Source organism: Methylomicrobium agile (assembly GCF_000733855.1).
GTDB lineage: Bacteria > Pseudomonadota > Gammaproteobacteria > Methylococcales > Methylomonadaceae > Methylomicrobium > Methylomicrobium agile.
Genome location: NZ_JPOJ01000001.1, coordinates 571336 through 629006, shown reverse-complemented (window position 1 = coordinate 629006; position 57671 = coordinate 571336). Strand labels below are relative to the sequence as shown.

Genomic DNA, 57671 nt, shown 5'->3' with positions numbered 1-57671 from the left:
CTCGTCCACCGCCGCCCGGCTGGGTGCCGCAAAGCTCACCGTGACCCCGTTGCCGACGCTGGCCGGCTGGCCGTCGGCGGGTTTCAGCACGAAAAACTCGGGCGCGGATTCTCCCCAGATGGCGGCTGTCTCCGAGTCGGCCACTCGTTGGTAGGCAAGGGCGGAAAGCACTTGGTCGTAAAAGGCGCGGGCCCGTTCCAGGTCGTTGGTGCCGACGGTGATGTGGGTAAAGATGGCCATGCAAGTCTCCTGCGATTGAGTGGATCAGTGGTTGAAATGAATAACGGTACGGATGCTCTTGCCTTCGTGCATCAGATCGAAGGCTTGGTTAATATCTTCCAGCCCCAGGGTGTGGGTGATGAAGACGTCCAGGGGAATCTCGCCACGCTGGGCACGCTCCACATAGCCTGGCAGCTCCGAGCGGCCGTGCACCCCGCCGAAGGCGGAGCCACGCCAGACCCGGCCGGTGACCAGTTGGAAAGGACGGGTGCAGATTTCCTCGCCGGCGCCGGCGACACCGATGATCACGGATTGCCCCCAGCCCTTGTGGCAGGATTCCAATGCGGAACGCATCACCTTTACATTGCCGATGCACTCGATGGAGTAATCCACGCCGCCGTCGGTGAGATCGACGATGACCTCCTGAATCGGCCGGTCGTAGTCCAGCGGGTTGAGGCAATCGGTGGCGCCGAGTTGTTGGGCGATCTCGAATTTGGCCGGATTGATGTCCACGGCGACGATACGCGAGGCTTTGGCCATCACCGCGCCGATGATTGCGGAGAGCCCGATGCCCCCGAGGCCGAACACGGCGACGGTCGCGCCTTCCTCCACTTTGGCGGTGTTCATGACTGCGCCGATACCGGTGGTCACCCCGCAGCCCAGCAGGCACACTTTCTCCAGCGGCGCCTCCTTGTTAATCCGGGCCACTGCGATTTCCGGCAGCACGGTGTATTCGGAGAAGGTAGAGGTGCCCATGTAGTGGAAGATGGGTTTGCCGTCCTTGCTGAAGCGGCTGGTGCCGTCGGGCATCAGGCCCTTGCCCTGGGTAGCGCGGATGGCCTGGCATAGGTTGGTCTTCCCGGACAGGCAAAACTTACACTTGCCGCATTCCGGCGTGTACAGGGGAATGACGTGGTCGCCCACTGCCACGGAGGTGACACCTTCGCCAACCGCCTCGACGATACCGCCCCCCTCGTGACCGAGGATGGCGGGAAAGATGCCTTCCGGATCGGCGCCGGACAGGGTATAGGCATCGGTATGGCAAACACCGGTGGCGACAATGCGCACCAGCACCTCGCCCGCCTTCGGCGGGGCCACATTGACTTCAGTTACTTCCAGGGGCCGGCCACTGCCCCAGGCAATAGCCGCACGAGATTTGATCATTTTGCACCTACGATTTTGCGTTAATTAACTTGGTCAAAGATTCCGGCGGCCCCGTCAATGAATCCTTCACAATAAGCGTCATTTGCACTGCCCGGAAGATTCAGTGAAAGTGTCTCGGATAAGCGCTGGAGACGGCTGTGAGCCCCTTCCGACGGCTGCCAGAAGGCCACCGGTCTCAGGTCAGCAATCCGTTTTAAGTCGTCATAAGTAGCGGATTCCAATGCCCAATGCTCTCCCTGTGCGAATCCCTCAGCCCGTTGACGCTCTGAGTTGGATTTTTTGCTTACCTTCAAACGCTCGATACCTGCTTCTAGGTTCATATGCTTTCTTTTTAAGTTCTCGATGGATACAGCGGTCTCGAATGCTTCCTTGGCAATAGCGGACCAGTTGAGGTCAAGTTCGTCCATGCTGACCTTGAGTTCGTCCGGGACAGAGATATTGATTCGTGCCATTTTTTGCTCCGATAGTCATCATATGGCGCATACTATATCACTTATGCTCTAAAATTGTATATATGCGCATAAAAATATATATATGCGCATTTGACTCCTGATCGAGTCTCAGGCTTTTTCAATTCGCTATAGTTTGTGTCTATGAGACGCGCCTACGGTTACGTCATCGACTTTCTCGATTTGTATTATCAAAACCGGCACTGGTCCGCGTTCATAGTTGTGGTTCTTATCAAGGCGCGAACTGCAGTAGAAAGCTTCAGACAAAATGATACGATGATCGTTATGCAGTTACCTTTGAGCGCGTATTGTGCATGGATTCACCATTGAGCGCTGCGGTAGACATTGTGAACGAGGCGTTCCAGTATGGCGTCCCCCAGCGTATGATTACCTACAATTTCATACCAACCCTTAACAGGTAACTGGCTCATAATAACCACGCACCCACGTCCACACACGATGAAAAACATGGATCAAAAACCCGATTTCAAGCGCAATCCGCTGCCCTTGCCCAACGGCCACGATAAGGTGCTGCTGCATTCCTGCTGCGCGCCCTGCAGCGGGGAGGTCATGGAGGCGATGGTGGCTTCCGGTATCGATTTCACCATCTTCTTCTACAACCCCAACATCCACCCACGCAAGGAATACGAGCTGCGCAAGCACGAGAACATCCGCTTCGCGGAGCAGTTCGGCGTGCCCTTCGTCGATGCCGATTACGACCGCGACAACTGGTTCGCGCACGCCAAAGGCATGGAACACGAACCCGAACGCGGCGTCCGCTGCACCATGTGCTTCGACATGCGTTTCGAGCGGACTGCCTTATACGCGCACGAGCACGGTTTCCCGGTCATCACCAGTTCGCTGGGCATTTCGCGCTGGAAGGACATGCGGCAGATCAACGGCTGCGGCCACCGCGCCGCCGCGCACTACCCAGACCTGCTGTACTGGGACTATAACTGGCGCAAGGGCGGCGGTTCGGCGCGCATGATCGAAATCAGCAAACGGGAAAACTTCTACCAGCAGGAGTATTGCGGATGCGTCTATTCGTTGCGCGACACCAATGACCATCGTTTGGCGATGGGGCGCGAACGCATCCGGTTGGGCGTGCTGTACTACGGTAAGGAAGAAGCCGCGCCCGTGGCCGGCCCCGATGCAGACGATATGATGTGACGAGAAGAACATGAGCTATCCTTTCGTCGACCTCGTCGATGACTGTCTGGCCGGGCGTGACTGGCAACAATGACGGCGGTGCTGTCCGAGGACAACCAGGCCCGGCTGAGCCTGATTCGTGACCGGCGGCCCAAGTCGCTGACGGCGCTGGCCGAGTTGACCGGGCGGCAGATACTCAACTTGTCGCGCTCGCTGCGGATGATGGGGGGCTACGGCTTGGGATTTGGTTAAAAATAACTTACACTTATCGTTCCCACGCAGAGCGCTCGTCGTTATACATATCGTATCCGCCCATTCAATATTCCATCAAATACAACCTTATTGTAGGGTACGCTGTGCGTACCTTTTGAGCTTTGAGAAGGTACGCACAGCGTACCCTACAGCGGGAAATCATTGTTGACGGAATCTTTATGTGGAAGCCGGCGGGAGTCCAAAGCTCGCTTTGGTTCGCTCCTCTATCACGTTCAAAGCAAGCTTTGAACTCCACTGCTTGAGCTTTACAGGACTTGTGTGTAACGATGAGCGTGGGAACGATGAGGGCGAAACTCCGGAGGTTAATTTCGACCGAGTCTTTAGTCAAGCTCAAACGCGACGGACACGGCTTGGAGCCGGTGGCGCTGGTGACGGAATTTCTGATCGTGCCGAACGACCCGGCATGCACATAGGACAGGACACGATGGCACAGAACGACAACAACGGCGGCAACCTCGGCTTCGAGGCGGAACTGTTCAAGGCCGCCGACAAGCTGCGCGGCAACATGGAGCCCAGCGACTACAAGCACGTCGCGCTGGGCCTGATCTTCTTGAAATACATCTCCGATGCTTTCGAGGCCCGCCACGCCGAGTTGCTGGCCGAGGATGCCGCTGCCGCCGAAGACAAGGACGAATACCTTGCCGACAACATCTTCTGGGTACCGAAGGAAGCCCGTTGGTCGCACCTGCAAGCCAACGCCAAGCAGTCGAGCATCGGCACGCTGATCGACGACGCCATGCGCGCCATCGAGAAAGACAACGAATCCCTCAAGAGCGTGCTGCCCAAGGACTACGCCCGCCCCGCACTCAACAAGGTGATGCTGGGCGAGTTGATCGATTTGATTTCCGGCATCGATTTGCAACCCGTAGGGGCGAATAATCATTCGCCCCTACCAACGGCAAAATCTCACGATGTGCTCGGCCGCGTCTACGAATACTTCCTCGGCCAGTTCGCCGGCGCGGAAGGCAAGCGCGGCGGCGAGTTCTACACGCCGCGCTCCGTGGTGCGCACGCTGGTCGCTTTGCTGGAGCCGTATCAAGGACGCGTCTATGACCCCTGCTGCGGCAGCGGCGGCATGTTCGTGCAGAGCGAAAAGTTCGTCGCCGAACACGGCGGGCGTATTGGTGACATCGCCATCTACGGACAGGAAAGCAACTACACCACCTGGCGGCTGGCGAAGATGAACCTCGCGGTGCGCGGCATCGATTCGGACATCAAGTGGAACAACGAAGGCAGCTTCCACAAGGACGAGCTGCGCGACCTGAAAGCCGACTTCATCCTCGCCAACCCGCCTTTCAACATCAGCGACTGGGGCGGCGACAGATTGCGCGAGGACGTGCGCTGGCAATACGGCGCGCCGCCAGTGGGCAACGCCAACTACGCATGGTTGCAGCACATCTTCCACCACCTCGCGCCGCACGGCTTTGCGGGCGTGGTGCTCGCCAACGGTTCCATGAGTTCGCAGCAAAGCGGCGAAGGCGACATCCGCAAGGCGATGATCGAGGCGGGCTCGGTGGATTGCATGGTCGCGTTGCCCGGCCAGTTGTTCTATTCTACGCAGATTCCGGCCTGCTTGTGGATACTGGCCAAAGACCGCAGCAACGGTCTGGTCAAGAAAACCAGGCTGCGCGACCGGCGTGGCGAAGTGCTGTTCATCGACGCGCGCAAAATGGGCGTGCTGGTGGACAGGACGCGCCGCGAACTGACGGACGATGAAATCGCCCGCATCGCCGCTACCTACCACGCATGGCGCGGCGAAGCCGACGCGGGCGAATATTTGGATATTCCCGGTTTTTGCAAATCCGCCACACTGGACGAAATCCGCAAGCACGGCCATGTCCTCACGCCGGGCTGCTATGTCGGCGCCGAGGCGACGAGGACGACGAAGCCTTCGATGACAAGATGCGGCGTCTGACCGCGCAACTGGCCGAACAAATGGCGCGCGGCGCGGAACTGGATGCCGTCATCCGCGACAAGCTGAAAGGACTGGGTTATGGCCTCTAAGAAAAAAACGGAAGTCAGCCTCACCCGCAGTTCGGCTGCTGAATACCTGACTTTCGTGGCTGCGAGCGGCGAAGGCGGGGTCGAGGCGGTCTATGCCGACGAAAACGTATGGCTGACCCAGAAGATGATGGGTACGCTCTACAACGTGGAAACACACACCATCAACTACCACTTGAAGAAAATCTTCTCCGACAGCGAACTGGAGGAGTCGGCAGTTATTCGAAATTTTCGAATAACTGCGGCGGACGGCAAGACCTACGACACCAAGCACTACAACCTCAAGGCCATCATCGCCGTGGGTTACAAGGTCAACAGCGAGCGTGCCGTGCAGTTCCGCAAATGGGCTACCGACGTGGTGTCGGAGTTCGCCATCAAAGCCTACGTGATGGATGCCGAACGGTTGAAGTCCGGCAGCGTGCTGACCACGCAATACTTCGAGGAGCAACTGGAGCGCGTCCGTGAAATACGGATGTCCGAGCGTAAGTTCTATCAGAAGATCACCGACATCTATTCCGCCGCGCTGGACTACGACCGCAACGCCGCCACCACCAAACGCTTCTTCGCCAGCGTGCGGAACAAAATGCACTACGCCATCCACGGCCACACGGCAGCCGAGGTCATCGTGGCGCGCGCCGATGCCTACAAGCAGTTCATGGGCTTGACCACCTGGAAAGATGCGCCCCACGGCAAGATCCAGAAATACGATGTTTCGGTTGCCAAGAACTACCTTTCGGCGTTCGAGCTGGAGCAACTGGAACGCATGGTTTCGGCCTACCTGGATTTCGCCGAGAGCATGGCCAAGCGCCACATCCCGCTGACGATGGAGGATTGGGAAACGCGGCTCAACAGCTTCATCGAACTGTTCGACTATGGGCTATTGAAGGACGCCGGCAAAGTGACGGCGGAAATCGCCAAGCTGCACGCCGAAACCGAGTTCGAGAAATACCGCATCGTGCAGGACCGGCTGTTCGAGAGCGACTTCGACCGCTTTCTGGCGCTGGAGCGGCAGACACAGGCGATTGCCAAGCCTGCCAAGGCGGTAAAGCCGAAGGGGAAGAAGCCATGAACACTCACCGGCCTGATTCCAGTGCCTCGTTCTTGATGGGCATAAAGGAGGCTGCGGTTCAAATTAACAAGCTCCACGTTCAGATGGCCCGTGAAATTGAGCCGATGGTTAAGCACATCATCCGCTCAGGTTCCCTCGACGCCCATGAAATTGAAAGAGTACTTGACCATCTATTGGACTGTGCTTGCGTGTCGCAGGGACTGAAATTGTTCAAAGATCTGTGCCGCTATTACTTTGCCCAGAATCCGGCGGCGGTGGCGCGCTATGTGAACGCCTACCGTGACCTGTGGGATGAAGACGCGGAGGTGAGGAAATGAACCGTGAGAAGATGGGGGGACTGGGTTATGGCATCTGAGTGGACTTCCGTCACGCTCGGTGAAGTGACGAAATGGCTTTCGGGCGGCACGCCCAACAAAGCCACGCCCGAATTTTGGAATGGCGACATTCCGTGGATAAGCGCCAACTCAATGCACGACATTCGCATTGACGACTCGGACTTGAAAATCACGCTGCAAGGTCTTAAAAGCGGCTCGCGCTGGGCGAAGAAAGATTCCGTATTGCTGTTGGTTCGCGGCGGTGCACTTCACAATCGGCTACCTGTTGGCATTGCAACTCGCGATGTTGCGTTCAATCAGGATGTCAAAGCACTGGTTGCAGATGAGACGAAGCTCGACCCGTGGTTTTTGCTCTACTGGCTTCTCGCAAATCAAGAGTTCCTTCTTGAATCCATCGTTGAGTTCACAGGCATAGGCGCTGGCAAGCTCGATACCAAGCGTATGCAGGCACTTGAAGTGAAGCTGCCGCCGCTAGAAGTACAGAGAGAAATTCTCGGCATAGTGAAAACGCTCGACGACCGCATCGACAACCTGCGCCGAACCAACGCCACGCTGCAAGCCATCTCTAGCGCGTTGTTCAAGTCGTGGTTCGTGGATTTCGCGCAACCCGTAGGGGCGAATAATTATTCGCCCCTACATCATTCGCCCCTACACGGCGTGCCGCAAGAGGACATGCAGGAATCGGAACTGGGCTTGATTCCGAAGGGGTGGCGGGTGGCTTCTCTCGACGCGATTGCGGACTACCTCAACGGTCTGGCGCTGCAAAAATTTCCGCCCGAAAGCGAGACCGAGTTCCTGCCCGTCATCAAAATCGCCCAGCTTCGTGCGGGCAACACCGACGGAGCGGACAGGGCCAGCGCGCGCATCAAGTCCGAATACATCGTCGAGGATGGCGATGTGCTGTTCTCGTGGTCGGGTTCGCTGGAGGTCGAGGTGTGGACGGGCGGGCGCGGCGCGTTGAACCAGCACCTATTCAAGATTACCTCGCGCGAAGTGCCCAAGTGGTTCTACTACTTCGCTACACGCCAGCACCTTGCGGACTTTCGCGCCATCGCCGCAGGCAAGGCCACCACGATGGGGCATATCCAGCGCGGCCACCTCAGTGCCGCCAAAGTTGCCGTGCCGCCGCCGGATGAAATGGCGAAGGCAGATGCCGTCATCACGCCACTGTTCGAGCAGAAAATCAACAACGCATTGCAAGCGCGAACCCTCGCCACCCTGCGCGACACCCTACTGCCGAGGCTGATCTCCGGCAAGCTGCGGGTGGGTGTAGGGGCGAATAATTATTCGCCCCTACCGGGTGCGTCGAACACACGGACGAATATCGGAAATGACGTGGAAACGAATAATCATTCGATCCTGAAATCCCGGCCTAACATATCGAATATGAAGGTACGACGTGACGAACGGTAATTCAAAAAACCGCCGCCGGTCAATCCGCCTAAAAGGATATGACTATTCGCAGGCTGGGGCGTATTTCATTACCATCTGCACCGGTGGACGCGCCTGCCTGTTTGGTGAAATCGCAGGTACGGAAATGCGGTTGAATGATGCGGGGCAAATGGCGCAACAGTGTTGGCGCGCCATTCCCGATCATTTTCCGTTGGTGGAATTGGACGAATTTGTGATCATGCCGAATCACGTTCACGGGATTTTGTGGATCGCTGGGGTAGGGGCGAATAATCATTCGCCCCTACATTCGCCCCTCCCTCCGTCACGTTCACCACAACATCCGCGGGGGACGTCAAAAACCATTGGCTCGGTGGTTCGCGGTTTCAAAATCGGCGTGACCAAATGGATGCGGGAAAACCATTTCGATGGTTCCGTCTGGCAGCGGAATTATTACGAACACGTCATCCGCGACGATGAATCCCTGAATCTCATCCGGCAATATATTCTCGACAATCCGGCGCAATGGATGAACGATCATGACAATCCGGCTGTAGGGGCGAATAATCATTCGCCCCTACAGGATAATCATTCGCCCCTACAGAGTGACGGCAACCGCAAGGAACCGCGCTGATGCCCGCCTACCAGCCGCCTTTCCAGTTGACCCACCGCATGACCGCGCAGATGTCGCGTATCTCCGAATTACTGGGCGAATGGAACGCGATTAATCGGAATACACTGGTGCCGCAACTGCGTCGTGGCAACCGTATCCGCAGCCTGCATGCTTCGCTGGCGATCGAGCAGAACACGCTGACGCTGGAACAGGTCACGGCGGTGCTGGACGGCCGAATCGTGCTGGGTTCGCCGCGCGAAATCCAGGAAGTACGCAATGCCTTCGCGGCTTACGAGGCGATGGAACGGTGGCTACCGCATCGCGCCGAGGATGTGTTGGCCGCCCATGCGTTGATGATGGCGGCACTGGTCGATGATGCCGGACGTTGGCGGCGCGGCAGCGTTGGCGTGATGGCGGGCGACAAACTGGTGCACATGGCTCCGCCCGCCCGTCGCGTACCGGACTTGATGCACGATTTGCTGCACTGGCTGGAGACGACGGACGCGCATCCGCTGATCGCCTCGACCGCGTTCCATTACGAATTCGAGTTCATCCACCCTTTCAGCGACGGCAACGGGCGCATGGGGCGCTTGTGGCAAACCCTGATCCTGAGTCGCTGGCAGCCGATGCTGGCTTATCTGCCGGTAGAAACGGTCATCAAGCGCCGCCAGCAGGAGTACTACGACCAACTGGGCATGGCGGATGCGAAAGCCGATTGCTCCGGTTTTATCGAGTTTTTGCTGGATGCCATCGAGACGGGTTTGCGGGATGCCATTCAGATCGAAAATGCAGAAAAGACGCCGGTAGAAACGCCGGTAGAAACACCGGTAGAAAAGTCCGCCAAGACGCCACAACGGATTCTGGCCCTGCTTCGGCAACAGCCGGAATTGACGCTGGCCGACATCGCGCAAGCCATCGGACGTTCGCCGCGCGCCGTGGAGCGCGCCGCCGCCAAGCTGCAAACCGAAGGCAAGCTGCGTTACCACGGCCCGAAAAAAGGCGGGCGTTGGATGGTGCTGGATGACGACAAAGCCAAAGGAAGGCGCTGATGGCCTTTCTGTCCGAAGCCGAAGTCGAACAAACCCTGCTGGAACAACTGCGCGGGCTGGGCTACGCCGTTGCGTCTGACGAGTCCATCGGCCCCGACGGCAGCGCGCCGGAACGCGACAGCCACGATGTCGCGGTGCTGCACAAGCGGCTGGAAGACGCCGTGCTGCGGCTCAACCCGAACCTGCCGCCGGACGCGCGCGCCGATGTGCTGCGCAAATTGACCCAATCCGTCTTCCCCGCCCTGCTGGAAGAAAACCGCCGCCTCCACACGTTGCTGGTTGAAGGCGTGGACGTGGAATATCTCGGCAAGGATGGCGTGCTGACGGCGGGCAAAGTTACGCTATTGGATTTCGAGCAGCCGGAATGCAACGACTGGCTGGCGGTCAACCAGTTCGTGGTCATCAACGGCCAGGTCAACCGCAGGCCGGACGTGGTGCTGTTCGTCAACGGCCTGCCGCTGTCGGTGATCGAACTGAAGGCGCCGGGCAGCGCGGGCGCCCATCTGGCGGGCGCGTTCAACCAGTTGCAGACCTACAAGCGGCAGATTCCGGCGCTGTTCCACACCAATGCGCTGCTGGTCATGTCCGACGGCATCGCCGCGCGCGTGGGGCCGCTGTCCGCCGATCTGGAACGCTTCATGCCGTGGCGCACCACGGATGGCAAGGACATTGCGGCTAAAGGCACGCCGGAATTGGCGACGTTGATTGAAGGCGTGTTTGAGCATCAACGTTTTCTGGATTTGTTGCGCTGGTTCACGGTGTTTGGCGAGCGCGACTCCGGTTTGGTAAAAATCATTGCCGGTTATCACCAGTTCCATGCGGTGAACCTGGCGGTGGAATCCACGGTGCGCGCGGCGGCGCAAATACAGGACATGGCCGAAGACCCGGCGAATTATGGTTTGCCTTCCGTGCGCGATCAGAAACCGGGCGACCGCAGAGCCGGCGTGATCTGGCACACGCAGGGTTCCGGCAAGAGCCTGCTGATGGCTTTCTACGCCGGGCGGCTGGTGAAGCACCTGGCGATGGAGAATCCGACGCTGGTCGTGCTGACCGATCGCAACGATCTGGACGACCAGTTGTTCGCCACCTTCTCGATGTGCCGCGACCTGATCCGCCAGACGCCGGTACAGGCCGAAGGCCGCGAGCATTTGCAGCAACTGTTGGCGAGGGCATCGGGCGGCGTGATTTTCACCACCTTGCAGAAATTCGGCGAGGTGGACGGGCCTTTGACCATGCGCCGCAACGTGGTCGTCATCGCCGATGAAGCGCACCGTTCGCAGTACGGCTTTCGGGCGAAGGTGGACGCGAAGACCGGCGAAGTGTCCTACGGCTTCGCCAAATACCTGCGCGACGCCTTGCCCAATGCCTCGTTAATCGGCTTCACCGGTACCCCCATCGAGGCGGCGGACGTGAACACTCCGGCGGTGTTCGGCAATTACATCGACGTGTACGACATCAGCCGGGCGGTGGAAGACGGCGCGACGGTGCCGATCTACTACGAATCGCGGCTGGCGCGCATCGAACTGGACGAAGACGAAAAGCCGAAGCTCGACGCCGAGGTGGAGGCATTGACCGAGGAAGAGGCCGTCACCGAGCAGGAAAAACTGAAGGCGAAATGGGCGACGGTCGAAAAGCTGGTCGGCAGCGAAAAACGCCTCGCGCTGGTGGCAAAGGATTTGGTGGCGCATTTCGAGGACAGGCTGGCCGCGCTGGATGGCAAGGCAATGGCCGTGTGCATGAGCCGCCGTATCTGCGTGGCGTTGTACGACGCCATCGTCAAGCTGCGCCCGGACTGGCACAGCGCCGACGACACTGCCGGAGCGGTCAAGATCGTGATGACCGGCGCGGCCAGCGATCTGCACGAATGGCAGCAGCACATCGGCAACAAGGTCCGGTGCGAGCTGCTCGCCAAGCGCGCCCGCGATGCGAAAGATCCGCTGAAGCTGGTGATCGTGCGCGACATGTGGCTGACCGGCTTCGATGCGCCGTGCATGCACACGATGTACGTGGACAAGCCGATGCAGGGCCACGGACTGATGCAGGCCATCGCCCGCGTGAATCGCGTGTTCCGCGACAAGCCTGCGGGCCTGATCGTGGATTACATCGGCATCGCGCAAAGCCTGAAATCGGCGCTGGCGCAGTATTCGGCGCGCGATCAGGAAACCACGGGCGTTGACGAAGCCGAAGCTGTCGCGGTGTTGATGGAAAAGTACGAAGTGGTGCATGACATGTACCACGGTTTCGACTACGTCACGGCCTTGAACGGCACGCCGCGGCAGCGGTTAGCGATGATGGCCGGAGCCATCGAATGGATACTCGACAAACAGCAGCAATGGGCGGCAGCTGAAACCACTGACGAAGGCAAGAAGAACGCCCAGCGCCGCTATCAGGGTGCGGTGCTGGCCTTGTCCAAGGCGTATGCGCTGGCATCGGCCTCGGACGAAGCGCGCGGCATCCGCGAGGAAGTGGGTTTCTTCCAGGCCATCCGCGCCGCGCTGGTCAAGTCGGCCACCGGCTCCGGCATCACCTCGCAGGAACGTGATTTCGCCATCCAGCAGATCGTCAGCCGCGCGGTGGTCTCGACCGAAATCGTGGACATCCTGAAGGCGGCGGGTATCCAGTCGCCGGACATTTCCATCCTGTCCGACGAATTCCTCGCCGAAGTGCGGCAGATGGGCAAGAAGAATCTGGCGCTGGAAGCGTTGCGCAAGCTCATCAACGACGGCATCCGCTCGCGCAGCAAGGCCAATATCGTCGAGACGCGGGCGTTTTCGGAACGGCTGGAAGATGCCGTGGCGCGCTACCACGCCAATGCCATCACCACCGCCGAGGTGTTGCAGGAACTAATCCAATTGGCGAAGGATATCCGCGCCGCCCGGCAACGCGGCGAGGAGCAGGGCCTGAGCGACGAGGAAATCGCCTTCTACGACGCGCTGGCCGAGAACGAATCGGCGGTTCAGGCGATGGGCGACGATAAGCTCAAAGTCATCGCCCACGAACTGCTGGTCAACCTGAAAAGCAACATCTCGGTAGACTGGGCGCACCGTGAATCCGCCCGCGCCCGGCTGCGCGTGCTGGTCAAGCGCATCCTGCGCAAGTACGGCTACCCGCCCGACTTGCAGGACGCGGCGGTACAGACCGTGTTGCAACAGGCCGAGGCGCTCTCGGCCGGATGGATTTAGAGGTTCCGCTCATGGCCGACGACGCTCTCGCACAATCCGATGCCGACACCTTGCTGCGCATGGAGAAGGTTCCGGTTTCCTCCCCTGACGCGGACGAGGCATCCGGCCAGAGGGCTTCTTGAGGGGGCGCGACATCCTCATGCCGTCGCGCGATCCGGCAAGACGCCAGAGGCATTAATAAAGTCTCCGGGTCATTCAGTTTCGTCTTTCTTTGACGGCACAGGACAGGGCGATGAGCGTGAAGTTTTGTCATCTTTGGCAGGCACTGGACAAGGCGACGAGCGCGAGGCCTTGTCATCTTTGGAAGGTACAGGACAGGGCGATGCTTCGCGCGACGCCTTCAGGGTGCTGCCCGCCGCGGCGTATTCATTGAGATCGCCCGCCGTGGCCTCGGGAAACTGAACGTGGATTCCCCAGTCCAGCGGTTGGTCCTGGGTATAGCGCTTGCCCAATTTCTGAGCGATTTGAGCCCGCGCCAATTCGACGCCGAGATAAAACGCGTGCCCGCCATCGTTTTCGACGCCCAAATGCGGAAACAGCGCGAAGGGATCGCTGTCCGTCCACAGTCCGTTGCGATTGAAGATATGCACGCCTTCGGTGGAAATCATGATGCGGAAGCTCGGATCGCGGATGGCGGTCTGTAATTCTTGTATTTCCGCGAACGACAGCGGAAACGGCGCCCGCTCGTGCAGCGCCATCAAACCGTCGTCGATATGTTTCGGCAGGCGGTTGCTTTCCCGTGCGGCCAGCATGATGCGGCGGATAAGATCGGCTTCCTTGATGGCCTTGCAGGCATGCTTGCTGACTTGCGTCGCCAAAATATGGCGTACGTGCAGCTCCGAGCAAATGCCCAGCAGCATGCCGTTCATCCCGGCGGTATCGATATGAGTCAATTCCGTGAGATTGCCCACGCCCATCATGATTTCCACGTCGGGATGCAGCCGCCGCACCTCGTGGTAGCGGACAATCGAGTCGGTAAAGCCAAAGTGGATCGGATCGAGTATCGGATCGACGATGAATGGCCTACCCTTGTCCTGCATTTTGGCAATGACGCGGTCAAGAGAATCCATATCGGCGTGCGGAGTGGAAATCAACACCGGCGTCGAGGCCACCTCATCCGCGATCCACAAAGTCTCTTCATTCAGGCTCAACAGAAAATCGGCGCCGGCGCGTCCCGCCAGCAGCAGGTTTTCAGGATCGAGCGAATCGACGCTGACCAAGAAACCCTCGCTCTTCAACGCCTTGATCGCGTCGGCCAAATGCGGAAACGGCGTCGCCGGCAAACAGCCCAGGTCGATCACGTCCGCGCCGTCTCGCCGGTAAGCCTCGGCGCGGCGAATGATGGCGGCGACATCGATATGGGGCGCTTCGACGACCTCGCCGAAAATGCGCAGTTCATAGCGGCTTAAATCCGGGCGCTGCCGGGCTTTGCCAAAAAATTCGGGCAGATCGTTCAACTCTTCCGGTCCTCGTTCAACGGGTATTCCAAGATGCTGGGACAACGCTTCCAAATCGCCGCGGCAGCGACCGGGAACCAGAATCCGGTCGGCGCCAAAGGTATCGGTCAAACGGCGTTGAATCATGTCGGCGGTCATCAAGGCCGCCACCGTAACGCCCAGCACATGAACGGTGTATTCAAAATCCGGAGACATTTCTGAAAGAGTCCGGCGCAACTGCTTTTCAGCCAGCTTACCGGTAAGAAACAGAATATGCTCGGCCATCTATTAAGGATCTGGTCAAAATTAACTTCCCGAAATTTGCCTTCATCGTTCCCACGCTCTGCGCTCATCGTTATACGCAAGTCTAAAGGCGTTCGGAGTCCTACGCATGCTTGACCGCAAACCCCGCGTAGGTCGGGCAACCGCTTCACTGTTGCCCGATATCGGTGCGGAAACCTTGCACGAAGAGGGCGCTGATCCAAGATCGTCTTGCGATTGACGCCCGATTATTGTCGGGCACAAAAAGCGTGCCCGATCTACGCTGGGCCGCCCGCTGCGTTCCGAAAACTCGTGTATAACGATGAGCGCTCTGCGTGGGAAGCATAAGGGGAAGTTATTTTTTGCCAAATCCTAAACATAAACTATTTGAATAGGTTGATACGCTGAAAATATTTATTTAAATCCGCCTTGATGGGCATGAAATATACATTCAAACCCTTTTCAGCCGCCGAGGCTATGACATTATTGGCAAACTCGATGTTCCAATCGTATTCGGGGCTGAAATTTTTCGGGAATTTAACGTGATTCTTCACTTCCCAATAATTCTGCGATGCCTCGGTAATGACCGGACTGATGCCGATATAGGTTTCCAATCCGTCCATGTGTTCGGCAAATATCTCGATCAGGCGAACATCGTAAAAAGGCTGCGAAAAAAAGCCGTTAACGCCGGCATCGGCCTTGCGTTGAATATAGTTGCATTCGTTTTGCAAGCCTTGTCTATGAGGGTCGAATCCGGCATAGATATTCAGTTTCGGGAAATGCCGGCGCACCGCCCGAATCAGGTCTATCACGTTAGTATTGCTATAGTGCCGTTTCAATCCTTCAGGCGGATCGCCGGTGACCAGCAACACGTTGTCGAGTTCGTATTGCTCGATGATGCGATACAGTTCTCCGCTTTCAATCTTAAAATCGATGGCTCGAAAATGCGGGATAAAGCGATATTTGCAAGGGTCGATACGTGTCGCAAGTTCCCAGCTGCGAATATCGAAATGCTGAATGTCAGGCACGTTAATGATATTGATGGCTTTGTCCAGGCTTTGAACAAAGTCATATTGCTTTTCAAAGGCTTCCAGCGTTCTCGGTACGATTTCAAACGAAATGTTCATCAGGAATGGCGTTTGTTTTAGGGTTTTTACCTTTTCATTTTGGGTAAGCTTTCTGAAAAAGTCCCGGCATGTTGCCGAGGCTGTCGTTGCAAAAACGAGGCCGATCAGTCTGCCTTGGCGCGCAGGGTCCTGGCGGCGGCGACCATGTTGGTTAGTGCCGGGATGACCTCGCTCCACTGGCGGGTTTTCAGGCCGCAGTCCGGGTTGACCCACAGACGCTCGGCCGGGATGCGCCCGGCGGCTTTTTGCATCAAAGCGACGATGTGCTGCTCGGCCGGGATGTTGGGCGAATGGATGTCGTACACGCCGGGGCCGATCTCGTTCGGGTACTTGAAGTTGTCGAAGGCATCCAGCAATTCCATGTCGGAACGCGAGGTCTCGATGGTGATGACGTCGGCGTCCATGTCGGCGATCGAGGCGATGATGTCGTTGAACTCGGAATAGCACATGTGGGTGTGGATCTGAGTCTCGTCCGAGACGCCGTTGGCGGTGATGCGGAACGATTCCATCGCCCAGTCCAGATAGTCCTGCCATTGCGATTTACGCAGCGGCAAGCCTTCGCGCAAGGCTGCCTCGTCGATTTGAATTACGCCGATACCGGCCTGCTCCAAATCCAGCACTTCCTCGCGGATAGCCAGCGCCAGTTGCTTGCAGGATACCGAACGCGGCTGGTCGTCGCGGACGAACGACCAGTTCAGGATGGTCACGGGCCCGGTCAACATGGCTTTCATCGGTTTGTCGGTCAGCGACTGGGCGTATTTGATCCATTCGACGGTCATCGCTTGCGGACGGCTGATGTCGCCGAACAGAATGGGCGGCTTGACGCAGCGCGAACCGTAGGACTGCACCCAGCCGAACTGGCTGAACGCGTAGCCGTCGAGCTGCTCGCCGAAATATTCCACCATGTCGTTGCGCTCGGCTTCGCCATGCACGAACACATCCAGGCCCAGCGTCTCTTGTTCGCGCACGCAGCGGGCAATCTCGGCCTGCATGGCGGCTTTATAGCCGGCTTCATCCAGTTTTCCGGACTTGAAGTTGCTGCGTGCCTGGCGAATTTCTGCGGTCTGCGGAAAAGAACCGATGGTCGTGGTCGGAAACTTGGGCAATTTCAGCAGCGCGGCCTGCTTGACCGCGCGTTGGGCATAGGGGCTGTTGCGTTGCGCCAGTTGCGGAGTGATTCCTGCCAGCGCGGCCTTGACCTTAGGATTGTTTACGCGCGGTGAATTGCGGCGCGCTTCGATAGCCGTGCGGTTGGCGTCCAGTTCGGCCTTGACCGCATCGCGCCCTTGGTTCAGTGCAGCACCCAATACTTGCAGTTCATCGAGTTTCTGCTTGGCGAAGGCGAGCCAGGATTTGATTTCAGCGTCGAGCTTCTGTTCACTGTCCAGGTCGACCGGTACGTGCAGCAACGAACACGACGGCGCGAGCCACAGCCGCTCGCCCAGACGCTGAGCCAGCGGTTCGATCCAATCCAGCACGGCGTTGAGGTCGGTTTTCCAGATATTGCGGCCGTTGATCACTCCCAAAGACAGCACCTTGTCCGCAGGTAACGGGTCGATCAGCGGCTCCACGTCGCTAAGGCCGTTGATGGTATCGACGTGCAGGCCGGCGACCGGCAGCTTGGCGGCGAGTTGCCGGTTTTCTGCCAGTTGGCCGAAATAGGTGGCTAGCAACAGCTTGACGCGGCTGGCCTGCAAGTGTCGATAAGCGGTATTGAACGCGTCTTGCCAGGCCGCATCCAGTTCGGTGACGAGTATCGGTTCGTCGATTTGCACCCATTCGACGCCTTCTGCGGCCAATGTCTCCAGCAGTTCCGCATAAACCGGCAGCAGTTTGGGCAGCAGCACGAACTTGTCGGAAGCATCCTTGGCCTTGCCCAGCCACAAATAAGTCACCGGGCCGATAATGACCGGCTTGGCGTTAATGCCTTGCGCCTTGGCTTCAGCCAGTTGCTCCAGCAGGCGAGAGGCATCCAGCTTGAATTCGGTGGCGGCAGTGAACTCGGGTACGATGTAATGGTAATTGGTATCGAACCACTTGGTCATTTCGCCGGCGGCTACCCCGCCGCAGCACTCGGAAGATTCGTTCGCGGACTGCGCCGAACGGCCGCGGGCTACCCGGAAGTAGTTGTCCAGCACGTCGCCATGGAAATCCTGCACGCGTTCGGGCAGATTCCCCAGAGTGAAGCTCATGTCCAGCACCTGGTCGTAAAACGCGAAGTCGCCGACCGGCGCCAGATCCAGCCCGGATTGCATTTGCCAGTGCTGCCCGCGCAATTGTTTGCCGAGCGCTTTCAGTTCGTCGCGTGAAGATTGGCCTTTCCAATACGCTTCCAGAGCGAACTTCAGCTCGCGCATTGCGCCGATGCGCGGAAAGCCTAAATTGTGAATTTTTGTCATAGATAAATACCTTTTGTTGAATTTTTTCATACGAAAGCCATTGTAAACAAGACATGTAATGAAGATAATTGATAATTCTTCACTTAATTATGAGATTTATTCAACGATATGGAACTGATTCATTTGCGCATTCTGCTGGCGTTAAAACGCCATGGCACGCTAAGCGCGGCGGCGGATACCCTGCACCTGACCCAGTCGGCGCTGTCGCATCAGATTAAAAACCTGGAGCAGCGTCTGGGCGTGACGTTATGGTACAAACAGGGACGTTCGCTGATATTGAGCCAGGCGGGGCGCTACTTGTCGGAGGTTGCCGAATCGGTGATTGCCACCGTCGATTCGGCGGAAAATCATCTGGCGCAACTGGCTGCAGGCAAAACCGGCAAACTGACCATAGGCATCGAGTGCCACGCCTGCTACGAGTGGTTTCGCAATATTCTGCAACCCTATCTGAGAGCTTGGCCGGAGTTGACCGTCGAAGTGACCTCGCGCTACCGCTTCGAGTCGTTCGAAGCCATCCGCCAATACAAACTGGACGCGGTGCTGACCTCCGACCCGGTCGATAACGGCCTGCTCAGCTATCAGCCGCTGTTCGATTTCGAACTGGTCTTGATCGTCGCCGACAGCCATCCGCTGGCCGGCCGCACTGAAATTACCCCGGCCGATTTGCGCGGCGAAACGGTGTTGACCTATCCGGTGGCACGCGAGCGCCTGGACATGTTCCGCAAGGTGCTGCAACCCGCCGGCATCGAGCCCGCCGCCCACATCCCGGTTGAAGAAACCGACATCATGCTGCAACTGGCCGCCGCCGGCCGCGGCGTCTGTTTGCTGCCGGAATGGCTGTTGGCCGACAAACACGCCAAGCTCGGACTGACCGGCCTGCGTTTCGCGGGTCTGCCCATCGGCAAAACCATGTATTTGGCCTGCCGGCACGAAGATGCCGGCTTGGAATATTTACGCTGGTTGGTGGAACATGCCGCAACGGCAGTGGAAGTCGAAGCACATCGTTAAATATGAATCCATCAGGGCTATGCAGACTTGGATTTTTCTGCGCCCTCTTGAGTTGATTTCAAAAGATTTTGCAGGGTTTGATTTAGCAGTTCTAAAGATTTTTCTCGATTAGTCCACCAGTCGGTAGACCAAACTCGGAGCAAGGTCCACCCAAGCCCCTCAAGCACCGATTGACGGATTTTATCTCGTTCACGTGCGTAAGCCGAGCTGTGATACATAGCGCCATCACACTCAATTCCGGCCAGATAAATTCCGGGGCGGTCAGGATGGACTACCCCTAAATCAATCCGATAGGCTGAGACGCCGATTTGCGCGTGAATCTCCCAGCCTTTCTCGCGTAGAGCTTTTGCGACCGCAGATTCGAACGGCGATTCAAAATCCCCTAATGATCCATGAACGGCTGCACCGAGTACTACGGCTCCTCGGTCGGCATATTCCAGAAAATGCTTCAAATCTCTAACCGCAGACGACGAGGTACGCGACAAATCAATGCGGTCGTGGCTCAGTGTCGAAAACACCAACATTTCCATCCGGGCTCTGGTCATGGCAACGTTAAGGCGTCTTTCGCCCCCGGTACGATTGAGCGGGCCGAAGTTCATGGTGACGTGCCCACTCTGGTCGGGACCATAGGTAACGCTGAATAAAATCACATCCCTCTCGTCGCCTTGTACGGTTTCAAGGTTTTTGACGAATACAGGTTCCAGCATGTGTTCAGAAGAAAACGCCCATTCGATTTCCGGATTTTTCGTGCGCGCATCGTCCAGTAAATCTTCAATCAACGACTGTTGCTCGGTATTAAACGTGACGACGCCAAGGCTTTGTTGGCGTACGTTCGGATCAATGTGGGTTAAACGGGACACAATTTCAGCAACGATGGCTTTAGCTTCGCCTTCGTTATGCCGCGCCTTGCCGCGAGCGTAAAAGCCGTCGGGACGAATCAAGCGAACGCCACGGTCGGGATTGACAGGCGCTGGGAAGGTAATTAATTCGTTGTCGTAATAGCGATTGTTTGAGAAAGCGATCAGACTTTCTCGTTTTGAGCGATAGTGCAGATTGAGCGTTTGCCTGGGAATGCTGGCCCCGAGTAGCTCGTCAAGAATACTTTCCAGGTCGTTTTCCACGTCCACTTCGCCGTCGGGATCGTCATCGGCCCGGGCGAAAAAGTTTGTCGGCGGCATTTGCTTTTGGTCGCCTGCGACAATCGCCTGGCGACCGCGGGCTAACGCGCCTACGGCATCCCAAACCGTGATTTGCGAAGCTTCGTCGAAAATAATGACGTCAAATAAAGCTTGGTCTGCTGGTAAGTATTGCGCAACCGATAACGGTGACATCATCAGACAGGGCGTCAACGCGGTTAATACTTCAGGAATTTCCTGAATCAACTGGCGTACCGGTTTATGCCTGGCCTTCTTCTGCAGCTCATGTTGCAACACGCCCCATGAGGAACTGCGTTGTATGGCTGCGGCAACAGGCAATTGACCGGAAAGCTTGGCCGCAATGTAGGCGGCGGTCAGTTTTTGAAAGGTGCCGTCAATCGTGCGGAATTTTTCAATCGTCGCGGTGTGTTCCGGTGTAGAAAAGGTTCGCAATACCTCGTCCTCGCCGATCACACGACTGGACCACCAACTGCAATAGGCCGCTTCAAAGGCTTCATTGATTTGGCTGGGCAGGATTCGACCGGATTCGATCGCAGCGACCAATGCGCCGAGTTCCAGTACCAATGCTTGGTCGCGACGTCTGCGCCAGTCGCACCACGCGCGCAATTCCGCATGATTGGCCGCAATGTGTTCGACTGTGTTTTTAATGGCGCCAAGCGCTTTCCGGTTCTGGGCAAAATGCTGGCGAATCGATTGGCCGGCCAACGCTTCGAACTCAAGACAAGCCTCTTGCATTTGGCGATGGGCAAGCGCAAAACGGTTTGCCACTCGTCCGACCGGCGCATCGATCGTCAAGAGATCGTTGCCGTCAGCCAGCAGGGTTCTGATTTTGCTACGAATATCGATCAGGGCGGAAGTATCTTCTGCAAGCTTTCCGGTGATTGCGCGTATCCGCTCGCCCAGCTCGTGCAGAACTTTGAGGCTCTCGGTGTTCGTTGAATGTCCCTGCCAATCCTTGAATCCGGATAGACTTTTATCGAGTCGGTCTATAGCCTCGCCGTGATCCCGCAGTTGTTTAAGTACCGCTGCATCTCGTTCGGGACTAGGCTTGCCTTTGGCGCCTGCCCGTTTCAGGCGTTTTATGACCCGTCTGCGCAACCAGGCACGCTTGGGCCACCAGACGGATTGGGCATGTTGCCAATGTTGGGCAATTTCTTCACCGTCGACGTTGCGCCAAGCAAAGGAATCGTACTGGCAACTGAGCTGGCTGAATGCCGCCGAATAGTTGGATACTCGAGTTATTGCTTCTTTCAGTGCATCGATACGATCCAGGCCATCCGGTTCTAACGCATAAGCGACCGGTTTACGCCATGAAGCGACGAGGATATCGGCAAGCTCCGCCAGAGCATCCAGTCTCAATACCGAATAATCCGGCACAGCGATCTTCAACATGTCTAAGAGTTCGGTAATAGCGTGTTCCAGACCCTGTACCGCACTGGACAAGCGTCCTGCCCGTTCAACAATTTGCCCTTCCCATTGTGGCGACCAATCACCGTGCGAGATAAGCTGTAACTCCTCGGATAATAGGTTCCCGATTGAACAAGCTTGAATTTGCAGTCGGTCAACGGCTTCCCTCATGTGTTCCAATCGTCCGGCATCGTGCTGATTGGCGGAAGGCCAGTTAAAGGTAATGTTCGAGGCCAGCGCATGGTCTCGAATTTTGACTCCGATGGCGTAATGCGCCGTCAACCCATTCGGCCAACGCGTGTGTAAACGGTTGACGACCACGTTGAGGCGGTCGCGGAGTTCGCGAAGGGTTTCCGCCTCTTTCCGCCAGTTTTCGGAAACTGAATGATGCTGCGCTTGCCAAGACCGACGCAATTGATCCAGAACCTCCGATTTGCTGGCTTTATTGGAGTGCAGTTGCAGGCAAAATCTTGCAAGATCAACGTCTTTTAGTCGGCGATAGACCACTTCCAATGCCGCGGTTTTTTCAGAGACAAACAATACGGTTTTGCCTTTACCAAGCAGATGAGCGATCAAATTGCTGATGGTTTGGCTTTTTCCGGTTCCAGGCGGACCGATGATCACAAAATCTTTTCCGCGATCTGCCGTGGCAATTGCCGCTATTTGTGATGCGTCAGCGGGTAGCGGTGTCAGCAAATCGGCGGGTTTGTATTCTCTATCCACTATCGATCGATCAACAAATTCAATCTCACTTGGGTAAGGTTCACGAGGGGTGTCGATCAAATGCTTAACCACCGGATTACTGCGCAGTGCGTCGGTACGGTCAACCAAGTCTTTCCACATCAGATACTTGGCAAATGAAAAATGCCCCAGTACCACTTCTTCAATCACCTCGAAACCCGATGCTTCCTTAATCGCTTGACGCACATGATTCCAAATGCCGTTCAGATCGATACCGCTATGATCGCCGGGCAGTGAGCCATCCAGGCCACGAATATCAATCTCGAAATCTTTACGCAACATTTCCAATAATGTCGTGTTGAAACGAGGCTCATCGTCATGCGCAAAGAGTTTGACGCCACTGCGCACCGATTTGCGCTCGATGGAAACCGGCAATAAAACCAGTGGGGCGCGGAAACGGCGCTGATCTTTGTCATTTTGCTTCCACAATAAAAATCCCAGTGCCAGATAAAGTGTATTGGCACCACCTTCTTGAAGCGCAACTTGTGCTTTACGGTAGATATCGACCACACGCAAGCCAAGTTCCTGTTCCGGAAGATCGACTAGTACCTGGTTTCGTGACAGAGCCTCGCGGGCATACTCGTCGGTGATAATGTCGCCCGTACGCTGCTGGTGCAGCGCTTGATCCTGAGCTTGGGAAGTGGGTTGCGGAACCGATTGAATCGAAATTCTGGAACCTTCGGCCAGTTTGTCTTCAAGTAAATCTGGGTCAGGACAAAGGATACGTAGACTGGATTTAGTGGATTTGTAGTTCAGCAGTGGATTGCGTGCCGACAAGTCGAGCAATTTACGTTGCCACCGTTCTAAACGGCCTGCTGGCGTTTCGGGCAATTTTTCATCTTCGGCGTTCTGATCAAAACCCGGCAGTGCAGGTGCTTCTTCCAGTGATAGCGTGATTCGAGCGTCATTGTTATCGGCCTCAGTCTGAGTCTGACCCAATTTAAGTCCCAGTGGCGTAATTCGATGGGCACGTGCGCGTCGAATGTCAATTGCCGCATTAAAGGTGTTATCCTTATCCACAACAATGGATTGCTCGCCACTGCTGATAGCCTTTGAAAAGGGAACCGCCGGATGCTGAGTGACGCAGGTGGTTTCGATGAGCATTAATTCTTTAAGCTGAATCCGTTTTCGTAAGGTTTCTGGATCATCAATGACGATAGTCGTTAATTCTTCCGGTTGCAGCCAGACACCAATTAACGCATGCCCTTGAGGTAAAGCCAGGATCGGATTTAAACCTGCCTGTTCCAATGAGGCAGCAAACAGCAGGGTTGAGTCTAAACAGGTTGCTATTTTGTTTTCCAGAATCTGGCTGGGTAAGCGAATCTTTTGACCGTTCCGTTCAAAACTGGCTGGAGGTACCGCATAGGTGATACCCAAATTACTGATGGCCGAATAAATGGCTGACGTGATTTCCCAAACGCGTTGACGGCTGCCGGATTGATAGCCGTCAATGCCGTCAGGCTTGCCCGAGGCGCGGAGGATCAAGCTGGCATCGCGCAACACACGGTCAATTGCCGGTTCATTCGGCATTGCAAATGCCGCCAAAAGCTCCGGCATATAGTCGGAACCACCCCATTCGTTGTAGGCCAAGAGTTCAATCGATCGGGTTTCCTGAGCCAAAACGTGTTCGCCTTGTTCTATGGTGACCGTAACCGTTCCCCGCATCGAGTCCGACAAGTTGAGTAAAAAATTGCCGTTTAACTCGATATCGCGGTCTTTGATCGGCACAATAGCCCCGGCGGAAAGACGATCCAATCGCCAGGATTTTGGTTTCAAAAACAATGGATTTGCAGTTAAAGTAACGATCAGGGTTTCGTATTTAACTTGCGAATCGCCGTTTTCAATCCGTAAGTCCCTTAGCAAGGCAAATGCATTTTGGTGACAGGCGAAATTTAGCTTTGTCGCAATATCACAGTAAATCTTGATTGAAGATGCTTCTTCATTTGCCATCGAGAACTCCTGATTTGTGGGGTAATTTTTTATAGTTACACATTAAATTTTTCCGCGAAGCTACTTAGAATCAGAGTGAATACAATTCGGCGTAGTGGCTACGAAATTCAAACATTCGGTATCTATCTCGCGAATTGAATGTAGATGCGCTCTCACCCAGCCCAATCCTCAACTATCAAGCCGTCTATCCGTACGAACTCGCGCATGTTGTGCGTGACCAAACAAGCGCCGATTGTCAATGCGTGGCAGGCAATCCACAGATCGTTGGCGCCTATCGGCGTTCCGGCCGATTTCAATCGGGTAAATTGGCTTGCATAGTCCCGGCATAAAGCACCGTCAACTACATATTCGACCGGCACGATCCTCAACAATTGTTCCAATTGTCCCAAGACCTTCTCCTTGCGCTGGCTACGCTCGGCGCCTTTCAGCAACTCGGCATAGGTGACAAACGACATGCGCAGCGCGCTATTCTTGGGCAGATTGTTGATACGTTCAGCTATGGAAGGCGGTTTGTTTTTGATCAGATAGATCAGCATATTGGTATCCAACATGTAGATCATAAAGACTCGCGCTCCTGCATCGGCACTGGTTCGTGGGCGTCTTCGATCAAATGCTCGGCAAAGTCGTCGTCGAAGCCCTGCAGAACTGCCAACAAGGCGGCTCCGCGGTCGGCCGGCAACGGATGAATCAGCAAGTCGCCGTTGGGGCAGCGGCTGATTTCCACTTGGCTAACGTCCAGCCGAAATTCCTGCGGAATCCTGACCGCTTGGCTGTTGCCGTTTTTGAAGATGCGGGTGGTCAAGGTGGTCATGTCATTACCCCCTGTGTGTACAATGCGTATGTATTATTATCTACTTGCTGTAACGCCGCAAGCCATGCCGGCCGAAATCGCTTGTTGGGTAGGAGTGGTCGTACCGATTGCGGATGCTATATATTGTGCAAATTTCAAGGTATAAACCGCTTATATAGTATTTCGGCCTTGACAGATCACCTTGACGAATCTACACTGCATCGCCAAGACGGTTCCCCCCGAAGGGGATTAAAAGGGAATCCGGTCGATGGTTTGGGAATGAATGATATTCTCACTGTCGGCAAGCCGGAGCTGCCCCCGCAACTGTAATCGGCGAGTCGAGGTTCAACCCGTGCCACTGGACGCGAGTCCGGGAAGGCCGAACCGAGACGGCGACCCGAAAGCCAGGAGACCTGCCCTCGAAACCTTCAGTCAACCAGGAGCGGGGTGTCTCCGAAGACGATGGCCAGCGTGCGGTTTTGGCGATAAGGGCTATACCGTGCGCGCCGTTGCGGCTTCGCTTCCCCGTTCCACTCCGTGGAGAATCACATGGAAGCCGCTGCCGTTCACCCCGCACGTCATGACCCAAACACCGCCGAAATCGGCACTTTCTCAACACCGTCTCCGCTACGCCTGCCGGATTATGGGCTGGAAGTGATCCGCCGCAACCGCGCCGTCGCCGCGTTTCAGCCGGAAAAAATCGCCATCGCCATTACCAAGGCCTTCTTGGCCGTCGAAGGCCAGCACAGCGTCAATTCGGCACGGATACGCGAGCAAGTCGCGCAGCTCACCGCCAGCGTGGTCGACGCCTTGACGCGGCGCCTGCCCGGCGGCGGCACTGTGCATATCGAGGATATTCAGGACCAGGTGGAACTGGCGCTGATGCGTTCCGGCGCCCACGACGTGGCCCGCGCTTACGTGCTGTACCGGGAAAAACACGCCGAGCAGCGTGCGGCCCAGCAACCGCTTGAAAACGCAGCGCCGATCTTGCATGTTGACGACGGCGGCCACCGCCGGCCGTTGGATAGTTCCGCGTTCATCGCTTTGTGCCGGGAGGCCTGCACCGGTTTGAGCGACGTCGATGCCGAGCGGGTCTGGGCGCAAACGCTGCCCAATCTGTACGATGGCATGCCGTTGGCGGCGGTGCGTCAGGCTTTGGTTTTGGCCGCGCGCACGTTGATCGAAGCCGAACCGGATTACGCCAAGGTCGCGGCCCGTCTGCTGTTGAGCAACCTGCGCCAGGAAGCGACCGGCCAGCCGCTGACGCAAGCCGACATGGCCGAGCGCTACGCCGATTGTTTCGCCGAGTTCCTCGCCGCCGGCGTAGCGGCCGAATTGCTGGATAAGCGCCTGCTGGAATTCGACTTGCCTCGCCTGGGCCGAGCCTTGCAGGCCGAGCGCGATCTGCAGTTCGATTACCTGGGTCTGCAAACCCTGTACGACCGCTATTTTCTGAACGTCGAAGGCCGGCGCATCGAATTGCCGCAGTGTTTTTTCATGCGGGTGGCGATGGGGCTGGCGCTGAACGAGATCGACCGCGAAACAAAGGCGATCGAATTTTACCAAGTGCTGTCCAGCTTCGACTTCATGTGCTCGACGCCGACCCTGTTCAACAGCGGCACCCGCCATCCGCAATTGTCGTCGTGCTATCTGACCACGGTATCCGACGACCTGGACGGCATTTACCAAAGCATCAAAGAAAATGCGCTGCTGCAAAAATACGCCGGCGGCCTGGGCAACGACTGGACGCCGGTGCGGGCGCTGGGCAGCCGGATCAAGGGCACCAACGGCCATAGCCAGGGCGTGATTCCGTTTCTGAAAGTGGTCAACGATACCGCCGTTGCGGTCAACCAGGGCGGCAAGCGCAAGGGCGCGGTGTGCGCCTATCTGGAAAACTGGCATCTGGATTTCGAGGAGTTTCTGGAATTGCGCAAGAACACCGGCGACGAACGCCGCCGCGCCCATGATATGAATACCGCCGCCTGGGTATCGGATTTATTCATGCAGCGCGTGCGGAGCAACGGCGACTGGACCTTGTTTTCGCCGGTCGACGTCCCCGATCTGCACGATTTGTATGGAGGCGCCTTTGCCGAGGCTTATCAAGCTTACGAAGCCAAGGCCGAGCGCGGCGAGATCAAATTGTACAAACGTGTCGGCGCGGTGCAGCTTTGGCGCAAGATGCTGACCATGCTGTTCGAAACCGGCCATCCCTGGATTACCTTCAAGGATGCCTGCAATCTGCGCTCGCCGCAGCAGCACGCCGGGGTGATCCACAGCTCCAATCTCTGTACCGAGATCACGCTGAATACCTCGGCCGACGAAACCGCGGTCTGCAATCTGGGCTCGGTGAATCTACCGGCGCATCTGGTTGAACGCGATGGCGTTTGGCGACTGGATGCCGACAAATTGCAGCGCACCATCGCCACCGCGATGCGGATGCTGGACAACGTCATCGACATCAATTTCTACGCGACCGTCAAAGCGCGTAATGCCAATTTGCGCCATCGACCGGTTGGATTGGGCATGATGGGCTTCTCCGACTGTTTGCACAAGCTGGGCGTCAGCTATGCCAGCCCGGAAGCGTTGGAATTTGCTGACCGCTCGGCGGAAATGCTGTGCTATTACGCCTACCGGGCTTCGGCCGATCTGGCTGAACAGCGCGGACGTTACAGCAGTTTTGTCGGAAGTTTATGGCAGCAAGGCGTGTTGCCGCCAGACACATTGGCGCGACTGATTGAAACGCGCGGCGATTTGGGTGTAGCGGCCAGCGGACAGTTGGATTGGCACGCATTGCGCGAACGCATCGCCCAAGTCGGCATGCGCAATTCCAATTGCGTGGCGATTGCGCCCACCGCGACGATTGCCAATATCGTCGGCGTATCGGCGTCGATCGAGCCGGTCTATCAGAACCTGTACGTCAAATCCAACCTGTCCGGCGAGTTCACCGTGGTCAACGCCGCATTGGTGCGCGAGTTGAAGGCGCTGGATTTGTGGGACGCAGTGATGGTGGCCGATCTGAAATATTTCGACGACTCGCTGGCGGCCATCGAACGGGTGCCGGAAACGATCAAGGCACGCTACGCGACCGCCTTCGAAATCGACCCCGAATGGCTGATCGAAGCCGCCGCGCGCCGGCAGAAATGGATAGACCAATCACAATCGCTGAACTTGTATGTCGCCGCGCCGACCGGCAGCAAACTGGACCGCTTGTACCGCTTGGCGTGGCAACGCGGGTTGAAGACCACCTATTACCTGCGTACCCTGGGCGCGACGGCGATGGAAAAAACCGGCGATGGCGGCGAGCCGGCCTCCAAGGTTTGCTCGATCACCGATCCGGACTGCGAGGCCTGCCAATGAAATCGGCTTTACAATTCGATGATTGGGATACTCCGACAACGGCGGCCTTTACTGCAACTTCGCCTGTCGATTTAACCGGAACGATGGCGACGCAACAGCCGGCTCCCGTATTGCCGCCGATCGATGCCGAACAAAAACGGGTCGTCAACGGCCAGGCCGACATCAACCAACTGGCGCCGTTCAAATACCCGTGGGCCTGGTCGTTTTTCCTGAACGCCAACCGCAACCATTGGACGCCGCTGGAAATCTCGATGGCGCAGGACGTGCACGATTACCAGCACAAGCTGACGCCAGCCGAGCGCCATGTGTTCGAAAACGTGCTGGCCTATCTGACCACCTCCGACATCCTGGCGATGCGCAACATCGGTTTGGCGGTGATGGAAAAGATGAGCGCGCCGGAATTGCAGATTTACCAGGCGCGGCAGGTGTACGAAGAGGCGCTGCACACCTGGACCTACCAGCACTGCATCGAAACCTTGGGGCTCGACCAGCGCGAGATTTACAACCGCTACCGGGTGGTGCCGGAAATCCACGGCAAAATCGCGCTGGCCAACCGCCGCCTGCACGGCGTATTGCAGTCCGGCCGGCCGCTGACCGACCGCGACGCGCTGCACGAATTTGCCATGGCGTATCTGTTCTTCGCCGCGGTGTTCGAAGGCTGCTGGTTCTACAATGGCTTCAGCCCGGTGTTTGCGTTGCAGCGGCGCGGTTTAATGAAGGGCGCCGCCGAACAATTGCAATACATCATGCGCGACGAGGTGCTGCACTGCGCGTTCGGCATCCGCGTGGTGCGGCAGTTGTTAGAGGAAGAAAATCTGCAGCTCGATCCGCAAGCGTTGCGCCGGATGTGGGACGAAGCCGAAGCGGCCGAAGCGGCTTACGCCGGCTACATTCTGCGCGAACCGATACTCGGCTACAACGCCGGTCTGCATATCGAGCAATTCCGCTATATCGCCAACCGCCGCGCCCGCCAGTTAGGTATGGCCGAACCGTTTTCCGGCGCCGCCAACGTCTTGCCGTGGCTGGACGAGCAGGCCAATTTGCGCAAGGAGAAGAACTTTTTTGAAACCCGCGTTACGGAATATCAGACGGGCGGGGCGCTGGTTTGGGAATAGCTCCCGGTTCAGGCGAAGCGATGGGCTTTCCGGCTGAATAAAAAAAGCCGCACCCGAAGCAGGTGCGGCTTTTTTGAGGCTGTAGAACCTGAAAAGCCGAAGGCCGGCTTGCGGCCTTACCAGCTCTTGATCTCGTCGCCCTGGCTGACCAGAATGACGTCGGCCGGACGCATCGCGAACAAGCCGACGCAGACCACGCCGGTGATGTCGTTGATGGTTTTTTCCAGCTCGATCGGGTCCAGAATGTCCAGGTTGTGCACGTCCAGGATATGGTTGTGGTTGTCGGTCACGAAATTTTCGCGCCAGACCGGCTGGCCGCCCATCTTGACCATTTCGCGGGCGACGTAGCTTCTGGCCATCGGAATTACTTCGATCGGCAGCGGGAACTTGCCCAGCACGTCGACGCATTTGGAACCGTCGGCGATGCAGACGAATTTCTTGCTGGCCGCGGCGATGATTTTTTCGCGGGTCAGCGCGCCGCCGCCGCCTTTGATCAACTGTTTGCGCGGGTTGATTTCGTCGGCACCGTCGATGTAAATGTCCAGCGTGCCGACTTCGTTCAGGTCGAGCACCGGAATGCCGACTTTCTTCAGCCGCTCGCTGGTGCCGACGGAACTGGAAACCGCGCCTTCGATCGTGCTTTTATAGTCGGCCAGCATCTCGATGAAATAATTGACCGTCGAACCGGTGCCGACGCCGATCAGCGGAATGTCCTTCACATAATCCAAGGCGGCCGCGGCGACTTTTTGTTTTAATTCGTCTTGAGTCATAAGTTTCCTGTTGTGCTTGATGTAAGTGGCTTAAATTGCGTGATCATACCGCATAAACCGGCATTGTTCAGCCGATTTTTTAAAACGGCGGCGGGTTTGGGATACACTGTTTACAGAAGCGACAGGACGAAATCCCACTGTTCCTTCGTCACCGGCATGATCGACAATCGGTTGCCGCGCCTGACCAGGGCGAGATCGGCGAGTTCGGGGCGCTCTTTCAGTTCTTTCAGCGTGATCGTGCGCGGCAGATGCCTGACGTATCTGACGTCGACCATGAACCAGCGCGGATGGTCCGGCGTGCTTTTAGGATCGAAATGCGGATCGCCCGGATCGAAGGCCTTGAAATCGGGATAGCCTTCCCGGGCTATTTCCATGATGCCCACGATGCCGGGCTCGGGGCAGTTCGAATGGTAAAAGAAAACCCGATCGCCCAGCTTCATCCGGTCGCGCATCATGTTCCGCGCCTGGTAATTGCGTACGCCGTCCCAGTGTTCCGTACCGTCCGGCTTTCGGTAGAGATCGTCGATGCTGAAAGTATCGGGTTCGGACTTCATCAGCCAGTATTGCATACTGAAATGCTCCTTTTGATTCAGGGAAAATTTTCTGCGCTGCCGTCCCCGTTATATCGTCTTTAGCCGGTGGCGTCTACAGCGCGCCGGTTGAACTTGGCTATACTCTGATTCATGCGTGCGTGGAGGGCCCGTTCGTAGAAAAGGGATTTCGGATCGGGTTGATGGCTAGGGCTTGTTCATCTGTTGTATAGTAGCGATAAATGACCGAAAAGGCGCGGCCTTTACCACGGGCGAGCGATATAAATTGCGAAATTGAGCGAATAAAGCAACCATCATGGATATTTTAAGCGTCATCGGCCTGCTGATCGGTATCAGTGCGCTGTTATTCGGTAATTTCTTGGAGGGCGCCAGTCTCGGTTCGCTAGTTAACGGGCCGGCTTTTATTATCGTGTTCGGCGGTACGCTCGGTGCGACGTTATTGCAGTTTCCGCCCCTCATCTTCATTCGCAGCCTGAGGTTGTGTTTGTGGGTGTTTTTTCCGAAGAAAAAGAATCTTTCGGTCGAGATCGACAAGATCGTCGAGTGGAGCCATTCGGCGCGTAAGCTGGGGCTGCTGGGATTGGAGGACGAGATAGAGTCCGAGCCCGATCCGTTTATCAAAAAGGGCCTGCAGTTGCTGGTCGACGGCAACGAGCCGGAAAGTATCCGCAATATTTTGGAACTGGATATCGACAGCCGGGAGGATATCGATCTGCAGGCGGCGAAAATGCTGGAGGCAATGGGCGGGTATGCCCCTACCATCGGCATGTTGGCGGCCGTGATGGGGCTGATTCATGTTTTGGAAAATCTGTCCGATCCGAAGATGCTGGGTGCAGGCATCGCGACCGCGTTTGTGGCTACGGTGTATGGCGTCGGTTCCGCCAATCTGTTTTTTTTGCCGATGGCAAACAAAATCAAAACGTATGTCTATGCCTCTTCCCAGGCAAGAGAAATGATTGCGGCCGGGTTGATTGCGATTTCGCAAGGCGAAAATCCGCGTAATATCAAACTGAAATTAAGCGCTTACCTGTTTGAGTTCGAGAGTGATAGCAGTAGTTTATGAGAAAGAAACGTAAGAATAGGGCGAACGAAGCCATCCATCACGATCGCTGGCTGGTGTCCTATGCCGATTTTGTGACGCTTCTGTTCGCATTCTTCGTGGTCATGTATGCGCTTTCGGCAAGCAACGAAAGCCAGTATCAGGCGGTTTCCCAATCCATAAGGACGGCTTTTCTGGAAAAAAAACATCAGGTCATCATATTGGAAGAAGCGTTAAGGGAAAGAGTCGATCATGTGAGTCCGATCGCACTCGACGAAGAGTGGGTGGCCGATAGCAGGCAATTGCAGCAAGCCTCCGATCAATTGACGCAACAGTTGGGCGAACAGATCAAGGATCAATTGGTTGCTGTCAGCAAGGGCAACTCCTGGATAGAGCTGCAGATGAACAGCGAATTGCTGTTTTTGAGCGGCTCGGCGGACTTGTCGGCAAACTCGCTGCCGGTACTCAAAAAAGTCGCGGAAATTCTGAAGCCGCTGCCGAATCAGATTCAGGTCGAAGGGCATACCGATAATCTGCCGATCGGTACGTCCAAGTTTCCGTCAAACTGGGAATTGTCGTCGGCCAGAGCCACGACCGTCGTCAGGGAGCTCATCAAAAACGGCATCAATCCGCCTCGCCTGTCGGCCATAGGTTATAGCGAGTTTCATCCGGTCGCGGACAATAACATCGAGGCGGGCCGTTTCAAAAACCGAAGAGTCTCGCTGCTGATTATTTCGCAAGATTATTCGCGCGACCGTTTGCACTCGATCAACGCGAATAGACCGGCTGCCGGCGGCCAGGACCAGAATTTATCCGCTTCGGCCAAGCCTTGACGCCGATGCCGCGCGAAAAGAGAGGCAGACGGCTTCCGGATTCCCCTTGATTGTTGCCGGACCGGGGCCCTACAATATCAAGTTTGTTGGGCGCATATCAGTGAATAGGCTAAAGAAATAATGGATTATCCTTCCGAAGAAAACTGCTATCAGGCCAGCCATGCCGGTCTGATCATCCAGAGCTACCAGCTCCTGCTCGGCAGGGAGCTGATTCCCGGCATTTCCGCCGACCCGAATTCTGCCGAGACTTTGTTTCGTGCGCCGATTGCGGTGATATCGCACGATACCGCGCCGGACCCGGTCTTCAATTACGCCAATCTGCAGGCGTTGGCGCTTTTCGAGATGAGCTGGGAGGAATTTACCCGCATGCCGTCCCGCTTTTCGGCCGCGCAGGCCGAATGGGCCGAACGCGAAAAATTGCTCACCTCGGTCAAGGCGCACGGCTTCGTCTATCCCTTGCAGGGCGTCCGGGCTTCGAAAACCGGCAAGCGTTTTGAAGTCCATGACGGTGCGGTCTGGAACTTGATCGATGCCGGCCGGCAGTACCGGGGGCAGGCGGCCTGTTTTTTTGCATGGGAATCGCTCTGAATTTCCCAGTGACTGTCCCGTTTCCGGCGAAACGAGAATCCCGGATTTTGAACTGAAATCATCATGAGCAACGAATATAATGCCGCGGCCATCGAGGTCTTGAGCGGCCTGGAGCCGGTGCGCAAACGCCCCGGCATGTATACCGATACGACGCGCCCGAATCACTTGGTCCAGGAAGTTGTCGACAACAGTGTGGACGAAGCGCTGGCCGGCCACGCGGATACGATCGAGGTGATCCTGTACAAGGACGGATCGGTGCGGGTCAGCGACAACGGCCGCGGCATGCCGGTCGACATCCATCCGGAGCAGGGCATTCCCGGCGTCGAGGTGATTCTGACGCAACTGCACGCCGGCGGCAAGTTTTCGAACAAGAATTACCAGTTCTCGGGCGGTCTGCACGGCGTCGGCGTTTCGGTCGTGAACGCGCTGTCCGCCTGGCTCGAAGTCGAAGTCAAGCGGGGCGGCAAGGTCTACCGAATGGCATTCGCCGACGGCGAAAAGACGAGCGATTTGACCGAAACCGGCACGGTGGGCCGGAATAACACCGGCACGACGGTCACCTTTCTGCCCAACGAAAAATATTTCGATTCGAGCAAGGTTTCGGTCACCCGGCTGAAACAAAACTTGCGCGCAAAGGCGGTCCTGTGTCCGGGACTGAAAGTCAGCCTGAAGGTCGAGCACCCGGAAGAAGAAATCGTCTGGCGTTACGAGCATGGCCTGAAAGACTACCTGCTCGACCGGATCGGCGATATCGATTTCCTGCCGGAGCAGCCGTTCATGGGCGGCATGGCGGCCGACCACGAAGCGGTCGAATGGGGCATCGTCTGGGCATTGGAAAATCCCGGGGAAATACTCGCCGAAAGCTATGTGAACCTAGTGCCCACCGCCCAGGGCGGCACGCACGTGAACGGGCTTCGGGCCGGCCTGACCGAAGCGATGCGCGAGTTCTGCGATATCCGGAACATCCTGCCGCGCGGTGTCAAGGTCGCTCCGGAGGATGTCTGGGAAAACTGCCATTTCGTGCTCTCGGTCAAGCTGGAGGATCCGCAGTTTTCCGGCCAGACGAAGGAGCGGCTCAGTTCGCGCGAATGCGTCGCGTTCGTCTCCGGCGTCGCCAAGGACAGCTTCAGCCTGTGGCTGAACCAGCATCCGGCCGAGGGCGAGAAAATCGCCGAAGTGATCATCGCCAGCGCGCAAAAGCGCCTTCGCGCCAGCAAGAAAATCATCCGGAAAAAAATCACGCAAGGTCCGGCCTTGCCGGGCAAACTGGCCGACTGCTCCGCGCAGGACATCGGCCGGACCGAACTGTTCCTGGTCGAAGGCGATTCGGCCGGCGGTTCGGCCAAGCAGGCGCGGGACCGCGACTTTCAGGCGATCATGCCGCTGCGCGGCAAGATCCTGAATACCTGGGAAGTCGATTCGAACCTAGTGATGGCTTCGCAGGAAGTGCACGACATCGCGGTTGCGCTGGGCATCGAGCCGGGCTCGAACGATTTGGCCAACCTGCGCTACGGCAAGGTCTGCATCCTGGCCGATGCGGATTCCGACGGCAACCATATCGCAACTTTGATCAGTGCGCTGTTTTTCCAGCACTTCAATGCGCTGGTCAGGGCAGGGCATGTGTTCGTCGCGATGCCGCCTTTGTACCGGATCGATGTCGGCAAGCGGGTGTTCTATGCGCTGGACGAATCCGAACGCCAGGGCGTGCTGGACCGGATCAAGGCCGAAAAGTTGAAAGGCCAGATCAACGTGCAGCGATTCAAAGGCCTCGGTGAAATGAATCCGTCGCAGCTCCGCGAAACCACGATGAATCCGGATACGCGCCGGCTCGTGCAATTGACGGTCGCCGACGGCGACGGTACCGGCGGCCAGTTCGATCTGCTGTTGGCCAAGAAACGCGCGCCGGAGCGGAAAATCTGGCTCGAAACCAAGGGCAATCTGGCGGATGTCAAGTAAAAGGCCGGTATTCGCTTTGGGCCGGGGAATCTTTTTATTGGCCGGTCCGCTCTTTTCGCAGTAAGGGATTTTGCCGGTAATAGAGGCTCAACTGCTCGTAAACGGCCGCAAATTCCGTCTGCAGGATTTCCGGCGCGCAGAAAAAATACTCGCTGACCACGGCGAAGAATTCGGCCGGGCTGTCGGCCGCGTAAGGGTCGATCAAGGTGCGGCGTCCATGATCGACCCGCCGGACGAACTGTGCGTAGGCCGCGCTGAACGCCGCGGACCACGGCGCGACCGGCATCCGGTAATGCAGGGGCGGATAGCCGTCGGCCGGCCCGTTCAGCATGTCGAGCTTGTGGGCAATCTCATGGATGACGACATTGCGCCCGGCTTCAGGCTCTTCGAGTTCCTGCTCGATCTCGTCCCAGGAAAGGATCAACGGCCCATGCGACCAGGATTCCCCGCATAGATGCAGTTCCTGAGGATGGACGACGCCCGCCTCGTCCGTTTCCTCATGCCTGACCCGGAAATCGGCCGGATAAACGATCACTTCCCGCCAGCCCGCCAAACAGCCGAATCCGAGCCCCAGCACCGGCAGGCAGGCGAGCGCCGCAATCCGGAGGCGCATCGCATCGGTAAGCGCCAGTCCTTGAACCCCGCTGAACTCTTTTTCGTAAAGGAACAAAGTCGCCAACTCGCGCAGGCGCGCTTTTTCGACTGCGGTCAATTCGCGCAGCGGAGCGCAATTGCGGAGGGTTTCCCGCCACAGGGAGTGCGGGATCGGATGGCGGCGCAGAATACGGCAGAGGCGTGCGCGTTTTAACCAATTCATCGAGTCGATTCGGAAAATAAATGACTTGGGTAGGGGGCAATGTGTTTAAGGCAAGCCGGGATCAGGTTGCTTAGGACTTCGTCAAACACACCTCCCCCTTTGAAAAAGGGGGATCGAGGGGGATTTGTTTGGTAAATCTCCCCCGGCCCCTCGGCAACCGCTCCCTGCGTTGCCCTATCTCCTGCATCCCTGCAGTCGTCTTTTTCAAAGAGGGGAGTGAATATTCTGCTTTCCGTAACTCTCAGCATTCGGGAGGTTATTTTCCACCAGATCCTTAATGAAGTTACAAGGCTGGCTTTGTCTCTCTGTTCCGTCATTTGCAAAGCCAGCTTTGCAACTCCGGGGCTAAACTTGAGTTGTAGGGTACCTTACAGCGGTTTGTGCTCTTTGGGGTGTAACCCAAGCCGGCAAAGAGTGTATCACGGTAAGTGCTCGGCGCGGGAGCGGGGGAGGTTATTGTCGACCAAACTTTATGTGGATAATGGGGGGTTATTGGCGGAGCAGGAGTTTTTTCCCGATCCGGCGAGCGATCAGAATCCCGATCAAAATCCCCAGGCCGTCGAAAATCAAATCGCCCACATCGGCCGACCGGCCGGGAAGGGTCAATTGCCTTCCCTCATCCCACACGCCCACGCCCGCGCAGAACAAGACGACCGGAAAGCGGATACGCAAATTCAGTCCGAAATCCAGCAGGCCGGCCAGTACCGCAAACCAGGACAGGTGCGCCAGTTTGTCCCAGGGTGCTTTGAACAGGCCTGCCGCTTCCGGCCGATGGCCGCCCCAAATGAATAAAAGCAGCAAGATCGACGCGAGCAGCAGCGACAGCCGTCTCAACAGCAGCAAGACCGTCACCGAGTGTTTTTGACAGTACGAGGCAAGCAGCGCCAGAACAGGCGTCATCATCGGATTTTGTCGTTTCCCGAAGATTGCCACCGCCAGACGTCGCGGCACATTTGTTCGAGGCCGCGGTCGGCCCGCCAGCCCAGTTCGCGCTCTGCGAGCGCCGGGTCGGCGTAACAGATCGCGACATCGCCGGGACGCCGCGGCGCAAACCGATAAGGCACCGGCCGGCCGCTGGCTTTTTCAAAGGCATCGATCATCTCAAGCACGCTGTAACCCTGGCCGGTACCCAGGTTATAGGTCAGCACGCCGGTTTGCCGGGCCAGCTTTTCCAGCGCCTTGACATGTCCCCGCGCCAGATCGGCTACATGAATGTAATCCCTGACGCCGGTGCCGTCGACAGTCTCGTAATCGTTGCCGAATACCGAGAGTTTTTCGCGCCGTCCCTCGGCGACCTGGGCGATATAAGGCATCAGATTGTTCGGAATGCCGCCCGGATCCTCGCCGATCAGGCCGCTTGGGTGCGCGCCGACCGGGTTGAAATAGCGCAGCAGCGCAATGCGCCAGCGTGCGTCGGCGACGGCCAAATCGCGCAGCATGTCCTCGACCATGCGTTTAGTGCGTCCGTAGGGATTCATCGGCGCTAGCGGAAAATCCTCCCGGATCGGCACCGATGGCGGTTCGCCGTAAACGGTGGCGGAAGAGCTGAACACGACGGTGTGAACGCCGAATTTCGCCATCGTCTGCAGCAGCGCCAGGCTGCCGGAGACGTTGTTATCGTAATAGAGCGCCGGATCGGCGACCGATTCGCCGACCGCTTTCAGTCCGGCGAAATGGATCGCCGCATCGATCGCATGTTCGGCAAACACCGTTTCCATCGCCGGCCTGTCGCGAATATCCATCTCGATGCAGACCACGGTTTTGCCGGTAATTTCCTCGACCCGTTTCAATACCGAAGGTTTGCTGTTCCGGAAGTTGTCGATCACGACGATCCGATAACCTGCCTCCAGCAGTTCGACGCAGGTATGGGAGCCGATATAGCCGGCACCGCCGGTCACGAGGATGGTGTTTATCTGCATGGGCTTGTCCGTGTTCGGCCGCTGTTTCGGCGGTTTCCGGGAAACCTGCGCGTGTGAAGGCCCGCGATCGGCGGGAGCGGATCGGGGCGGCGCGCTGGAGAAGGCGCATCGACCGGGGCGCGTCGAAAAACGATCCCAAGGAGGTGGAGGCGGTCGGGCATGGCTTATTTTCCGGATAGCATCAAGGACGGATGGTGTGGCATGGTCTTATCTCGACAGCTTATCGTTTGATTGAGTTACAGTTTATAGTTAACGAAAAAATAGGGATACCCGCAAAAAAGGATATCGGGAAGATAGTGAATGGATACCGGGGTTATTTACAAACAGGCGGCCGAGATCAAAAAAGCCTCGCCGCGGGGCTTTTCGGCATTAAAATATAAGCCGTTTTTTCTTTTTACAAACCCTTCAGCCCGATCTCCTGAAATCGAGTGACCGAATTAGAATTATTTTTCAGCCGCGAAGGCGGTTTGGCAAAGGCGACCAAGGGCTACCGGCCGCGCGCGCCGCAAATCGAAATGGCGAAGGCGATCGCGGAGACGATCCGGTCCGGGCGGCATCTGATCGCGGAAGCCGGCACCGGTACCGGCAAGACTTTTGCGTATCTGGCGCCGGCGGTTTTGTCGGGCAGCAAGGTGATCGTTTCGACCGGCACCAAAAACCTGCAGGATCAGTTGTTCAACAAGGATCTGCCGTTGATCCGCAAGGCGATCAAGACGCCTTTTATGGCCGCGCTGCTGAAAGGCCGCGGCAATTATCTATGCACTTACCGGCTGGAGAATTCGCTCAATTCCGCGTTCGGATTCAGCAAAGAAGATGCCGACGCGCTGAGCAAGATCAAGTCCTGGGCGAAGCGCACGAAAACCGGCGATATCGCCGAAATGTCCGAGGTGACCGAGGCGAATCCGGTCTGGTATCAGGCCACCTCGACCGTCGAGAATTGTCTGGGCCAGGACTGCCCTCATTATGCCGACTGTTTTCTGGTCAAGGCCCGGAAAGCCGCGCAGGAAGCCGAAATTCTGGTCGTGAATCATCACCTCTTATGCGCGGACTGGTCGATTCGCGGCGGCGGCTTCGGCGAGCTTCTGCCGAAGGCCGACGTGATCATCGTGGACGAGGCGCATCAGCTGGCCGCTACCGCGTCCGATTTTTTGGGCGTCAACGTCGGCAGCAAGCAGTTGAACGATCTGGCGCGCGATGCGCTGGCCGAGTATTTCAAGGACGCCACCGACCTGCCGGCCTTGCGCGCCGCCTGCGAAGCGCTCGAACACGGCAGCAAGGACCTGCGCCTGGCGTTCGGGATCGAGCTGAAGCGCGGCGAATGGCGGGAGATCGAGAGCAATCCGAAAATTTTGGGTGGGTTGGCGGATGTTCGGAGCCAATTGCAGAACCTGGCCGACCAGCTCGAACTGGCCTCGGTGAAGAGCAAAGGACTGGAACTGTGCTTCAAGCGGGCCGAGGAACTCGCGCAGCAATTGAAGACCGTTTCCGAAGAGGCCGGCGGCAAGTGGATTCGCTGGTATGAAACGCACCGGAAGACGGTTACTCTGAGCCGGACGCCGCTCGACATCGCCGCCGAATTCAGGCATTTCATGCAAGCGAGCCAGGCGGTATGGGTTTTTACCTCGGCGACCTTGAGCGTGGCCCAGCGCTTCACGCATTTCGCAAACGGGCTCGGCATCGCCGATGCCGAAAATGCACGCTGGGACAGCCCGTTCGACTATGAAAGCCAGTCGCTGTTTTATCATCCGAAGGGCTTGCCGAAACCCGAGAGTCCGGATTTTACCGCGTCGATCCTCGATTTCGTGGTGCCGGTGCTGCAGGCCAGCCGGGGGCGGGCGTTTTTTCTGTTTACCAGCCATCGCGCGTTGAAAGAAGCGGCCGAACTGCTGGCCGACAAAATTCCCTATCCGCTTTTGATTCAGGGCACCCGGCCGAAAGGCGTGCTGCTGGAACAGTTCAAGCAGGCCGGCAACGCGGTGCTGCTCGGCACGTCCAGTTTCTGGGAGGGCATCGACGTGCGCGGCGAAGCGCTGTCGTGCGTGATCATCGACAAATTGCCGTTCGCCTCGCCCGGCGATCCGGTGTTGAAGGCGCGGATGGAGGCGATGAGGCGGCAGGGGCGCAATCCGTTTTTCGAATACCAGTTGCCGGCGGCGGTGATCGCGCTCCGGCAGGGCATCGGCCGGTTGATCCGCGACGTGACCGACCGGGGCGTCCTGATGGTCTGCGACCCGCGCCTTCTCAAGCGCTCCTACGGGCAAATCTTTCTGGACAGCGTGCCGGCGATGCGGCGCACCCGCGACATTGCGGAGGTGCAGGCATTTTTCGAACGGGAAGAAGCTACCTGACCGCCGCCTGCCGGCATTTTTCGAGCAGGGCATCCGCTACTTCCCTGGAGGCGAGTAGGGCGCCGAATTCCGCAGCCGGCAGCGGATGGCTGACCAGAAAGCCCTGATAGAGATCGCAGCCTTTTTCTTTCAGGAAGGCAAGCTGCGCCGACGTTTCGACGCCTTCGGCCAGCACCTTGAAGCCGAGAATGTGTCCCATCGCGATGATCGTGGACGCGATTTCCATGTCATCCTGCTGATCCGGGATGTCGTCGATGAAGTTCTTGTCGATCTTCAGCACATTCAACGGAAAGCGCTTCAAATAGGCCAAAGACGAATAGCCGGTGCCGAAGTCGTCGATCGCCAGGCGCACGCCTTGCTCGCGCAGGCTCTTCAGAATTTCGATCACGTCGGTCTGGCGCTCCATCAGGCCGCTTTCGGTCAGTTCCAGTTCCAGATAGCGGGCTGGAAACCCGGTTTCCCGCAGCACCTCCGCCACGAGGACGTTGATGTCGCTTTGGCGGATTTGATGCTGCGAAACGTTCACCGCCAGCGAAATCGGTTTGAAGCCCTTATCGAGCCATTCCTTGCCTTGGCGGCAGGTTTCTTTTAGCACCCAGGCGCCGACCGCCTGAATCAGGCCGGTCTGTTCGGCGACCGGAATGAAATGGTTCGGCGAAATCATGCCTTCGACGGGATCCTGCCAGCGGGCCAGCGCTTCGGCGCCGACGATCTCGCCGGTCGCGATGTCGATCTGCGGTTGGTAATACACGAGCAGTTCGTTCTGCACCAACGCCCGGCGCAGGCGCGCTTCCATCTCGATGCGCCGGCGCGCGGCTTCGGTGAACTCGTTGGAAAAGAAGGCGAAACGGTTGCGGCCGCCTTCCTTCGCTTCATACAGCGCCGCGTCGGCCTGCTGCAGCAGTAATTCGGGCGTATGCCCGTGCTGGGGATACAGGCTGATCCCGACGCTGGCGCCGATCAGCACTTCGCCGGCATTCGGGATCGACCAGGGCTCGCTGAGGTCGTTGATGACCGCCTGGGCGATGCGGGCGGCATCTTCCGGATGCGTGATATTTTCCAGCACCACCGTAAATTCGTCCCCGCCCAGCCGGGCCACCGTATCGATGTCCCGTACCCGGTTGACCAGCCGGTTGGCGACCAATTGCAGCAGCTGGTCGCCGACCAGATGGCCGAAGCTGTCGTTGACGTCCTTGAAGCGGTCCAGGTCGAGCATCAGGAGGGCGAGTTGCGTGCCTTCGCGTTTGGCGGTTTCGATGCTGTGTTCGAGGCGGAAGAACAGGCGCAGCCGGTTCGGGAGCGAGGTCAGCGTGTCGTGGTGCGCAAGGAATTCGAGTTGCGCTTCGGAAGCTTTGAGCTGGGTGATATCGGCGAAGACGCCGACATATTCGGTGACGTTGCCCGAATGGTCGCGCGCGACGCTGACGTTCAATAATTCGGGATAAACTTCGCCGTTCTTACGCCGGTTCCAGATTTCCCCCTGCCAAAAGTTCTGGGTGCGGATCGTTTCCCAGAGGTTTCGGTAGAACTCGCGGTCGTGGCGTCCCGACGCCAAAATACCGGCGCTTTTACCGAGCGCTTCCTGCTCGGTATAGCCGGTAATCGCGGTAAAGGCCGGATTGACTTTCAGGATGCGGCGGCGGGCATCGGTGATCATGAAGCCTTCCTGGCTTTGTTCGAACACTTTGGCGGCCAGCTTGAGCTGCGTCTCGGCGCGCTTGCGGTCGATCGTCAGCGCGGCGTAATGGGCCACGGTTTCGATCAGTTTACACTGGTATGCGTTCGGTACGGCCTTTTTGCGGTGGTAAACCGCAAAGGAGCCCCGTACTTTGCCGTCGGGGCCTTGTATCGGCTCCGACCACCAGGACTTCAGGCCGGCCCGTACGAGCAGGTCTCTGATCCGGGCGCAGCGGGGATCCGTCATCACATCGTAGGCCACCGCGCTTTCGCCCTTGCCGGCCGCATAGCCACAGCAGCCGGTGTCGTCGCCGATTTGCAGTCCGTCGATGCCGCTCTTGTAGAAATCGGGCAGGCTGGGGGCGGCGGCCGGATTCAGGCTGCGTCCTTTATCGTCAAGCAGGAAGATCGCACAGCAAGTGTCAGGCATCAGGGTTTCGACTTTGTGCGTGATAGCCTCCAGAATCTCGGTCAAGGGCGTGCTGCTGGTGATGCATTCGAGCATGAATCCGCGAAGTTCTTCCAGGTTTTGCTCCTGGCGGCGTTCGGTCAGATCCATGTTGGTGCCCGAGATGCGCACGACCTTGCCTTCCTTGTTGCGCGAAATGAAGCTGCGTTCCAGGATCGGCACGTAGTGGCCGTCCTTATGGCGCAGGCGGAATTCGATCGCATGCATGCTTTGTCCTCTGTGCAGCGCCTTGCGTAAATCGTTCTGGATGAAATCGAGATCGTCCGGATGGACCAGGCTGTGCCAGAGTTTGGCGTCGCTTTGCAGTTCGTCCGTTTCGTAGCCCAGCATGTGCCACCATTGGGGCGAGTAGTACAGGCGGTTTTTTTCCAGATCCCAATCCCAGGGCGCATCGTTGGAGCCCTTGATCGCGAGCATCAGGCGGGTTTCCGATTCCTGCAGGGCCTGTTCGGCGAGTTTGCGCTGGGTAATGTCGTGGGTAACGCCGAGCAGCATCACGACGTTGTTGTGGTGATCGGGCAGCGGCGCGGCATAGGTTTCGAGCCAGCGGCGCGAGCCTTTGAGCCCGGTGATTTCGAATTCGAGAGAACCTTGCTCGCCTTTCATCACGCGTTTGTGCAGGGCGGTAAAGGCCTCCCGGTATTCAGGCAGAATGAAATTGAGCAGTTCGTGCTGCCGCACCTGATCCAGAGAATCGGCTTCCAGCATCTTCAATCCTGCGGCGTTCATCTCGAGCAGATCGCCGTTTTTGTCGACCACCTTGACGCATTCCGGTTCGGTCTCGATGATCGCGCGCAGGAATTGCTCGTTTTTCTGCAGCGCGCATTCGGCCTGGGTCCGTTTCTCTTCCCTTGCGAAATTGTCGAGGGCGAAGCTGATGTCCCCGGCCATTTTGAGCAGGAGATCGCGCACGTCTTCGTCGAACGCATGCGTCTTGCCTGCGTACAGGCAGAAGACGCCCACGACCTCGCCGTTACGGTGAATCGGCAGCGCCGCCTTCGAGCCCCATCCGTAACGGGACGCCACTTCATGCCAGGGCAGGGTGGAGGGGGCGTGGGAAAAATCCTGGCACCAGACCGGCCGGCCTTCGAGTATCGCAGTTCCTGAAGGCCCGTTGCGGAACGGCGATCCTTCCGCCAGATCCATATCGATTTCCTGAAGATACTCGATTCCGTCGCCGGCCCAGGCTACCGGAGCCACGCGTTGTTTTTCGGCGTCGGTCAGGCCTATCCATACCATTTTCATGCCTCCGAATTCGACCGAATCACGGCAGATTTGCCGGTACAGTTCGGTCGCGTAGGTACAGCGCACGATGGCTTGGTTGCAATGGCTCAAGGCGGCATACAGTTGGGTCAGGCGTTGAATTTTGTCCTCGCTGTTTTTATGCTCCCTGATTTTTCTCTGGAGTTCGCGGGTACGGATTTTGACTACCTCTTCGGTTTGCAGTGTGCGTCCGGTCAGCATCAGCAAACCGATTCCGGTGAGGCCGGTAAATAGAAAACAGCCCAGGATCAGCCACCACATATTCCAGTTGAGCTGTTCGGCGTAAAATTCGGGGGTCGCGGAGTAGGTGACGATCCAGGTCCGGTCGGCCACGCGCAGGGGCAGGGACTTTTCCAGCCTGGGAAAATCCGGCGACAGCTTCGGCATGAGCGCCGTTTCGCTGAGCAGCTCTTTGCCGCTGTCGGTTATTCTCAACAGCAGCTGTAAATCGGCGAATTGTTCTTTAACGGTTCCGATTTTCCGCGGCACCTGGAAAACACTCGCGATAAATCCTGCCAGTGCCGCGCGCCGCTCCGGCAGCGTGGCAAGCGGACGATCGGAGAAATAAACCGGGGTGTAAATCACCGCGCCGGGCTGCGGGGACGTATCCCGCACGAGCCGTATCTGGCCGGCGAGGGTCGTTTGAGCCGTATCCCGGGCTTTTTGGATCGCCGTGTAGGTATCCGGCCTGGATGAAATATCCAGCCCCAGGGCTTCGGCGTTGCCCGCCAGAGGTTCGGCATAGATAATCGGGAAATATTCCTGCCGTACCGGGGCCGGGCGAAGGGGGCGGCGGTTTTCGGCCGCTTCGGCGTAAAGCGGCTTCCCGATCCGGGCTTCGTAGGCGGCCCGCTCAGCCGCCGGAATTCTCGGTATCCACTCCAGCGCCTGGATGTCCGGATTGTCCTTCAGGAAAGGCTGGGTAAGATGCCGGAAGGCTTCGGCATTCACGGGAAGCGAACTGTCGAAGAATGCCTTGATGTTCCGATTGGCCTCGATATAGCGGTTGAATTCGTTTTGCAGGGCGTTGTGCAGCAGGCTGCATTGTTCGTCGAACAGCGAACCGATGCGCTTTTGTTCCTGCTGTTTGCCGAAATGCAGGATCACGATCACCAGCAGCGACAGGATGGCCAATGGCAAGGCGACCCAATTGAGGCGCATGTTTTTGCGGTTGCGCAGCACGCCGATGAAGCTCAGCAGCAAAGGCGTGAAAATCAATACCCCCATCGTATCGCCTATCCACCAGGTCAGCCAGCTTAACGGCAGATCCTCGGGCGTGATGGCGTTGTATAGAAACAGGGTGACGATGCCGAGCGAGGCGGACAACATGCAGCTGGCCGGTCCGCCGAGCGCAATGAAGCGCAGGATGCTGTGGTCTCTGGTCAAGGGGTTGTCGGCACCCACATAACGGCGGGTCAGCCAGACGCCCAGGGCTGCCTGCAGAACGGAGCCCGCGCTGGCGATACTGGCGATGGACAGGGAGAATTTTATGTTGCCCGGATAGACCGCGTCGATAAAGGAGAAGGTCTGAGCGGCAAACGAACCGGCCAGGAGCCCCGGAGCGACTTTGTATCCGTAGGTGAACATACCGGCGAAAGCGATCCCCGCCGCCGGCCAGACCGGGCTGGCGTGGCTGGGCGGTATCGACAGCAAGGTGCCGAAATAGCCGCCCATGAAATAGCCGAGTGCAAGCCAGAGGTTGATTTTTATGAGGTATCGCATTGATCGGCTATTAAAATCGGGTAATCCGGATGCGCGGGACCGGGAGGCACTTAGGCGCCGCGCAGACTGTTTTAAAGTGAATCGTGAATTCCGGTCGGTGCTCGACCTGGCGGCGTGGGGCGTATTTCGGAAAGGAAAATTTTTCAAAAATCTATAGCTCGTTTGGAATCGGCGTTCGTAGTGTTACAGGTACAGGTTTGGGTAAAACGTAAGCCATACGAAACATGCCATTTTCATGTTCGCCGATTGTCAGCCTCCGAAGCCGCCAAGGAAGTGAAAAGCGACGGTATTTATGCGTTTTTGATAATGCGCCTGGGCCGCCTATAGTAATTTAATCTTTTTGGATAGCCAATCTTCTCTTTCGATTGGGAAAATTTATAGGAAAAAAGTAAGAGCGCAACTCTCTTGCCGGTATGAGGTGTGCCTTGAGATTTTCTCCTTTCCCAAAGCCGGATTACGTTTATTCAGAAAGTGCGGCCCGGTAAAAGTTCACTTACACAGGGCCTGTTCCCTGTACGGCCAGGCGGACATTCTCGACGCTGCGTTGACGCCGGTTTTGCGTTTGGCCTCGGGTCGGTGAACCGGGTCGGTTGTCCGGTCACTCAAGCGATTTTCGCGCGGGCGATCGCGAGGGCAGCCATTTTGCCTCGGATACTGGTAGAATAAAGAGTTATTGATTCCACTGGCTTTTTACAAAAAATGAGTACACAACCCAGCAAAGACCTCGAAACCTTCGTAAACCCCGAGCCCGGCCGGGATTACACGATCCGTATCGACATTCCCGAATTCACCTGTTTGTGCCCGAAGACCGGGCAGCCCGATTTTGCGACGATCCGTCTCGAATATGTGCCGGCAGCGGCCTGCGTCGAGCTGAAAGCGCTGAAATTGTATATCTGGTCGTTCCGTGACCAGGGCGCCTTTCATGAAGCGGTGACCAATCAAATCCTGAACGACATCGTTGCCGCGATTCAGCCGAAGTTCCTGCGCGTACGCGCCGAGTTCAACGTCCGCGGCGGCATTTACACCACCGTCGTCGCCGAGCATCGCAATCCGGACTGGCAAGCGCCGCAGCCGGTCCACCTGCCCTGAAGGTAATATGATCAAAGACTTGCTGACCACGCTGCCGCAATACCTGCTGCCGCAGCATACGCTGTCGCGGCTGATGAGCCGTCTGACCCATTCGGAACATGCGGCCTGGAAGAATTTTTTTATCCGCCGGATCATCCGCCATTACGGCGTGAACATGGACGAAGCGCTCGAACCGAATATCGAGGCTTATAAAAGTTTCAACCATTTTTTCACCCGCGAATTGAAGCCCGGCATCCGGCCGTTTCCGGATGCGCCGGATGCGATCGCCTGCCCGGCGGACGGCGCGGTCAGCCAGGCCGGCGCGATCACCGGCGGCCGGATTTTTCAGGCCAAAGGCAAAAGTTTTACGGCCGTGGACTTGCTCGGCGGCAGCGAGGAACGGGCGGCGCCGTTTCAGGACGGGGTATTTACGACCATTTATCTGTCGCCGAAGGATTATCACCGGCTCCACATGCCGTTGACCGGCACCCTGCGCGAGATGGCGCACATTCCGGGGCGCCTGTTCAGCGTAAATGCCGCCACAGCGAACGTGGTGCCGGGGCTGTTCGCGCGCAACGAGCGCGTCGCGGCGATCTTCGACACCGAGATCGGGCCGATGGCTTTGGTGCTGGTCGGCGCGATTTTCGTTTCCAGCGTCGAAACGGTCTGGCACGGCGTGGTGACGCCGCCGACCGCCAACGCCGTGCAAGCCTGGCGCTACGGAGAAGATGCGCCGATTTTGCGGATCGGCGAAGAAATGGGCCGTTTCAACATGGGTTCGACGATTATTGTGCTGTTCGGCAAGGACCGCGCCGCATGGCGCGAGGATCTGGCCTCCGGCCTGCCGGTCAGACTTGGAGAAATGATCGGCAGAATGCGGTAATCGAAATGCCGTCCGTTAGAAAAAGCGCCCGAACGGCGCTTTTTTTATGCTTTTTTATCATTACGATAACGAACAACCCCTATGGCATCGCAGGTATTGAAAAACTTAAAAATCTATGAGGTTTATATTCAATATTGGGACCCCGATGCCAACGATACGTTTTTGCTGGTCGGGCTGCGCGGCTGGCTGCACGACCATGCCGACGAATTGAACGTGGCGCAAGCAAAGCGGCTGCGCGCGACCGACGAGCAGGTCTTGCAGTTGGTGGCGCAAAACCACGAAGAAACGGAAGACACCGTCGATTTGCGTCTGATCGCCGAGATTATCAAGCTTCGTAGGTAGTTCCGTAGCCTCGATGCTGCGACAGTCGTGCAGGTCGGGCACGCTTTTTGTGCCCGAAATTTTCGATATGACGGTATGAAGTCATGGTTACGAATCATCGAACAGCCTCTTCGCTACGCCTAAATGTCGGGCAACGATGAAGCTGTTGCCCGACCTACTCTATTTACCTTTCAATCAGGTATTTTTAGAGGTTCCCGTTATGCGGCGCGCTTTGTGAGTTTTTATCGGTGCCAATGCCGCCCGATAATCTGAAACAAAACCCGCCACGTCAATTTCCAGAATGTCTGCCAGCTCAATAAATTCGGGAAAATCCAACCGCCGCTCCCCACGCTCGTACTTGGAAATGTAGCTCTGCGGTTTCCCCAGCTTTTCCGCGATTTGCATCTGCGTCAAACCCGAAGCAACCCTGGCCTGAACAAGCAGACTCCTGAAAATCTGGTAATCGACATTGTGTAGTGAACTGGGCATGCGCCCAGACTAATAACCTATTGCGGGTTATCCCAAAATGGGTTATTTTAAAAATCGGATGGCAGCGCGTAGGACGAATGTCGTCAGTCGTGTAGGTCGGACACTCGCTTTTGGCGCCCGACATTTACAATGCCTTGAAAAGATGACGGGATTTCAGACCCGCGCAATATTCCAAAGCATGATCGCCACATGGGTGTCGGGCAACGATAAAACGGTTGCCCGGCCTGACTACAGGACTTCGTTTACCCTACTTGCTATGCGTGAAAAACAAATGGCCAAAGGATATTGTGCGCAACGCGGCGTATAAAGCCATCATCGAGGGTATTTTGAAGGATAGAAAAAATGAGCGAACAAATCGACTATCAAATACTGTTGCAGGAGGTTGTCAAGACTGCGGTAGAAGCCGCTCGGCGCGCGAAGCATAAAGGCGATCAAGGGGTGTTGTATGCCTATTACGACATCATCGATGTAGTTAAAACCCAGGCCGAAGTGATGGACGTGCCATTATCCGAGGTTGGTCTGGATGGCGTGGACGTCGACACGTTTTTACCATAACCCGGTGGCGGATTCGCCGATAGGCATCCGCCATGACTTTGAAGGGCCGTAGGATGTGCCGAACGAAGTGAAGCGCATCGCATCGTTCGAGATTGTTCACGAGAGATGCCTTCTGGCGTTGGCACAGGGGCGATCGTGAACGATGCGCTTCCCGATGGTCAGCACATCCTACGAGCTGTCGACCGGCAGTGATCTGTTTGAATTGCTCAAGCGCATCGAACGGAAAAAACCTTAGGTATTGGTCAACCCTGGAGCGAACGAAAGAAAGGTGGAATTGCAGAATTTTTAATTCTTTATGGGGAAATGTATCAAGACCATTATTTCGGATTCGCTCCTGTTTACGGCGCGGTCGATCATAACTATTTAATTTTCAATATTTTTTAGTTCGTATTGGAAGGGCTGCACGCTGAATGGATATTTGATGTATTTATTTTATATCCAATCGCTATCGCTTTAATTATCTTTGAGGAATGGGACCATAGATATACTTAAGACGATAAATAGTGAAGAATATTTTAATAAGTATTAAATTTAATTGATATTCAAAGAATCGTAAAGCAAAGTCGCATTATTAATCAAAATTAAAATAAAGGAAATTTGACGACATTCCGTATATGTCGCGTAATTTCTCGGCTTCGACCAAGCCATTAAAAACAGGCGCATTGCGCATAAATCAGAGTTGACAATACCCATATAAAAAATGAGAGAATAGAGCGGTCAGCCGAAAAGCTTTTTACATGCCAGAACATAAGGCCCAATTTAGACGAAGATGTTATAGAAGGCTTTTACGGCTTCAATCACAATCAATCCCTGGAATTGAAAATTAAAATTTTGATTCTTTTTTTGCTGGATATGTCGCATGGCAACTAACGATAGAAGAGTACGCATTTCGGTCCACGTCGGTGAATACGCCATTCCTCCTTTAAAAGATATGCTGGTTTTAGGCAGAAACTCGCCGATCGGTTGCATCGCCATGCGGAGAGCCATCGAATTACTGGTCAAGACGCCTTTCGAACATATCGAGCTGGATGACGAGGTGATTTCGGATATTCTGGTGCGCCAACCGATATTGCGCCGTTTATCCAGGGAAGAACTCATTGATTTTGTGGTGGCCCGGATGAAGCCCATGATGGGACCGGATGAAGTGTTGCATGCGGTTGTTGACGTCAACGTCTTTTTGTCGTCCGATCATTAATGAAACCGTTAACTGTCGGCGATTGTTTGAGCCCTTGCGTGGTTCGTGTACTGGAAGAAGAGCGCCCCGGGCACAAACGAATGACAGGCCAACCTTTATTTGCCGTTTTTAGGGAATGCATCGACGAGGGAAATTTTTGCGGTTTGGCTACCGGGCAGGATGTTTTGCAACATCCCGAATGGATTTTTGCCGACCTGGTCGGACACAGAGCGCTATTGTCGATCCCGCCGAACAAGGATGTGCTCTACGCGCTTGAATTCATGGAACGGCACGAGGTAGATGCGCTGGCGGTTCTTGAACTGCAGCGATTTATCGGGGCTGTGACCAGGCAAAGTATTCAAGAAATGCTTTTGCGGAGAGAGCAGGAGTTGTTGTCCGAATCTCGGCAATTGAAGGAAATGCTGGAGATCGAGCACCGGCAAACGCTTTGCTGGGCGGAGAAATTGGCCGAGCTCCATGAGGCTTCGCGCCGTTTGTTGAGCGTGCTGGCCCATTCATCGGTCGAGAGCGGTTTGTTGCAGACGGGTATCGAAGCGCTCGCCTCTCTTCTGGAATGCCGCTATGGCGCCATTGGGATTTTGGATGATTCCGGGCAGCTCAGGCATTTCATTTATACGGGCATCAGTGCCGAGCAGGCGCGGGCTATCGGCCGGTTGCCGGAAGGAAAAGGGCTGCTCGGCATCGTGATACGGGAAAACATCTCGGTGCGTTTGGAGGATATGGCTCTCGATCCGCGCCGCATCGGCTTTCCGGCGCACCATCCCCCGATGAAATCGTTATTGGCGGTGCCCATTGCACAGCGGGGGCACGTGTATGGCCGGCTCTACCTGAGCGACAGGACTGACGGCCGCGCCTTCAGCGAGAGAGACGAAGAAATCGCTTTCAGTTTCGCTCATTCGCTATCGTTGGTTCTGGATAATGCGCGTGAAATGGAAGAACTCAAGCGGACGCAGCAGCGGCTCGATTATATTGCGCATTACGATATCCTGACCGATCTTCCCAATCGGGTGTTGTTCATGGACAGAATAAAACAGGCCATTTTGCATGCACACCGCAATAACGGCAGTGTCGCCGTCTTATTCCTGGATCTGGACAATTTCAAGATGGTCAACGATACCCAGGGCCATACGTTCGGGGATAGCTTGCTGAAAAAGGTGGCGCAGCGGATCAAGTCTTGTTTGCGCGAGGATGATACCGCGGCTCGCCTGGGAGGCGACGAATTCATCGTGATGCTGCCCAACATTTCCGATGTCCTGGATGCGGCCAAGGTTGCGGACAAAATTCTGGAAGGGTTCGCGGAGCCTTTAATGATCGATCAACATAAAATTTTTGTCGGCGTCAGTATCGGAATCAGCATCTATCCGGTCAATTCCCAGGATACGGAAGGGCTTTTGGCCGATGCCGATACGGCCATGTATCACGCAAAGAAACTGGGGAAAAACAATTACCAGTACTTTACTCCGGCCATGAACAGTTCGGCCCGGAATTATATGAAGCTGGAAAAGCATTTGCGCCGGGCTCTGGAACAGAGTGAGTTCGTGCTTTATTACCAGCCTCAGATTGCCATTGATACGGGCAGGATTATTGGAATGGAAGCCTTGATTCGCTGGATGAATCCGGAATTGGGGCTGATTCCGCCCGATGATTTTATTCCGGTCGCCGAGGAAACCGGTTTAATCGTGCCGATAAGCGCCTGGGTCTTGAAAGCGGCCTGCACTCAGGCCCGCAGTTGGCAGCAACAGGGCTGGCCTGTGCGGGTGGCCGTCAATTTGTCGAGCCGTCAATTCCATCAGGTTCAGCATCAGCGGCACCCTCAGCATCCGTTGTTGGAAGCCATTCAGGAGGCATTGGAAGAAACCGGTTTGCCGCCCGATCTGCTGGAGTTGGAAATCACCGAGGGAACACTCATGCATCAGTTGGAGACGGCCATGCAACTGCTTAACGTCTTAAAAAGGAAAGGCATACGATTATCGCTCGACGATTTTGGCACCGGCTATTCATCGCTCAGCTATCTCAAACAATTTCCTCTCGATACGCTCAAAATCGACAAATCGTTTATTAACGACATTTCTACGGATCCCAACGACAGAGCGATTGTGGCCGCAATTACCGTTATGGCGCAGCAGTTGAAGCTCGAAGTCGTGGCGGAAGGGGTGGAAACGGAAGCGCAGCTCGAATTCTTGCGTGAGTTACGCTGTCATTCCGTCCAGGGCTATTATTTCAGTAAGCCTTTGCCGGCCGATCAAGTCCCGTTTTTTTTACAGGGCAGGCTTGCGCCATCGTAAGCCTTTTGACGTTTATCTCATTCAAATGAGTGCGTCTCTGTCTCGATAGAACCTGGAAAAGAACTAATTTTTACAGGCTCAACTTATGTTCCACCGGAACGATCGGTCAGGAAATACGCTGCCGATCCCGTTTTTCATCGGCCATGAGGCAGGCTAACGAACGACTAGAGCATTTTCGCTTTGGGTATATGGCCTTCGTAAGGAGAACACGTCATTCCGGCAGGGATTGCCGGCATCCGGAAACCCAGGCGGGTTGACTCTCATACCTCCCTGTCATCTGGATCTCGGCAATCCCCTGAGCGGAACGGGGTTGATAACCCCGTTCCCCATGCTTGAAGACCTACCGCCAGCATAAAATCCTCTGTATCTTACGGGTTGCCTGTAGGGTACGCTGTGCGTACCTTTCGACATCGAGGGTACGCACAGCGTACCCTACGGGGCTGGACTTAACGGCAGGGCACCCTTCAGAAGGTGAGGACTTCCCTACACGCGGTATGAAAATGTTCTAATCCCAGCCTACAGGTTGATATCCGCGCTCTTGAAGACACCGGTCCATGAAATTTTCGAAGGCCGGACTGCGCTGAGGCTTGCTGAATAGCCAGTACAGCAGCCCGGCCGTGGCGCCGCTGGCCGCGCCAATCGCCGAGCCGGAGCCTGCCGCCCCCACGACTGCGCCTCCCACGGCGCCGGAGGCCGCGCCGACTGCCGCGCCTCCCGCCGTCCGGGCCGCGCCTTGTCCCACGCTGCTGCCGGCTGAATCGGCGCCGGCAGACTTTGCAAGCCGCATGCAATTTTCGATATCGCGGTCGGCGGTTTCCCGCCCGACTTTGCTGAAATGATCGTTGGGATACAGAACCGGTTTTGTCGACGCGCAGCTTGCGGTCAGCAATGCGATCACCAACGCCGGTAAAATCTTGAACATGCAAATCTCCCGTATCGGCAATGCAGGGCAGGCGGGGGTTGTGCCGAATGCGCCGGATGGGGTGACTTCCGGACGGCTTTGACATTCGCGCACAATCGTCCTCGCCCTCTTTTCCCATGGGACCGGGTTGCACCGAGTTCGGTTCAGCCGGGACAGCGGGCTCAATCCGGTTACTGCGGCAGGTTTATTGTTCGCTTTCCTCTGCCGGGCCGGAGACGGCTTGCATAGGAAGTCGGGCAAGGATGCTCCGCCCATGCTCTCTTCCGGCGATAAACCGGTGCGCGGTGCACAATCTTTATCCCAATCTCTCCGGCGCAGGCCGCGAATGTCCGTTGCCGTTCAAAAAACGCACCATTCCAGGGCCTGGAGCATTGCTTTGGTGCTTTCTGTTTTGCGGGACTTTCATCTTGGTGCAAAGATCAATCAGTTGATCCAATATAAATCAATTGCTTAGGCGTAAAACCGATTCGGGCGGATTGGCATGCATCCTGCTTGTGCAGGAGCACTTCTTCGATTTCTGCAGAGCATTCATCATGTCGAATCCAACCTTTAATCTATTGTCCTTTTCGGGAAAAATGAAGATTCTTCATATGACCTGGCTGGCGTTTTTCATCAGCTTCGTGGTCTGGTTCAGCCATGCGCCGCTGATGCTGGCGATCGGCAAGACGCTGAATCTGACCGACTCCCAGATCAAGACGATCCTGATCCTGAACGTTGCCTTGACGATTCCGGCGCGTATCGCGATCGGGATCCTGGTCGACAAGTTCGGGCCCAAGCGGACTTATTCGCTCTTGTTGGGGCTGGGCAGCATTCCGTGCTTTATGTTCGCGTTCGCGGAGAGCTTTGAGCAGCTGGCGCTGGCCCGTTTTCTGCTGGGTTTCATCGGTGCGGGCTTCGTGATCGGGATCCGGATGGTCGGCGAATGGTTTCCGGCCCGGCAGATCGGCATTGCCGAGGGCGTGTACGGCGGCTGGGGCAACTTCGGTTCGGCGGCGGCCTCGGGGGCGCTGCCGCTGATCGCGCTGCTGTTCGGCGGCGACGAAGGCTGGCGTTATGCGGTCGCCAGCACCGGCGCGATCGCGCTGGTCTATGCCTTCATTTATTATTTCAGCGTCTCCGACACGCCGAAAGGCTCCACTTATTTCAAGCCGAAAAAATCCGGCGCGATGGAAGTGACCGGCGTCGGCGACCTGATTTTTTATATCGGGATGACGGTTCCGCTGTATGCGGCTTTGTCGCTGCTGATCTGGAAGCTGTCGCCGGCCGGCGTGAACATGCTGCCCGGCAACATCGCCTATGCCATTCATGCGTTCGTCTGGGTTCTGTTCTTATACAACGTTTACAAAATTTTTCAGGTAAACAAGGATCACGTGTTCGAACCGGTCGAGGAAATTCACCGCTACAAGTTCAAGCAGGTCGCGATCCTGAACCTCTCTTATCTGATCACGTTCGGTTCCGAACTGGCGGTCGTGTCGATGCTGCCGCTGTTCTTCTTCAATACTTTTCACGAAACGCAGGGGGTCACGATGGTGCAGGCGGGCCTTCTGGGCGGCAGCTTCGCGTTCATGAACATGGTCGCGCGCCCGGGCGGCGGCTGGTTCAGCGACCGTTTCGGCCGTAAACTGTCGTTGACGATCGTGGCTTCGGGCGTTTTGATCGGCTTTTTGTGCATGTCGCAGATCAATTCGAACTGGCCGGTGTCGGCGGCGGTGGGCGTAACGCTGGCCTGCTCCTTTTTCGTGCAGGCCGGCTGCGGCGCAGTCTTCGCGATGGTGCCGCTGATCAAGCGGCGGATGACCGGCCAGATCGCCGGAATGGTCGGCGCCTACGGCAATGTCGGCGGGGTCGTGTTTCTGACCGTGCTGTCGTTCGTGACGCCGGCCGAGTTTTTCCTGGCGATCGGCGCGGTGGCGTTCTTCGTGCTGATCGCGGTCCAGTTCATCGACGAGCCGAAGGGACACATGGCCGAGGTGCTGGAAGACGGCACGGTCGAGATGATCGAGGTTAATTGATAATCCTTATCGAGTGTAAGGCGGAACGCGATAGCGGTTCCGCCGTATGCCGATAGCCAATGATGATTGCCAATTGGCGGATCGCCTGTCGGCATCCGCCCTAAAAATCCTATGTCGACAAATAAACTCACCGTCAGCGTTGCCTATGCCAGCGATCGGGGCATCAAGGAGGAGAATCAGGATTTTGTCGGTTCGCTGGCTCCCGAAGATCATCAGTTGACCTATAAAGGTATCGCGGCGGCGATTGCGGACGGGATGAGCGGCTGCGATGCGGGCAGGGAAGCGAGCCATTGCTGCGTCGCGGCGTTTCTGGACGATTACTACAGCACGCCCGATTCCTGGTCGGTCAAATACGCCGGACAAAAGATTCTTTCGGCCATCAATTCCTGGCTGCACAGCCAGGGCCAGCGGCGTTTCGACGCGACGCACGGGATGGTCAGCACGCTCAGCGCGATCGTGTTGAAGTCGAACACCGCGCATATTTTTCATGTCGGCGATTCGCGGATCTACCGGCTGCGGGACGGAAATCTGGAACAATTGACCCGCGATCACCGGGTCCGGGCCGGCAGCGAACGCAACTACCTGAATCGGGCGATGGGGATCGAGCCGCGCCTGGAAGTCGATTATCAGGCGCTGCCGCTCAAGCGCGGCGATCTGTTTCTGATGACGACCGACGGCGTGCACGATTTTATCGACGAGAAGTCCTTAAAAGAATTGCTGACGGAGGGCGGCGATTTGACCGCCGTCGCGAACCGCATCATCAGAAAGGCGGCGGACAACCGGAGCGACGACAACCTGACCTGCCAGTTGCTCCGGATCGAAGGCTTGCCGCTGCTCAGGGAAGACGAGATTTTGCGCGACCGCCGCCAGCGGCCGTTTCCGCCGCCTTTGAAGCCGGGCATGATTCTGGACGGCTACCGGATCGAGGAGGAAATGCACGCCAGCAAGCGCACGCAGATTTACCGCGCCTTCGATACCGAAACCGGCGTCCGGATGATCCTGAAAACGCCTTCCGTGCTGTATGAGGACGACACCCATTACATCGAACATTTCCTGCACGAGGAATGGGCCGGCAAGCGCATCCACAGCGAGCACGTGGTCAAAACGCTCGGCTCCGAGCGCGATAAAAGCTGTCTGTATTATGTAACCGAATTCCTCGAAGGGCCGACCTTGGCCGAATGGATGCGGGCAAACCCGCAGCCCGAGATCAGGGAGGTCAGGAAAATCGTCGAACAGATCGCGCAGGGCCTGCGGGCGTTTCACCGGATGGAAATGCTGCATCAGGACCTGAAGCCGGAAAACATCATGTTCGACCGGCACGGCACTGTCAAGATCATCGACTTCGGTTCGGTCAAGATCGCCGGCATCGCCGAAATCACGCCGCTCGATCACGGCAGCGCCGAAAACCCGCTCGGCACGCTGAACTATACCGCGCCCGAATATCACCTGGGCCGGCGCGGCACGATCAAGTCCGATCTGTTTTCGCTCGGTGTGATCGCCTACGAAATGATCAACGGCGCGCTGCCGTTCGGCCGGTCGATGCCGGAAAAACCGAATAAGGCGAATCTGGATAAGCTCCGCTACGTGCCGAGCATCCAATGTAATCCGATGGTGCCGCTCTGGATCGACGGCGCACTGAAAAAAGCGACGGCGATACGGCACGAATTCCGCTACGACGATCTTTCCGAATTTCTTTACGACCTTTCCACCCCGAACCCGAATTTTCTGGCCGCCGAGGAAGCCCTGCCGTTGATGCAGCGAAATCCTCTGCTGGCCTGGAAGATCCTGGCTATCGCCCTGCTCGTCACCAACCTGGCGACCCTGTATTCCCTGCTGACGGCGCACTGACATGAGTAGGGTGGATAAGCGAAGCGCATCCACCGGCACAATATGGGTGGATGCGCTTCGCTTATCCACCCTACGTTCATATCGGTTTTTTCAATGCTGAATTTTTCCGGGCGGGCCTGCCTTTTAGCGTTCAGGTGATTGCGGCTTTCGCACTAAACACGATGGGTGTGCACTATAACGGTGTACCAAGCGGGAGATCGCCGAATCGATGCACTGTTATCGTGCAATTTTGCGTAGGAATTCTTTAGCAAGATGATAGGTTTAATAAAATGCACATAAAAAACAGAGATATGTAAAAAATGGCGCGTATTTTGCTATTTCTTGTTTGTTGAGCATTAACCTGTTGATTGAGGGTGCCATGAGTACAAAACAAACCATCGTCGTAATCGGCAACGGTATGGTAGGGCAGAATTTTCTGGCCGGCCTGGTTTCCGGCGGCAAGCATGCCGATTATGACATCGTGACTTTTTGTGAAGAACCGAGAGCGGCTTACGACCGGGT

Annotated in this window: 45 protein-coding genes and 1 riboswitch (2 of these 46 only partly in view); of the genes, 27 read left to right on the top strand and 18 right to left on the bottom strand. The window is 56.7% G+C overall.

Translation table 11 applies throughout. The features are described from left to right. The 4 genes from CC94_RS0102920 to CC94_RS22795 all read right to left on the bottom strand — a co-directional run. On the bottom strand, positions 1-240 hold the 5' portion of the coding sequence (locus CC94_RS0102920; RefSeq protein WP_005373799.1) for a VOC family protein. 141 nt of this gene lie to the left of the window's left edge; 240 of the gene's 381 nt are visible here — the first part of the coding sequence; the start codon lies at positions 238-240; its stop codon lies beyond the left edge, outside the window. A 24-nt stretch (positions 241-264) separates the two neighbouring features. Beyond that, on the bottom strand, positions 265-1383 hold the full coding sequence (locus CC94_RS0102915; protein ID WP_005373797.1) for an S-(hydroxymethyl)glutathione dehydrogenase/class III alcohol dehydrogenase: 1119 nt from the start codon (positions 1381-1383) through the stop codon (positions 265-267). Between the two features lie 20 nt (positions 1384-1403). After that, positions 1404-1835, bottom strand: a complete 432-nt coding sequence (locus CC94_RS0102910; protein ID WP_005373796.1) for a hypothetical protein — start codon at positions 1833-1835, stop codon at positions 1404-1406. A gap of 317 nt (positions 1836-2152) precedes the next feature. Beyond that, a complete protein-coding gene (locus CC94_RS22795) occupies positions 2153-2302 on the bottom strand; it encodes an ATP-binding protein (RefSeq protein WP_084675284.1) in 150 nt (49 codons plus the stop codon). On the opposite strand from CC94_RS22795, the gene CC94_RS0102905 reads away from it, so the two are divergent. The 10 genes from CC94_RS0102905 to CC94_RS0102860 all read left to right on the top strand — a co-directional run bounded on the left by CC94_RS0102905 (position 2301) and on the right by CC94_RS0102860 (position 12892). After that, a complete protein-coding gene (locus CC94_RS0102905; RefSeq protein WP_051040502.1) occupies positions 2301-3002 on the top strand; it encodes an epoxyqueuosine reductase QueH in 702 nt (233 codons plus the stop codon). The genes CC94_RS22795 and CC94_RS0102905 overlap by 2 nt on opposite strands. A 69-nt stretch (positions 3003-3071) precedes the next feature. After that, entirely contained in the window at positions 3072-3233 is a 162-nt protein-coding gene (locus CC94_RS22150; RefSeq protein ID WP_213069404.1) for an HVO_A0114 family putative DNA-binding protein, read from the top strand. 302 nt (positions 3234-3535) lie between these two features. After that, entirely contained in the window at positions 3536-3667 is a 132-nt protein-coding gene (locus CC94_RS24985; RefSeq protein ID WP_005373788.1) for a hypothetical protein, read from the top strand. Positions 3668-3678: 11 nt separating this feature from the next. After that, on the top strand, positions 3679-5169 hold the full coding sequence (locus CC94_RS21170; RefSeq protein WP_005373787.1) for a class I SAM-dependent DNA methyltransferase: 1491 nt from the start codon (positions 3679-3681) through the stop codon (positions 5167-5169). 78 nt (positions 5170-5247) lie between these two features. After that, entirely contained in the window at positions 5248-6324 is a 1077-nt protein-coding gene (locus CC94_RS0102885) for a virulence RhuM family protein (RefSeq protein WP_005373785.1), read from the top strand. Next, a complete protein-coding gene (locus CC94_RS0102880) occupies positions 6321-6641 on the top strand; it encodes a hypothetical protein (protein ID WP_005373783.1) in 321 nt (106 codons plus the stop codon). Before CC94_RS0102885 ends, CC94_RS0102880 begins: the two co-directional genes overlap by 4 nt. A gap of 27 nt (positions 6642-6668) precedes the next feature. Then, positions 6669-8072: a restriction endonuclease subunit S gene (locus tag CC94_RS0102875; protein ID WP_036303690.1), complete on the top strand. Its 1404-nt coding sequence runs from the start codon at positions 6669-6671 to the stop codon at positions 8070-8072. Further along, the gene (locus CC94_RS0102870) at positions 8059-8682 is read left to right on the top strand and encodes a transposase (protein WP_051911363.1); all 624 of its coding nucleotides are present in this window, start codon (positions 8059-8061) and stop codon (positions 8680-8682) included. Before CC94_RS0102875 ends, CC94_RS0102870 begins: the two co-directional genes overlap by 14 nt. Further along, on the top strand, positions 8682-9710 hold the full coding sequence (locus CC94_RS0102865) for a Fic family protein (protein WP_031429745.1): 1029 nt from the start codon (positions 8682-8684) through the stop codon (positions 9708-9710). Before CC94_RS0102870 ends, CC94_RS0102865 begins: the two co-directional genes overlap by 1 nt. Beyond that, positions 9710-12892, top strand: a complete 3183-nt coding sequence (locus tag CC94_RS0102860; protein WP_031429743.1) for a type I restriction endonuclease subunit R — start codon at positions 9710-9712, stop codon at positions 12890-12892. The genes CC94_RS0102865 and CC94_RS0102860 overlap by 1 nt, the downstream gene beginning before the upstream one ends. A gap of 191 nt (positions 12893-13083) precedes the next feature. Here CC94_RS0102860 and CC94_RS0102850 read toward each other — a convergent pair whose 3' ends face one another. The 3 genes from CC94_RS0102850 to metE form a co-directional block, all read right to left on the bottom strand. Next, positions 13084-14613, bottom strand: coding sequence for a DUF6513 domain-containing protein (locus CC94_RS0102850; protein WP_005373775.1), 1530 nt, complete (start codon positions 14611-14613; stop codon positions 13084-13086). Positions 14614-14972: 359 nt separating this feature from the next. Then, entirely contained in the window at positions 14973-15929 is a 957-nt protein-coding gene (locus CC94_RS0102845) for a methylenetetrahydrofolate reductase (protein ID WP_245549397.1), read from the bottom strand. Continuing rightward, entirely contained in the window at positions 15821-18115 is a 2295-nt protein-coding gene (gene metE, locus CC94_RS0102840; RefSeq protein ID WP_005373772.1) for a 5-methyltetrahydropteroyltriglutamate--homocysteine S-methyltransferase, read from the bottom strand. The genes CC94_RS0102845 and metE overlap by 109 nt, the downstream gene beginning before the upstream one ends. Before the next feature lie 108 nt (positions 18116-18223). On the opposite strand from metE, the gene CC94_RS0102835 reads away from it, so the two are divergent. Then, positions 18224-19123: a LysR family transcriptional regulator gene (locus CC94_RS0102835; protein WP_031429737.1), complete on the top strand. Its 900-nt coding sequence runs from the start codon at positions 18224-18226 to the stop codon at positions 19121-19123. A gap of 17 nt (positions 19124-19140) precedes the next feature. Here the strand turns inward: CC94_RS0102835 and CC94_RS0102830 are convergent, their stop codons facing one another. The 3 genes from CC94_RS0102830 to CC94_RS0102820 form a co-directional block, all read right to left on the bottom strand. Further along, positions 19141-24378 carry a DUF4011 domain-containing protein gene (locus tag CC94_RS0102830; RefSeq protein WP_031429735.1) on the bottom strand — a complete coding sequence of 1746 codons (5238 nt, stop codon included), beginning with the start codon at positions 24376-24378 and terminating at the stop codon, positions 19141-19143. Positions 24379-24530: 152 nt separating this feature from the next. After that, entirely contained in the window at positions 24531-24938 is a 408-nt protein-coding gene (locus CC94_RS0102825; protein ID WP_005373766.1) for a type II toxin-antitoxin system VapC family toxin, read from the bottom strand. Beyond that, positions 24935-25189 carry an antitoxin gene (locus tag CC94_RS0102820; RefSeq protein WP_005373764.1) on the bottom strand — a complete coding sequence of 85 codons (255 nt, stop codon included), beginning with the start codon at positions 25187-25189 and terminating at the stop codon, positions 24935-24937. Before CC94_RS0102820 ends, CC94_RS0102825 begins: the two co-directional genes overlap by 4 nt. A 192-nt stretch (positions 25190-25381) precedes the next feature. Beyond that, a riboswitch (cobalamin riboswitch) is annotated at positions 25382-25603 on the top strand. 114 nt (positions 25604-25717) lie between these two features. Here CC94_RS0102820 and CC94_RS0102815 point away from each other — a divergent pair. Together CC94_RS0102815 and CC94_RS0102810 are read left to right on the top strand one after the other, a co-directional pair. Beyond that, positions 25718-28525: a ribonucleoside-diphosphate reductase subunit alpha gene (locus tag CC94_RS0102815; protein WP_215731665.1), complete on the top strand. Its 2808-nt coding sequence runs from the start codon at positions 25718-25720 to the stop codon at positions 28523-28525. After that, entirely contained in the window at positions 28522-29640 is a 1119-nt protein-coding gene (locus CC94_RS0102810) for a ribonucleotide-diphosphate reductase subunit beta (protein WP_031429731.1), read from the top strand. The genes CC94_RS0102815 and CC94_RS0102810 overlap by 4 nt, the downstream gene beginning before the upstream one ends. A gap of 116 nt (positions 29641-29756) precedes the next feature. Here CC94_RS0102810 and rpiA read toward each other — a convergent pair whose 3' ends face one another. After that, on the bottom strand, positions 29757-30410 hold the full coding sequence (gene rpiA, locus CC94_RS0102805; protein WP_031429729.1) for a ribose-5-phosphate isomerase RpiA: 654 nt from the start codon (positions 30408-30410) through the stop codon (positions 29757-29759). 110 nt (positions 30411-30520) lie between these two features. Beyond that, positions 30521-30979 (bottom strand): EVE domain-containing protein, encoded by a 459-nt coding sequence (locus tag CC94_RS0102800; RefSeq protein WP_005373757.1) that lies wholly within the window; start codon positions 30977-30979, stop codon positions 30521-30523. Positions 30980-31256: 277 nt separating this feature from the next. On the opposite strand from CC94_RS0102800, the gene CC94_RS0102795 reads away from it, so the two are divergent. The 4 genes from CC94_RS0102795 to parE all read left to right on the top strand — a co-directional run bounded on the left by CC94_RS0102795 (position 31257) and on the right by parE (position 35377). Continuing rightward, a complete protein-coding gene (locus CC94_RS0102795; RefSeq protein WP_005373755.1) occupies positions 31257-32024 on the top strand; it encodes a flagellar motor protein in 768 nt (255 codons plus the stop codon). Beyond that, positions 32021-32833: a flagellar motor protein MotB gene (locus CC94_RS0102790; protein WP_005373754.1), complete on the top strand. Its 813-nt coding sequence runs from the start codon at positions 32021-32023 to the stop codon at positions 32831-32833. The genes CC94_RS0102795 and CC94_RS0102790 overlap by 4 nt, the downstream gene beginning before the upstream one ends. A gap of 120 nt (positions 32834-32953) precedes the next feature. Beyond that, entirely contained in the window at positions 32954-33421 is a 468-nt protein-coding gene (locus CC94_RS0102785) for an MEKHLA domain-containing protein (RefSeq protein ID WP_005373752.1), read from the top strand. A 63-nt stretch (positions 33422-33484) separates the two neighbouring features. Beyond that, on the top strand, positions 33485-35377 hold the full coding sequence (gene parE, locus CC94_RS0102780; protein ID WP_005373750.1) for a DNA topoisomerase IV subunit B: 1893 nt from the start codon (positions 33485-33487) through the stop codon (positions 35375-35377). Between the two features lie 34 nt (positions 35378-35411). On the opposite strand, the gene CC94_RS0102775 is transcribed toward parE, so the two are convergent. From CC94_RS0102775 to galE, 3 genes are all read right to left on the bottom strand, one after another. Next, positions 35412-36194, bottom strand: a complete 783-nt coding sequence (locus CC94_RS0102775; RefSeq protein WP_031429726.1) for a M90 family metallopeptidase — start codon at positions 36192-36194, stop codon at positions 35412-35414. A gap of 489 nt (positions 36195-36683) precedes the next feature. Then, on the bottom strand, positions 36684-37097 hold the full coding sequence (locus CC94_RS21165) for a VanZ family protein (RefSeq protein ID WP_084675283.1): 414 nt from the start codon (positions 37095-37097) through the stop codon (positions 36684-36686). Then, entirely contained in the window at positions 37094-38113 is a 1020-nt protein-coding gene (gene galE, locus CC94_RS0102765; RefSeq protein ID WP_031429723.1) for a UDP-glucose 4-epimerase GalE, read from the bottom strand. The genes CC94_RS21165 and galE overlap by 4 nt, the downstream gene beginning before the upstream one ends. 428 nt (positions 38114-38541) lie before the next feature. On the opposite strand from galE, the gene yoaA reads away from it, so the two are divergent. Next, positions 38542-40461, top strand: a complete 1920-nt coding sequence (yoaA, locus tag CC94_RS0102750) for a DNA repair helicase YoaA (protein ID WP_005373742.1) — start codon at positions 38542-38544, stop codon at positions 40459-40461. On the opposite strand, the gene CC94_RS0102745 is transcribed toward yoaA, so the two are convergent. Next, positions 40454-45592 (bottom strand): EAL domain-containing protein, encoded by a 5139-nt coding sequence (locus CC94_RS0102745; protein WP_031429721.1) that lies wholly within the window; start codon positions 45590-45592, stop codon positions 40454-40456. The two genes, yoaA and CC94_RS0102745, sit on opposite strands and share 8 nt — an antisense overlap. Before the next feature lie 699 nt (positions 45593-46291). Between CC94_RS0102745 and queF the strand changes: the two genes are divergently transcribed. The 3 genes from queF to CC94_RS0102730 all read left to right on the top strand — a co-directional run bounded on the left by queF (position 46292) and on the right by CC94_RS0102730 (position 47885). Beyond that, positions 46292-46681 (top strand): preQ(1) synthase, encoded by a 390-nt coding sequence (gene queF, locus CC94_RS0102740; protein WP_031429718.1) that lies wholly within the window; start codon positions 46292-46294, stop codon positions 46679-46681. Positions 46682-46688: 7 nt separating this feature from the next. Beyond that, a complete protein-coding gene (gene asd / locus CC94_RS0102735; RefSeq protein ID WP_031429717.1) occupies positions 46689-47543 on the top strand; it encodes an archaetidylserine decarboxylase in 855 nt (284 codons plus the stop codon). Positions 47544-47624: 81 nt separating this feature from the next. Continuing rightward, on the top strand, positions 47625-47885 hold the full coding sequence (locus CC94_RS0102730) for a hypothetical protein (RefSeq protein ID WP_031429715.1): 261 nt from the start codon (positions 47625-47627) through the stop codon (positions 47883-47885). Between the two features lie 174 nt (positions 47886-48059). On the opposite strand, the gene CC94_RS0102725 is transcribed toward CC94_RS0102730, so the two are convergent. Next, the gene (locus CC94_RS0102725; RefSeq protein ID WP_084675282.1) at positions 48060-48353 is read right to left on the bottom strand and encodes a helix-turn-helix domain-containing protein; all 294 of its coding nucleotides are present in this window, start codon (positions 48351-48353) and stop codon (positions 48060-48062) included. 342 nt (positions 48354-48695) lie between these two features. Between CC94_RS0102725 and CC94_RS0102720 the strand changes: the two genes are divergently transcribed. From CC94_RS0102720 to CC94_RS0102695, 3 genes are all read left to right on the top strand, one after another. Further along, positions 48696-48908, top strand: coding sequence for a hypothetical protein (locus CC94_RS0102720; protein WP_031429711.1), 213 nt, complete (start codon positions 48696-48698; stop codon positions 48906-48908). An 859-nt stretch (positions 48909-49767) separates the two neighbouring features. Further along, positions 49768-50103 (top strand): hypothetical protein, encoded by a 336-nt coding sequence (locus tag CC94_RS0102700; RefSeq protein ID WP_005373730.1) that lies wholly within the window; start codon positions 49768-49770, stop codon positions 50101-50103. Continuing rightward, the gene (locus CC94_RS0102695; protein ID WP_031429709.1) at positions 50103-52388 is read left to right on the top strand and encodes an EAL domain-containing protein; all 2286 of its coding nucleotides are present in this window, start codon (positions 50103-50105) and stop codon (positions 52386-52388) included. Before CC94_RS0102700 ends, CC94_RS0102695 begins: the two co-directional genes overlap by 1 nt. A 505-nt stretch (positions 52389-52893) precedes the next feature. On the opposite strand, the gene CC94_RS0102690 is transcribed toward CC94_RS0102695, so the two are convergent. Further along, a complete protein-coding gene (locus tag CC94_RS0102690; protein WP_031429708.1) occupies positions 52894-53310 on the bottom strand; it encodes a glycine zipper family protein in 417 nt (138 codons plus the stop codon). Positions 53311-53843: 533 nt separating this feature from the next. On the opposite strand from CC94_RS0102690, the gene CC94_RS0102685 reads away from it, so the two are divergent. The 3 genes from CC94_RS0102685 to nirB all read left to right on the top strand — a co-directional run. Next, positions 53844-55322, top strand: a complete 1479-nt coding sequence (locus tag CC94_RS0102685) for a NarK family nitrate/nitrite MFS transporter (protein ID WP_031429706.1) — start codon at positions 53844-53846, stop codon at positions 55320-55322. Between the two features lie 111 nt (positions 55323-55433). Then, a complete protein-coding gene (locus tag CC94_RS0102680; RefSeq protein WP_031429705.1) occupies positions 55434-57170 on the top strand; it encodes a bifunctional protein-serine/threonine kinase/phosphatase in 1737 nt (578 codons plus the stop codon). Positions 57171-57528: 358 nt separating this feature from the next. After that, positions 57529-57671: the 5' end (the start) of a nitrite reductase large subunit NirB gene (nirB, locus tag CC94_RS0102675; RefSeq protein ID WP_031429703.1), read on the top strand. The gene runs 2425 nt beyond the window's last position; only the first 143 of its 2568 coding nucleotides appear in the window; its start codon is at positions 57529-57531; the stop codon falls past the right edge of the window.

What these genes read in the sequence shown, in the direction of transcription:
- CC94_RS0102915 (WP_005373797.1), bottom strand. Translation starts at nt 1,383, where the DNA reads ATGATCAAATCTCGTGCGGCTATTGCCTGGGGCAGTGGCCGGCCCCTG.
- CC94_RS0102910 (WP_005373796.1), bottom strand. Translation starts at nt 1,835, where the DNA reads ATGGCACGAATCAATATCTCTGTCCCGGACGAACTCAAGGTCAGCATG.
- CC94_RS0102905 (WP_051040502.1), top strand. Translation starts at nt 2,301, where the DNA reads ATGGATCAAAAACCCGATTTCAAGCGCAATCCGCTGCCCTTGCCCAAC.
- CC94_RS22795 (WP_084675284.1), bottom strand. Translation starts at nt 2,302, where the DNA reads ATGTTTTTCATCGTGTGTGGACGTGGGTGCGTGGTTATTATGAGCCAG.
- CC94_RS22150 (WP_213069404.1), top strand. Translation starts at nt 3,072, where the DNA reads ATGACGGCGGTGCTGTCCGAGGACAACCAGGCCCGGCTGAGCCTGATT.
- CC94_RS24985 (WP_005373788.1), top strand. Translation starts at nt 3,536, where the DNA reads ATGAGGGCGAAACTCCGGAGGTTAATTTCGACCGAGTCTTTAGTCAAG.
- CC94_RS21170 (WP_005373787.1), top strand. Translation starts at nt 3,679, where the DNA reads ATGGCACAGAACGACAACAACGGCGGCAACCTCGGCTTCGAGGCGGAA.
- CC94_RS0102885 (WP_005373785.1), top strand. Translation starts at nt 5,248, where the DNA reads ATGGCCTCTAAGAAAAAAACGGAAGTCAGCCTCACCCGCAGTTCGGCT.
- CC94_RS0102880 (WP_005373783.1), top strand. Translation starts at nt 6,321, where the DNA reads ATGAACACTCACCGGCCTGATTCCAGTGCCTCGTTCTTGATGGGCATA.
- CC94_RS0102875 (WP_036303690.1), top strand. Translation starts at nt 6,669, where the DNA reads ATGGCATCTGAGTGGACTTCCGTCACGCTCGGTGAAGTGACGAAATGG.
- CC94_RS0102865 (WP_031429745.1), top strand. Translation starts at nt 8,682, where the DNA reads ATGCCCGCCTACCAGCCGCCTTTCCAGTTGACCCACCGCATGACCGCG.
- CC94_RS0102860 (WP_031429743.1), top strand. Translation starts at nt 9,710, where the DNA reads ATGGCCTTTCTGTCCGAAGCCGAAGTCGAACAAACCCTGCTGGAACAA.
- CC94_RS0102850 (WP_005373775.1), bottom strand. Translation starts at nt 14,613, where the DNA reads ATGGCCGAGCATATTCTGTTTCTTACCGGTAAGCTGGCTGAAAAGCAG.
- metE (WP_005373772.1), bottom strand. Translation starts at nt 18,115, where the DNA reads ATGACAAAAATTCACAATTTAGGCTTTCCGCGCATCGGCGCAATGCGC.
- CC94_RS0102835 (WP_031429737.1), top strand. Translation starts at nt 18,224, where the DNA reads ATGGAACTGATTCATTTGCGCATTCTGCTGGCGTTAAAACGCCATGGC.
- CC94_RS0102830 (WP_031429735.1), bottom strand. Translation starts at nt 24,378, where the DNA reads ATGGCAAATGAAGAAGCATCTTCAATCAAGATTTACTGTGATATTGCG.
- CC94_RS0102825 (WP_005373766.1), bottom strand. Translation starts at nt 24,938, where the DNA reads ATGATCTACATGTTGGATACCAATATGCTGATCTATCTGATCAAAAAC.
- CC94_RS0102820 (WP_005373764.1), bottom strand. Translation starts at nt 25,189, where the DNA reads ATGACCACCTTGACCACCCGCATCTTCAAAAACGGCAACAGCCAAGCG.
- CC94_RS0102815 (WP_215731665.1), top strand. Translation starts at nt 25,718, where the DNA reads ATGGAAGCCGCTGCCGTTCACCCCGCACGTCATGACCCAAACACCGCC.
- CC94_RS0102810 (WP_031429731.1), top strand. Translation starts at nt 28,522, where the DNA reads ATGAAATCGGCTTTACAATTCGATGATTGGGATACTCCGACAACGGCG.
- rpiA (WP_031429729.1), bottom strand. Translation starts at nt 30,410, where the DNA reads ATGACTCAAGACGAATTAAAACAAAAAGTCGCCGCGGCCGCCTTGGAT.
- CC94_RS0102800 (WP_005373757.1), bottom strand. Translation starts at nt 30,979, where the DNA reads ATGCAATACTGGCTGATGAAGTCCGAACCCGATACTTTCAGCATCGAC.
- CC94_RS0102795 (WP_005373755.1), top strand. Translation starts at nt 31,257, where the DNA reads ATGGATATTTTAAGCGTCATCGGCCTGCTGATCGGTATCAGTGCGCTG.
- CC94_RS0102790 (WP_005373754.1), top strand. Translation starts at nt 32,021, where the DNA reads ATGAGAAAGAAACGTAAGAATAGGGCGAACGAAGCCATCCATCACGAT.
- CC94_RS0102785 (WP_005373752.1), top strand. Translation starts at nt 32,954, where the DNA reads ATGGATTATCCTTCCGAAGAAAACTGCTATCAGGCCAGCCATGCCGGT.
- parE (WP_005373750.1), top strand. Translation starts at nt 33,485, where the DNA reads ATGAGCAACGAATATAATGCCGCGGCCATCGAGGTCTTGAGCGGCCTG.
- CC94_RS0102775 (WP_031429726.1), bottom strand. Translation starts at nt 36,194, where the DNA reads ATGAATTGGTTAAAACGCGCACGCCTCTGCCGTATTCTGCGCCGCCAT.
- CC94_RS21165 (WP_084675283.1), bottom strand. Translation starts at nt 37,097, where the DNA reads ATGATGACGCCTGTTCTGGCGCTGCTTGCCTCGTACTGTCAAAAACAC.
- galE (WP_031429723.1), bottom strand. Translation starts at nt 38,113, where the DNA reads ATGCAGATAAACACCATCCTCGTGACCGGCGGTGCCGGCTATATCGGC.
- CC94_RS0102745 (WP_031429721.1), bottom strand. Translation starts at nt 45,592, where the DNA reads ATGCGATACCTCATAAAAATCAACCTCTGGCTTGCACTCGGCTATTTC.
- queF (WP_031429718.1), top strand. Translation starts at nt 46,292, where the DNA reads ATGAGTACACAACCCAGCAAAGACCTCGAAACCTTCGTAAACCCCGAG.
- asd (WP_031429717.1), top strand. Translation starts at nt 46,689, where the DNA reads ATGATCAAAGACTTGCTGACCACGCTGCCGCAATACCTGCTGCCGCAG.
- CC94_RS0102730 (WP_031429715.1), top strand. Translation starts at nt 47,625, where the DNA reads ATGGCATCGCAGGTATTGAAAAACTTAAAAATCTATGAGGTTTATATT.
- CC94_RS0102725 (WP_084675282.1), bottom strand. Translation starts at nt 48,353, where the DNA reads ATGCCCAGTTCACTACACAATGTCGATTACCAGATTTTCAGGAGTCTG.
- CC94_RS0102720 (WP_031429711.1), top strand. Translation starts at nt 48,696, where the DNA reads ATGAGCGAACAAATCGACTATCAAATACTGTTGCAGGAGGTTGTCAAG.
- CC94_RS0102700 (WP_005373730.1), top strand. Translation starts at nt 49,768, where the DNA reads ATGGCAACTAACGATAGAAGAGTACGCATTTCGGTCCACGTCGGTGAA.
- CC94_RS0102695 (WP_031429709.1), top strand. Translation starts at nt 50,103, where the DNA reads ATGAAACCGTTAACTGTCGGCGATTGTTTGAGCCCTTGCGTGGTTCGT.
- CC94_RS0102690 (WP_031429708.1), bottom strand. Translation starts at nt 53,310, where the DNA reads ATGTTCAAGATTTTACCGGCGTTGGTGATCGCATTGCTGACCGCAAGC.
- CC94_RS0102685 (WP_031429706.1), top strand. Translation starts at nt 53,844, where the DNA reads ATGTCGAATCCAACCTTTAATCTATTGTCCTTTTCGGGAAAAATGAAG.
- CC94_RS0102680 (WP_031429705.1), top strand. Translation starts at nt 55,434, where the DNA reads ATGTCGACAAATAAACTCACCGTCAGCGTTGCCTATGCCAGCGATCGG.